Origin of the sequence: Haloferax massiliensis, assembly GCF_001368915.1 — an archaeon.
Lineage (GTDB): Archaea > Halobacteriota > Halobacteria > Halobacteriales > Haloferacaceae > Haloferax > Haloferax massiliensis.
In genome coordinates, this window is the sequence record NZ_CSTE01000002.1 from 1,335,377 (window position 1) to 1,388,896 (window position 53,520).

Sequence of the window (53,520 nt, forward strand, 5' to 3'; positions counted from 1 at the left end):
CCGAGAACGGAAGGCCGAGTTCGATGACGTCCGCGCCGCCGCGTTCGAGCGCCTCGACGTACTGAAGCGAGGACTCGTAGTCCGGGTCGCCGGCGGCGAGGTAGGGGACGAACGCCGGGCCGTCGGCGAAGGCGTCTTCGAGCGACATCACAGGCCCCCCGTGAACTCGTCCATGTTCGGCGCGATGTCGATGTCGCGCTCGTAGGTCTCCTCGATGGCCGATTCGAGGTCCTTGTCGCCGCGACCGGAGACGTTGACCACGACGTACTCGCCGAGGTCGTCCGCTTCCTCGGGGTCGGGCGCGTCGGGACCGACGACCGATTCGAGGTAGCCGAACGCGTGGGCCGACTCCAGCGCGGGGATGATGCCCTCCATCTGGGAGAGCCGGTGGAACGCGGTCAGCGCCTCGTCGTCGTCGACGTTGACGGCGGTGACGCGACCGGTGTCGACGAGGTACGCGAGCTCGGGGCCGACGCCGGCGTAGTCGAGGCCGGACGACACCGAGTGCGACTCCATAATCTGGCCGTCGCGGTCCTGTAGGAGCCGGGTGCGAGCGCCGTGAAGGATGCCCTCCGTGCCGGTCGTGAGCGACGCCGAGTTGGGCGCGACGCCGGCTTCCTCGTCGACTTCGAGCGTCGAGCCGCCGGCCTCGACGGCGTAGAGCGCGGTCTCCTCGTCGTCGACGAACTCGGCGAACGCGCCCATCGTGTTCGAGCCGCCGCCCGCGCAGGCGACGACGGCGTCGGGGAGCCGACCCAGTTTCTCTCTGGCCTGCGTGCGGGCCTCCTCGGAGATGACCGACTGGAAGTCCCGGACCATGCTCGGGAAGGGATGTGGGCCGACGACGGAGCCGATGACGTAGTGGGTGTCTTCGACGTTGGTCGCCCAGTCGCGCATCGTCTCGGAGATGGCCTCCTTGAGCGTGCCGCGGCCGACGGTGACGGGGTTCACCTCGGAGCCGTTGAGCTTCATCCGGAAGACGTTGGGGCGCTGGCGGTTGATGTCGCGCTCGCCCATGTAAATCTCGCAGGGCATATCGAGGTGCGCGCAGGCCATCGCCGTGGCGGTGCCGTGCTGGCCCGCGCCGGTCTCGGCGATGATGCGCTCTTTGCCCATGTACTTCGCCAGTAGGACCTGCCCGAGCGCGTTGTTGAGTTTGTGCGCGCCGCCGTGGACGAGGTCCTCGCGCTTGAGGTACACCTCGCGGTCGTAGCGCTCGGAGAGCCGGTCCGCGCGCTGGAGGGGCGTCGGCCGCCCGCCGAAGTCCCGCAGTCGCGCGCGGAAGTCGTCCATGAAGCCGTCTTCGTTGTCGAGGACGTACCGCTCGTACGCGTCGGTCAGTTCCTCGATTGCCGGCATGAGGGCCTCGGGAACGTACTGTCCGCCGTAGTCGCCGAATTTGCCGTCTGCGCTCATTGTGTGAGTGTCTCCGTGTTCTGTCGCACGTCGCCGTCCATGATGGCCGTCCCGACGAGGAGGGCGTCGGCACCGGCCTCGCGCATCCGCCGCGCGTCTTCGACCGTCTTCACGCCGCTTTCGGCCACGAGGAGCACGTCCTCGGGCGCTTCCGGCGCGAGTCCCTCGAACGTGCCGAGGTCGACTTCGAGTTGCCCGAGGTCGCGGTTGTTGATGCCGACGATGTCGGCTCCGGCCGCGAGCGCCGCCGTGAGTTCCTCGCGCGTGTGGACCTCCACGAGCGGCTGGAAGCCGCGGTCGCGGGCCGCCTCGACGAGGTCCGGAAGGTCGTCACCGACGAACCGCGCGATGAGGAGCACGAGGTCGGACTCGACGACGTCCAGTTGGGCCTCGTGCATGATGAAGTCCTTGCGGAGGACGGGCACGTCGACGGCCTCGCGGGTGCGCCGAAGCGACTCGGCGGAGCCGCCGAAGTGCTCGGGTTCGGTGAGGACCGACAGCGCCGTCGCGCCGCCGGCGACCATCTCGCGGGCCAGTTCGACCGGGTCGTCCTCGCGGACGCCCTCGGTCGTCGGACTCGTGGGCTTCACCTCGGCGATGACGGGAACCCGCCCCGCGGCCTCAGTTTCGGCCACGGCCTCCGGGAACGACCGCGCGTCGACCGACACGCGCGTCTCCCCGCCGGGTCGCTCCCGCGCGGCCTCCAGGATGGCGCGCACGTCGGGAGCTAATTCGTCTCCACTGGCGTTCATTAATGTACACTAACGCACGTATCTGTACATAAGACTTGCGTCGGCGGGGACACTCACCGTCTCCCGCACGCTCGCGGGCGAGCGCGAGTCGTCGAAGGGTGCGAGCCCCCACGCCGTCGCCGGAAGGGTCAAGCCTCCGGCGACGGGAGCCGAACGTATGCCCGTCTCGGGAATCTACGCGCGCGAATCGTCGACGCTCGGCCGCCCGGTGCAGGTCGGCGTGGTCAGCGGAAAGGTCATCAACGTCTCGTTTCCGGAGTCGCTGCCGGCGGACGCCGAGTCGGACCACGAACACCTCGACGCCGTGTTGGCCGCCATCGACCGGGGCGAGACGGACCTCTCGTCGGTCCCAATCGGCCTGACCGTCCCGACCGACCAGCGGAGCGTGCTGGAGTCCCTGCGGAACGTCCCGCGGGGCGACACGGTCGACGTGGCCCTGCTCGTCCGCATGGCCGGCCTCGACCCCGAGGACGACGACTCCGAGCGCGTCGTCCGCGAGGCGCTCGCGGCGAACCCGGTCCCGGTCGTCGTCCCCGACCACCGGGTGAAAGACGGCCCGAGCGCCGCCCCCGACGACGTGGTCGAGGCGCTCCGAAAGTCGGAAGGAATCTAATTTCTGCGGACTCCCTCAGAACGGCGTCGCGTTGGTTTCGCGGCGGAGCGCGAGATAGCCGAGCAGGCCGCCCAGGAGGAACAGCGTGCTGGCGAGTCCGACCGACTGGACGCCGGTCGCGAGCTCGGCGAACTGCGAGAGCCCCGCGAGGACGAAGCCGCCGCCGGCGACGTACTTGAGTCGGCTGTCGACCGGAATCCGGAGCGTGACGACGCCGAGGAGAACCGCCGTCAGCCCGAAGGCGGCGTCGGCGGCGAGTCGAAGCGTCGGGTTCCCCGTGGCGAACGCCGCGACGACGAGCGCCAGATAGCCGATGAGCCCCGCCTGCGTCAACTGCCGCGTGTCGATGTCCATACCGGCTACGCGTGGTGCGGACACTTGAACGCATCCCCGCGCCGCGGCCGCGACGGCGAGCGATTCGGCGGTCGTCGCCGACGCCGACGTGGTGAGCCGCCGCTACCAGCCGAACAGCTCGTGGCCCGCAAACTCCAGCGCGTTCACGAGGTAGTGGGCGACGACCACGACCAACAGGCTCCCGGTGAGGACGAACGCCGCCGCAAGGACGAACCCGAGGAGGCCGGTGACGACGATGCCGAGTCGACCCTGCGCGCCGTGGCCCGCGCCGAAGGCGGCCGACGACACGGCCGCCATGAGCCACGGCGACACGTCGAAGCCGGCGGCGACCGCTCCCACGAGCGCGCCCCGGAACAACAGCTCTTCGAAGCCGGCGATGAGGGGAAGCGCGACCGCGAACAGGAACACCCAGCCCGCGGCGGTCCGCGGCGTCAGCGACTCGCGGACCGCCTCGTCGGGCGCGATGCCGAACCGCTCGCTGACCGTCGAACCGACTCGGTTGGCCCCGTAGAGCGCGATGCCGAGTCCGACGCCGAGAGCGAACTTCGCCGGGAGGTCGGTGACGGAGAAGCCGAGCGCCGCGGCCGGCACGCCGGCGTACCACGCGCCGAGGCCGAGAAAGCCGCCGAGGAACGCCTGCGAGAGCGCGACGTTGGCGAGAAGGAGATGCGGCGGGAGGTCGGCGGCGGACGCGGAGCGCTCCGAGACGGCCGAGACGGGAGCCGCGGTGACGCCGGGGGGTTCCCGGTCCGAGTCGGGTTCGGAACCGGCCGTCACGTCGGACTCGGCGTCGGCCGCGCCGTCGCCCCCAGGGAGCGTCGGCGGCTCGGGTCGCGGCGACGCGTCGGTCGAATCGACCGAGAAGGAGGCCAGCGAGACGGTGTCGGGGTCGGCTGGTTCGTGCGTTTCGTCCGGTTCGGCGGGGGTAGAAACGGGGTCGTCCGGCGAACCGACTCGGGCGTTTTGGGCGGGGCCGGACTCAGAGTCGTGGGGAGCCGCGGGCGCGTCGGAGCCGGTCTCCTCAGCGTGCGGGACGCCGCGAGAAAAGTGCGCGAGAGAGAGTAAGACGGCGAGGACGAGGCCGGTGAAGCCCGCGAACGCCGCCCAGTCGGTCATCCGGCGTTACTGCGGGCTGGGGCTGGAGGGCCCTTTGACGCCCTGGCCCTTGTTGAGGGCGGAGCCGGTGATGCTCTTGAGGCGGTCCACGAGCGAGTCCTTCTCGGGTTCGCCTTCGAGGGCGACGTCGAGGACTTCGCTGATGTGCGAGACGGGGATGATGTCGACCATCTCCTTGTACTCGTCTTCGATCATCACGTCCTGCTCGTTGGCGGCGGGGATGATGACCGTCGAACAGCCGGCCTTCGCGGCGGCCTCGATCTTGTGGGTGACGCCGCCGACCGGGAGCACGTCGCCGCGCACCGACAGCGAGCCGGTCATGGCGACCGACTGGTCGATGGGGATGTCCTCCAGCGCGGAGATGACGGCGGTGGCGACCGTGATGGACGCGGAGTCGCCGTCGACGCCCTGCTGGCCGGTCTGGACGAACTGCACGTGCACGTCCATCTCCGAGAGGTCCTGGTTGGAGAACTTCTTGATGATGGCCGAGACGTTCTGGACGGACTCTTCGGCCATCTCCTTGAGCTGGCCGGTCGCGATGACCTGACCGGGGCCCTGCGAGGGCGTGACTTCGGCCATCACGGGGAGCATGATACCGGAGTCTTCGCCCATGACGGCGAGGCCGTTGACGCGGCCGGTGACGAAGCCGTCGTTGACCGACAGCTCGTAGTCCTTGCGGCGCTCGATGTACTGGTCCGCGATCTGCTGTTCGATGGAGCGCGCGCGGCGCTTGGCCTGGAGCACGTGGTCGCGGGTGGTCAGCTCGGCGTTCTCGCCGCGGGCGATGTCGCCGGCGACGCGGACGAGACCGCCGAGGTTACGGAATTCGAGGGTGAGGTGGCCCTTGCGACCGGCGCGGCGGCGGGCTTCGAGGATGAGCTCCTCGACCGCCTCCTCGGTGAAGTGCGGGAGCCGCCCGTCGTTGGTGACCTCCTGGGCCACGAAGCGCGCGTACTTGCGGCGCATCTCGGGGGTGTCCTGGATGGTGTCGTCCATGTACACCTCGTACCCGTAGCCCTTGATACGGGAGCGGAGCGCGGGGTGCATGTTCTCCATCGCGTCGAGGTTCCCGGCGGCGATCATGATGAAGTCCGTCGGGACGGGCTCGGTCTGGACCATCGCGCCCGAGGAGCGCTCGGACTGGCCCGTGATGGAGAATTCGCCCTCCTGGATGGCCGTCATCAGGTGCTGTTGACTGCGCACGTCGAGGGTGTTGATCTCGTCGATGAACAGGACGCCCTTGTTCGACTTGTGAATCGCGCCGGGTTCGACGCGGTCGTGGCTGGGCGTCTCCATGCCGCCGGACTGGAACGGGTCGTGGCGGACGTCGCCGAGGAGCGCGCCCGCGTGAGCGCCCGTGGCGTCCTGGAACGGCGCGGACTTCTGGTCGGCGTTGTTCACGATGAGGTTCGGAATCATCGCGTCACTGCCGCGCGAGCCGTAGCGGAACGCGAGATAGATGATACCCGCGGCGAGGATGCCGAGCAGGACCTGCTGGGCGATGATGAGCGAGTAGCCCAGCACGACCGCGATGATGATCCACATGAGGAACGAGCGCATCTGGTTGCGCTTGCGTGCCTCTTCTTTGTGCGCCTCGACGATCTGGTCACCTTTGCCCGCGGGGACCGTGCGGACCTTGGGGCGATTGCCGTCGTCGGGGTTGTGGTAGACGAGCACGTCCTGAAGCTCCTCGCGGGGGAGAAGCTCGGACATCGCCTTGGCGAGCATCGACTTCCCCGTCCCCGGGGAGCCGATCATCATGACGTGGCGGCGCTGTTTGGCCGCCTTCATGATGACGTCGCGGGCGTGCTCCTGTCCGATAACCTGGTCGACGAGGCGGTCCGGGACGGGAATCTCGTCGGTCGTCTCTATCTTGAGACCACCGAGGAGGTCGTCTTCGTCCACGTTCTCGGCCACGTCGGCGTCGATTTCGACATCGCTCCCGAGGTCGTCGATCGTCTTCTTGTCGACCTCTTCGGCCTCGTCGTGCTGGAGCGACCCCCCGTCGTCGATGCCCTCTTCCGAGGGCGCGTCGTCGGGTGAATCCTCCCGCTCGTGGAGGCTGTCGTCGGTGTTCGTATCGTTACTCATAGAACTGTCGTCGCTACTTCTAACGTAGGCCCTGCGACTGATATACTTTCTCCCCGGTTTCATCCGGCGTACCTTGCCGTAACCTCGCGTTTCGACCGCCCTACCACCAGAATACCGGAGTTCTCCCAACTCGGCGTATTTATAAGTAATCCGGACTAACGGCCGACGCATGCGGGGGTTCTACATCGGCCGCTTTCAGCCGTACCACAACGGCCACCACCGAATGGTCGAAGAGATTGCCACCGAAGTCGACGAACTCGTCCTCGGTATCGGGTCCGCGGGCGACTCGCACTCGCCGCGGAACCCCTTCACCGCGGGCGAGCGAATCATGATGGTCAACAAGGCCGTCACCGACTTCGACATCACGACCTACGCCGTCCCCATCGAGGACCTCGACCGCAACTCGGTGTGGGTCAGCCACGTCCAGTCGATGTCCCCCGCGTTCGAGGTGGCGTACTCCAACAACCCGCTCGTCATCCAACTGTTCAAGGAGGCGGGCGTCGAGGTCCACCAATCGCCCATGTTCAACCGCGAGGTGCTGGAGGGCACGGAGGTCCGCCAGCGCATGATAGAGGACCGCGACTGGGAGTCGCTCGTCCCCGACGAGGTGGCCGACGTGGTCCGCGAAATCGACGGTATCGAGCGCCTCCAGCGCGTCACGGCCACCGACGGGGCAGAGCGCGTCGCCGACGGAGAGGACCGCGACCCCAACCCCTGTTGAGATGATTACCCTCGCGTCCGACTTCGGGCTCGCGTACCCGGCCGCGATGAAGGGCGTCGTCCTCTCGCGGACCGACGCGCGACTCGTGGACGTGGCCCACGACCTCCCGCGACAGGACGTTCGCGCGGCCGCCTTCTGGCTCCGCGAGACGCTTCCGTACTTCCCGCCGGCGGTCCACCTCGTCGTGGTCGACCCCGGCGTCGGCACCGACCGCCGCGCGGTCGTCCTCCGGGTCGGTGACCACGTCTTCGTCGGCCCCGACAACGGCGTCCTCCGCCCGCCGGCGCGACGCGTCGCCTCCGAACTCGCCGACGACGCGCCCGTCGAAGCCTACGAAATCGACGTTCCGAACCCCGCGTCGACGACCTTCCACGGTCGGGACGTGTTCGCGCCCGCGGCCGCCGACGCCCACGTCGCGGGCGCGTCGGCGCTGGAGTCGGTCGACCGCTTCGAGCCGGTTCCCGTCGACTCGCTCGCCGAGCGCCGCTTCCCCGAGGCGACCGTCTCGGCCGACGGCCGCGAGGCGACCGGCGAGGTGCTCGTCGTCGACGACTTCGGCAACTGCATCACCAACGTACCGGGCGCGTTCGTCCGCGAGGCGGCCGGCGACCGCGCGACCGTGAACGGCGAGTCGGTGCCGGTCGGTCGCACCTTCGAGGCCGTCCCCCGCGGCGCGAAACTGCTCACCGTCGGCAGTCACGGCAACGTCGAGTGCGACGTGAACCGCGGCCGCGGCGACGAGGCGTTCGGCCTCGCGCCCGGCGACCGCGTCGAACTCCGGGTCGACTGATGGGCGTCCTCGTCTCCGCCCCCGTTTTCGCCTTCGCCGCCGCTCCCGCCGCCGTCGCCGTCCCCGACATCGACCCCTTCGCGGTGATGAACGTCGTCGGCCTCCTCGCGTTCGCGGTCGCCGGCGCGCTCAAGGCCGCCGAGGCCGGCCTCGACGTGTTCGGCGTCTCGGTGCTCGGCATCGTGACCGCCCTCGGCGGCGGGACGACCCGCGACGTGCTCGTGGACCGACTGCCCGCGTCGCTGGCGGGGACGGGAGACATGAGCGTCGCGCTCGTCGGCGTCGGCGTCGCCATCGTCCTCATCCACTCGATAGAGGGCCGCGTGCGCGACCACCCGGCGTTCCTGACGACTGACGCGGTCGGGCTGTCGGCGTTCGCGGCGACCGGCGCGCTCGTCGGCGTCGACGCCGGCGTCACGTCGTTCGGCGTCGTCATCCTCGCCACCATCACGGCCGTCGGCGGCGGCTCAATCGCCGACATCCTCATCGGGCGCGTGCCGGTCGTCCTCCGCGACGACTTCTACGCGACGCCCGCGGTCGTCGGCGGTCTCGCCTTCCTCGCCGCCCGCGCGGTCGGCGCGCCGACCGGCGTCCCCTCGGGGCTGTGCGCCGCGGTCGTCTTCTCGGTGCGGGTGCTCGCGCTCCGCTACGACTGGCGGCTCCCGCGAGTCTGAGGCCGAGGCGGGGAGAGCGCCGAGAGCGGAACCCCTACAGCTCGTTTTCGACGCGCCGCTCGGCCGAGCGGACCTCGTCCGCGATGGCCTCGCGCTCGAAGTAGAGCACCTCGACGCCGACGACGACCACCGCGAGCGCGAGGACCGTCCAGAACGTCCCGCGCTCGGCGTCGAACAGGTGCCACAGGAGCGCGGCCGCCGAGCTAATTCCGCCGACGGTCCCGACGGCGGGAATCACGGCGGTTTCGAGGTCCTCGCGCTCTCGGAACGCGAGGAACGAGAGGCCGCCGAAGATGCAGATGAACGCGAGCGACGCGAACGAACTGATGGCGTCGAGGCTCCCGAGGAAGGCGAACCCGGCCGCGAGCGCGCCGAGCGTCACGAGCGGGCGAATCGGCTCGTCGGCGGACTCGTCGCGGAGGCGACTCGGGAGCAGGTCGTCGGCGACGAGGCGCTTCGAGAGCCGCGCGGAGCTGAACAGCGTGGCGTTGATGGCGCTCCCGGTCGAGAACAGCGCCGCGACCGAGATGAGGACGAACCCGGCCTGCCCGAGAAACGGCCGGGCCGCGACCGCGAGCGCGGTCTCTGCGTGTTGCTGGATGGCGTCGATGCCGGCGAGGTTGGTCGTGACGAGCGCGACGAGGATGTACAGGCCGGTCGCGCCCGCGATGGAGATGTAAACCGCTTTTCTGACGGTCTCGCGGGGGTCGGCGATGTTCTCCTGGTCGAACAGCAGAAGCTCCCAGCCCTCGAAGGCGACGAAGGAGACGGCGGCGGCGACGAGCGGGCCGATGCCGAGGTTCGACAGGCCGAAGCCGAGGCCGCCGTGGGTCACGCCGTAGGCGACGCCGCCGACGCCGAACACGAGCAGGATGGCGACCTTGAGGCCGACAAGCAGGTCTTCGGCCCGCCCCGAGGCGTGCGCCCCGAAGACGTTGAGGCTCACGAACGCGGCGACGGTGAGCGCGGAGACGAACGGCTGTATCGAGACCGAGGCGACCGTCGAGACGCCGGTGAGTTCGACGAAGTAACCGCCGAAGGCGTAGGCGTACATCGCCATCGTCCCGACGTAGCCGAAGACGAACGTCCAACCCACGACGCCCGCGAGCGTGGTGTTGTCGTCGGTGAACCGCTCGACGTAGCCGACGGGCGACCGCGGCGACTCGCACAGCCCGTTCAGTCGGAGCAGCGAGTAGCCGGCGCAGGCCGCGAGGACGCCGGCGACGACGAACGCCGCCCACGCGAGCGTCCCGGCCGCGCCGGCGACGACGCCGAGCACGGCGAAGATACCGCCGCCGACCATCCCTCCAATCGCCATCGACACGGCTTCCGGAAGCCCGACTTCGTCGGACATTGGGTGATAGTTCGGCGCTCGCCACGGAAGAACGTAGCGGCCCGCGTGATAGGAATCCCTCGGCGGCGCGGCTCTGGAGCGACTACGAGAACAAAACCGCGAAAAGCGACACGAAGTGGCCCGGCGGCGGGACGCACCGCCGGTGGGGAGTGTGTTCTGCGGGCGGCTCGGTTACTTGGCGGCGATGACGTCGTCGATGCGGACGATCATCGTCGCGGCCTCGGTCGCGGACTCGATGGCTTCGCGCTTGACCGCGACGGGGTCGATGACGCCGAGTTCGACGGGGTCGCCGATTTCGCCGGTGCGGCCCGAGGAGATGATGCCGGCGATGCCCTCGTTCTCGTAGCGGGCGCGGAGGTCGACGAGCGCGTCGATGGGGTCCATGCCGGTGTTCTCGGCGAGGGTGCGCGGGAGCGCCTCGACGGCGTCGGCGTACGCCTCGACGGCCAGTTGCTTGCGGCCCTCGATGCCGGCGGCCTCCGAGCGGATGCGGTCGGCGATGGCGATTTCGGTCGCGCCCGCGCCGGGGACGACGCCGCCCTTGTCGATCGCGGCGACGACCACGTCGACGGCGTCTTCGATGGCTCGTTCGAGTTCGTCGACGACGTGTTCGGTGCCGCCGCGGAGGAACAGCGTGACGGCCTTGGCCGCCGCGCCGCCCTCGACGAACGCGAGGTCGTCGTCGCCGAAGCTGCGGATGCTCACGGAGTCGACGCGGCCGAGGTCGGACTCGTCGAGGTCGGAAAGCGAGCCGAGGCGCTTCGCGCCGGTCGCGCGGGCGAGGGCGCGAGCGTCGGACTTCTTGACGCTCTTGAACGCGAGGATGCCCGCGTCGGCGAGGAAGCCCGCGACGCGGTCGTCGATGGACTTGGTGCAGAACACCACGTCGACGCCGGCGTCCGAGAGGGCCTTCGCGTAGCCGCGGAGTTCGCTGTCCTCGGCGTCGATGGCCGCGGTGAGCTGGTCGACGGACGTGATGTTGTACTCGGTGTCGACCTCGCTCTTGCGCACGTCGAGTTTCATGTCGAGGACCGCGACGGTCGCGTCGGCGACGGACCGGGGCATGTTCTCGTTGACGGGCTCCTTGTCGAGGACGACGCCCTCGACGAGTTCGGTCGCCGAGGAGGACGCGCCCGTGCGGGTGAGCACGCGGACGTCGTCGCGGTGGAAGGTTCCGTCGCCGTCGCCGTGGACCATCTGGACCGCCTTGACGACGTGTTTGGCGAGCACGTCGGCGGTCACGTCGCCGGTGCCTTTGCCGGTCATCGACGACTCGGCGACCTTCCGGAGCAGGTCGTCGTCGAGGGCCACGTCGAGGACCATCTCGTCGATGGCGTCCTGCGCGATGCGGGCGGCCTCGGTGTAGCCCTCGACGATGACCGTCGGGTGGAGGTCGTCGTCGAGGAGGTCTTCGGCGTGCGCGAGGAGTTCGCCGGTGAGGACGGCCGCGGTGGTCGTGCCGTCGCCGACTTCCTCCTCTTGGGTCTGGGAGACCTCGACGATCATCTGCGCGGCGGGGTGCTCGATGTCCATCTTTTGGAGGATGGTCGCGCCGTCGTTCGTGATGACGACCTCGCCCGAGGAGTCGACGAGCATCTTGTCCATGCCGCGCGGGCCGAGCGTGGTCCGTACGGCTTCGGCGACCGCCTTCCCGGCGCGGATGTTGGAGTCCTGCGCGGAGCGGCCGTGCGTTCGGTTCGTCCCCTCTGCGAGAATGTATAACGGTTGCTGCATTCGTGAAGCCATGTTGAAACCTCAACCGCTATCAACGATTGCAGTTCTATAAATACGTTTCGCCCGGAGTGAGCTACGAAATCGCACGACAGGGCGACGGTTTTTCGAATCCGGAGGAGGCGGCCACGACCCGAATCGGCGGTCGAGCGAGGCACCGCCGAGACGGGCGCGTCGCTACTCGTCGAGGGTGTCGACGGTGAGCGTCCCGTCGCCGAACAGCGAGACGAGATAGCCCGCGTACTTGAACGAGAACCGACGGGACGGGTCGTGAGAAAGGCGAAAGAGAACGTCGAGCGCTTCGGGGTCGACGCCGATATCCGAGAGGGGCGGGAGTTCGAGTGGATTGAGTTCCGTGGCTGTCGCGACCGCCGAGGCGATGGCGACCGCCACCTCGTCGTACCGGTCGACCGAGGTGACCACCACGGACCCTGCTCCATCTTCGAGCGGGTCGTCCATACAGTCCGAATGGGTAGTCGGCTACCTATTGGTGTGGGTTGACTATGTAACCCGCTATCGCGGCGATCGCTCGTCTCGAATCCGCTCTGCGAGCGTCCGGTAGGCGCGTTTGAGGCGGGCGGCGACCGCCTGCCGAGAGATGCCGAGCTCCGCGCCGAGTTCGTCCAGCGAGGTGTCCCGACGCTCGTCGAAGTAGCCGCGGTCGAGCGCGAGAAGCAGGGCTTCGAGCTGCGTGTCGGTCAGCCGCCCGCTCATCGGCTCTTCCTCGGCCGCGACCGAGCTGATGCGGTCGAACTCGGTGTCGATGCCGTGCGCCGCCCACTCGCGCCTGAGGTCGGTCAGCACGCGGTGTGACGAGACCCGGAGCTTGAGCCACCACGAGTCGGCGGTCGAGAGACACTCCAAGAGAACCGCGTCGCGCTCGACTAACGCGTCGAAGACCGGAATCTGAGAGACGTCCCACGTGACGCCGTAGAGCGACCGGTCCGAGACGGAACCGACGAGCGTGAGGTCGTCGACGCCCGGGAGCGACCGCACCGCCTCCCCGAACGACGCCGCGTCGGGACCGCGAACCCAGACGAACGACATCGCCCGCGAGGCGGGCGGGACGGAGCGTTCCAGTTCGAGCTCCACGTCGTGGTCCTCGACCGCGGAACCGAACGGGAGCGCGGACAGCGGCGCGACGACCTCGGCGATGAGGCACACGCGTGAACGATGGCAATAGCAGGTCAAAAAGTTGCGTTTCAGGCACTCTCAGCACTGTCGTGAAAGAATGAACGTCACGCGTCGGCGAACGAACGACCCGGTACTGTGAGCTCGGTGAAACGACCGCGGCGGATTCTACAACCTATTTGGCGGCCACCGGAGAGTGACACCACAATGCTGGAGTTGGAACACGGGTTCAGGGTCGTGGACGTGAACGCCCGTCTCGACCCAGACGAGCGATCGGTCGCGACGCGCGGGCGGGAGATAAGCCCCGAGCGACTGGAGCGCGAACTGCATCAGGCGGGCGTCGTCCGCGCCGTCGTCTCGCCGGGCGCACAGCGGGTCGAGGGGAGCTACCTCCGCCCGAACAACGCGGTCGCGCGGATGAGCGTCGACCGCCCGTTTCTGGCGTTCGCTCGCATCAACGGCCCGCGCGACCCGAGCGGCCGGGCCTCGGCGCGACTCCGGAACTTCAGGTCGTCGCGGGCGGACCACCACGCCGACCCCGACGACATCGAGCAGTACGCCTACGACGACCGCTTCCACGGCTTTTCGCTCGCGCCGGCGGTCGACGGACTCCCCGACGACGAGACGCTCGCGATGCTGGAAGACGTGGGGCTTCCCGTCTTCGTCGAGGGCGGACGGGTCTTCAAACCGAGCGCCGTCGCCGAGTCGCTGCTCGGTCGGTTCCCGGTCATCCTGTCGAGTTTCGGCGGCTTCCCGCTCGACCGCGGGCTGATGGACGAGGCCATCGACCTCCTCGACGACCACGACGACCTCTATCTCGACACGAGTTTCGTCCGCTACCGGAGCGTGCTCGAACGCGCGCTGCTCGAACACCCGGACCGCGTGCTGTTCGGCAGCGGCGCGCCCGAGACCCATCCGAACGTGGGCGTCATGGAGATTCTGACGCTCGACGTGTCGGAAGACGCGCTGACGAAGGCGTTCTCGAAGAACGCGGCGCGGGTCATCGAGGCGCTCGGCCCCGGAGAACAGTAACGCGAGTCAGCGCCAGTCGTAGCGGGCGACGGCGCGGTCGGCGCGCTTCGACCGACCGTGGGGGTTCCGCGTGCGGGTCCGGTCTCGGGCGCGGGCGACCAACCCGTCGGAGACGCCCGTGGCGATGCCGCCGACCACGTCGCGGCCGGTTCCGGCCCACCCCGAGGGCGTCACCTCTCCTTTCGCGACGCCGAGGGCGGCGTCGACGCCGTCCGAAATCGCGTGTTTCGCCGTCCGCGTGACGGTCCCCGGTCTGACGCCGTAGTTCTTCACGAGTCGATAGGTCAGAGAGCGGTACTTCCAGCCCCAGTCGCGCTCGGAGACGCCGCCGTCGGCCTCGAACTCGCGGCGGACGCACATCTCGGGCGCCCACGCGACGGAGCGGTCGAAGCCGGCGAGGCGGTGGGCCGCGTCGCGCGCGCCGCCCGTCTGGAGGTACTCGTCGAAGCCGTCGAGGGCGTCGATGGCCCCGCGGCGGAACGCGACGTTCCCGCCGTTGAAGTACGTCACCGTGCGGCCGCTGATAGCGCTTCGTTCGGGGGACTCGGTCGTCATGCCGTTGCGGAGCGTCTGGTGCATCGGCCCGGTGACCACGTCGGCGTCGGCGATGCCGGCTTCGAGCGCCGACAGCCACGACGACTCGACGGAGAGGTCGTATCGAAGGAGTGCGACCACGTCGCCGTCGGCGACTTCGAGGCCGGCGTTGCGGGCGACGTTGAGGTTGCGGTCGGAGATTTCGACCAGCACGTCCACGTCGTCGCGCTCTCTCACCATCCCGGTCGTGCCGTCGGCGGAGGGACCGTTGACGACGACGACTTCCGCGTCGGGGGCGTGCTCGGCCAGCGCGTCGAGGCTGGTGGCGAGCCGGTCCCGACCGTTGAGCGTCGGGAGCACAACCGAGAGGTCCATACCCGACAGTTGCGGTGGACGTACTTAAATGTGAATCGAGAGCCGTGTTAAAATCTGCCGTGAGAACGCCTCACTCGGCGTCGCTCGCCCGCGTCGCCGGTCGGGACGGCTCGTCGGCGGACTCGACCCGCGCGTCCCAGTACGACACCGATGCGAGGTCGTCGCCGAGCGGCGAGTCGCCGACGGCGAGGTCGAGCGAACGGAACGGCTGTGCGATTCCGTTGGGGACCTTCCGGTAGAAGCCGAACGGGATGACGAAGTCGTGGTTCGCGCCCGCGAGGTCGAGTCCCGCGTCGCCGAGCAGTCGCCGCACGTCGCCTTCCGAGTAGAGCCGCGACCCCATCGGGAGCAGCCAGTTGTAGGCCACCCGGAGGCTCCCGTCGTTGAAGGTGTCGAAGAACACCTGCCGTTTCGAGACGCGGGCCATCTCGGCGAGGAACTTCGCCGGGGTGTCCGCGAGGTGGAAAAAGCGCATCGCGAACACCGCGTCGAAGTGGTCGTCCGGGAACGGCAGCCGCGCCGCGTCGCCGCGGAGGAACTCGATGCGGTCGGCGACGCCCGCCCTGCGGGCCTTCTCCCGCCCCTGTACCATCATCGCCCGCGAGATGTCCAGTCCGACGACGTTCGCCCCCTCCTGGGCGAGCATCACGGTGAACCGGCCGGTCCCGCAGGCGATTTCGAGGATGTTCTTGTCCTCGACGGGGCCGAGCGCCGCGAGGACCGCCTCCTTCTCTCGCCGGTCGATGAGGCGACCGCCCTTGGAGAACCGCTTCGAGTCGTACTCCTGGGCGACCTCGTCGGCCTGGTACCACTCCTTTCCTTTCACGCTACGCATACTCGCGGGGGGGACCCTAAAACGGTACTGGATACGCGGTGCGGTAGCGGGGTCCGGCGACCGGTGGGAGTGAGCTTTTCGTCCGCTGAGCGCGTATCATGTCATATGCCAACATGTAAAAACTGCGGCGCGACCTGCGAGGCCGACGCGTTAACACGGCACGTCAGCGAGGGGTGGCTCGTCGTCCACTGTCCGGACTGTCACGCGCCGCTGGGAAGCTATCGACTCGGCACTCCCGCGGTCGATACGAGACGAAACGCGGAGTGAGCCGGCTACCCGCGGCCGATTTTCGAACAAACGCGGAATATTAATATGTGTATTATGTGTCTGGATTCTTTTCACACACTTGTAGCTAACTCTTAACACGGAGCAACCGACTGTGACGGGTATGAGCACCACCTCTGCAGAGCCAGATACTGAAGACCTGCTCTCGGAAGCCGAGTTCCGAGAGCGCCTCCGCGAGCTTCCCCCGAGCGCGAAGCTCGTCGCGAAAGTCCTCGAAAGCGACGCGCCCCTCTCGCAGGGCCAACTCGCCGAGGAATCGCTGCTGCCGGACCGCACCGTCCGCTACGCGCTCAACCGTCTCGAAGAGTCTGACCTCGTCGGCTCGCGTTACTCCTTCAAGGACGCGCGAAAGCAGGTCTACTTCCTCAACACGTAAGCGCGCGGTCCCGCGATAGCGCGACAGAACACGCCCGCGGGGGCGCACTCCCGCAGACCAAGCCACCACTTCTCTCGAACTACCTAACTAATCGGCGAGCGTAGCCGCCGCCATGCACGTCACGCGCGTCTCCGTTCCCGTCGCCACCCGCGCGCCGACCGGCGCGACGAACGCCTACCTCGTCGCCGACGACGGCGACAGCCTGCTCGTCGACCCCGCGGCCCGCACCGACGACCTCGACGATCTCGTCGCGCGCGAGGGCGTCGACCACCTCGCGGTCACCCACACCCACGCGGACCACGTCGGCGCGGTCGCCGCCTACGCCCGCGAGACCGACGCGACGGTCTGGTGTCGCCGCGGCCGCGAGCGCGCCTTCGCGGCGGCGGCAGGGGTCGAACCCGATCGGACGTTCGCCGAGGGGTCGACCGTCCCCGTCGGTGCGGGCGTCAACGTGCTCGACACGCCGGGGCACGCCCGCGACCACGTGAGCTTCGTCGCCGGCGACGACGTGCTCTGCGGCGACCTCGCGGTGGCTGAGGGGAGCGTCGTCGTGGGCGCGCCCGAGGGCGACGTGCGCGCCTACCTCGTCGCTCTCAGGCGACTCCACGCGCGCGGTCCCGAGCGACTGCTTCCCGGTCACGGCCCCGAAATTACCGACACGCGGGCGACGCTCGCGCGACTCGTCGCGCACCGAAACGACCGCGAGCGGGCCGTCCTCGACGCGGTGCTGGCCGGGAACGCGACCCCGGACGCCGTGACCGACGCCGCCTACGACAAGGACGTCTCCGCCGTGCGCGACCTCGCCCGCGCGACGGTCGTCGCGCACATCGAGAAACTCGCCGCCGAGCGGCGGGTCCGGTGGGACCCCGAGGCCGAGCGGGTCGAACCGCGATAGGGCGCGCGTCGCCGGCGTCCGGATTCGCGGGTGGTCGGGGGCCGCGCTCCCGCGAAAAACCGCGCCCCTCTTTGGGCTCGCGCCCGCATCGCGGGTATGGACCTCGACGCCGAACTGGCCCGCGCCCGCGACCTCGACGTGTCGGAACTCGCCGACGCCATCGAGTCCATCGGCTTCGAGTGCACGCGATGCGGGGCCTGTTGCAAGGGCTACGAGGCCGACGACGGCCCCGAGCCGCACACCGCGACCGTCTTTCCGGACGAGGTGCGCGCCCTGCAGGACGCCGCCGGAGGCGACTCGGACGGCGAGTCGGGACCCCCGACGGAGTGGCGCGACGTGGCCCGCCCGATGCCCTACGGCCTCGTCGAGGGCGACGACGGCCCCGAGGGCGAGACGTTCGAGTGGGCGCTCCAGACGACCGCCTGCGGCGACTGCCGGTTCTACGAGGAAGACGGGTCGGGACAGGGTGCCTGTCAGGTCCACGAGGACCGCCCGCTCATCTGCGAGACCTACCCGTTCAGCGTCGCCCTCGGCGGGACGAGCCAGCCGATGGGCGAGGCCGTCGACGAGGAGGGCGTCGTCCGCGCACACGAGTGCGAGGGCCTCGGGCGGGACATCTCCCGGGAGGACGCGGAGGAACTGGCGCGGGCGCTGAAAGAGCGGGCGATTCGAGAGCTACGCGAGGCGCGGGGCGTCACCGAGGCCTACGAACCGGTCGAGACCGGCCCGGGCGAGGTCGTCGTTCACGACTCGGAGGGCGCGAAACGGCCCGACGGGACGCGGGTTCAGTAGTCGAATCCGCTGACTGCGGTACATCTTTAACACTCCGGCCTGACCACATATTGGAGGTCTTACGGTGGAAATCTCAGATAAACTCCTGTGTCTGTTCAATGCTGACGTTCGCACCGAGGACGACCGTTACGTCGTCGAAATTCCGCGCCGCGAAGTCGAGACCGGGACCGTCGAACCCGGCGAGACCTACCGCGTCGCGCTCATCTCCCGCGAGTCGAACGAACCCGCCGAGTCCGAATCGAACGCCGGGCCGACGCCCACGAACGAACCGCAACCGCCCGTCGAAGCCGGCGAACTCCGCTACGTCGAAATCGAGGACATCGGCAAGCAGGGCGACGGCATCGCCCGCGTCGAGCGCGGCTACGTCATCATCGTACCCGGCACCGAAGTCGGCGAGCGCGTGAAAGTCGAAATCACCGAAGTCAAGTCTAACTTCGCCGTCGGCGAAGTCGTCGAAGACGACTTCTGACGGCGCTGTTTTCTCGGTTCGACGCCGTCCGCCTCACCGACAGTTCTCCCGCGGTCGACAGACCACGACTGCAAGTGAACGACGCACCACGCTTGCGAGTGAACGCGCCGGTCGAGTCGGGAGCGCAGGGAGAGCGTAGTTGCACGTGAAGAATCAGGTTTCGAGTTTCGAGACGCCTACTGAACGTACTTCGTCACGTCGGCATCGACGCCCACGTCGGCCGCGTCGGCGTAGGGGCGATTCACCACGATGTCGCCGGCGGTCGACCGGCCGATGCCGGGGATGGCGGTGAGTTCGTCCATCGACGCCTCGTTGAAGTCGAGCGGGTAGGGAACGCCGGTGACGGAGCGGTAGCCGTGGTCGACGACGGCCACGTCGATTGTCTTTCCGAGTTCGCGCTCGCCCGGAATCCCGACCAAAAGCGGGTAGGTCCCGAGCTGGCGGCCGAACGTCCGGCCGTCCTGATGGTATTCGAGGTGGACGTTCGGGAGGACCGTGCCCGCGGGGGCGACCCGGCGGAGCATCGGGCGGTCGATCTCCTCGCGGACTTCTTTTTTGTACGTCTTGAACAGCTGTTTGTGGTCGCGGGCGATGTCGGCGCCCGTGTCGGACATGTCGGTGCCGTCGAACGCCATCACCTGCCGGATGTTGATGCGGCGGACCATGAGGCCCTCGTCGTAGACGCGGTGGAGGAACCGCTTGTTGTGCTCGAACGTCTCCTCGCGCTCGCCTTTCAGCCCGTGGAGGAGGTTGATGCCGGGGAGGAGCTTCGGCAGGCGGTTCGCGGCGTCGGAACCGTGGGTCGGCGCGTCCGCGGGGTCGTCGCCGGGCCGCCAGCCGGCGACCTCGTTGACGATTTTGACCGCCTCGAAGCACTCGTCGGCGGAGACGTTGAGGTTGTTCTCCTCTTGGACCACGGGGTCGGCGGATTCGAGGCCGAACGCCGCGGTGTCGCCCGCCGTGTTGTGCTCGGCGATGACGCGGAGCGCCTCGCGGGACTTCTCGGGCCAGCCGACGATGGTGATGGGGTTGACGTTGTCGAGGTGGAGCGTGCCGAGGTCCGGCGCGACCTCGCGGATGCCGCCGTAGAGCCGGCGGAGCGCGTCGGGGTTCGGAGCTTCGCCGTCGCCGCCGAACGCGAGGATGTCGGCCTGCCGGCCGAGTCGGAAGTGCCGCGCGCCGCGGTCGTAGAGGTTCTCGACCTCCTTGACGACGGAGTCGGCGGTGCGGAACGCGGGGTTGCCGTACAGCGGTTCGGTGCAGAACGAACAGCGGTAGGCACAGCCCCGCGAGGTCTCCATCTCGCAGATGAGGTGGTCGGGGTGGTTCGGGTGCTGTTCGACCACGAACGCGCCCGTGGCGGCCCAGCGGTCGAGTTCCTCGTTGTCGCGCATGCGGTTGCCGAAGCCTTCGAGGCCGGAGTCGACGAGGTCGTAGGCGGCCGCCTCGATGTCGCCTTTGGCGACGAAGTCGTAGTCGAGGTTCTTGCGCTCCATGTCCTGGCCGCCGGCGTTCTCGTCGCCGACGCCGAAGCGAATCGGCCCGCCCATCAGGGCGGTGCCCTCGGCGACCCACGCGAGTTCGCGCACCTCGTCTGGCTCGGCGGGCGTCCCGCCGACGTACTTGCCGGGGACGGTCATGCCGCCGATGTAAATCATGAGGTCGGCGTCGGCCACGTCGCGCCACTTCTGTCTGTCGTCGCGGAGTTCGTCGATGGTGTGGTAGACGACGTTGGACTCGGGGACGCCCGCGTCGACCACCGCACCCGCGGTGAACCTCGGATACGTCGAGATGTACGGCGGCACGCCGAAGTGCGCCGGCTCGTCGACGTACCCGTCGACGATAGTCACGGTGAGGTCGGCGGGGTCGGTCATCGGTCGCGGTTCGGGTTCGACGCGGAAAACGCAACCGGTCGGCGCTCGCGGCCCCGCGCCGCGTCGTGGGGCGCTTCCGCCTCCCGCGCGTTTATGAGCGTGGGAGCGTAACTGACGGCCATGCCCGCGACCCTCGAAGTCAAGTGCGCCAACGAGGACTGCGAACTCGATATGTTCGAGATGCACTACACCTACGATATGCCCGACGACGTGACGGTGGCGGACTTCTCCTGTCCGTACTGCGGCGAGTCCCGCGCGCTGGAGGAGATTCAGCTATGAGCGACCTGCGGAAGTTCGGCGAGTCGGCGGCGAACGCCGTCCTCGAACGGGTCGGCCGCGGCGTCAGCCAGATGCAGGAGCGCAAGCCGCTGGCCCACGACCTGCTCGAATCCGAGGACGCCTACCTCGTCGTCTTCGACGCGCCCGGCGCTCGCGCCGAGGACGTGCAGGTCCGCTTCCTCGACGGCGAGGTCGAGATTCGCATCGACCGCTTCCGCGACTTCCACGAGGGCTACGAGATGCGCTTCCCCGGCCGCGGTCTCACGCTCTCGGGGAAGGCGACCATCCCCTCCGACGCCTCGGTCGAGGCCGCCGAGGGGACCGCCACGGTCGGCAAGAACGGCACGCTCCAGATTCGGATTCCCAAGGACGAGCGCGCGAGCGACATCGCCGTGACCGAGGAGGACGACGAGTCGGACGCCGACGCCGAGTCCGACGACGACGAAGTCGACTTCGGCGACGTGGACGACCAAGACGCCTGACGTGCAGTCTTGGGCGCGACGCGCCCGCCGTTCCTCGTTTTCTCGTTAGTCGCCGTCGAGCGTCATCCCCTCGACCACCGCGAACTCCTCGTCGCCGTCGAAGCGGCGGGGGTCGAACGCGCCGGGAATCGATTCCTGACCGTCGCCGAGCACCGCCTCCGCGAGTCGCTCGCCGATTGCCGGTGCCCACATGAAGCCGTGGCCGTGCCAGCCGGCGGCGACGAAGACGCCCTCGGCGACCGCGCCGACGAGCGGGTTCCGGTCCGGGGTCGCCCCGCAGAGGCCGGCCCACGCGCGGTCGAGTTCGGGTTCGGTCGACCCGTCTGCCTCCGACTCGCCCATATCGCCGACCGCCGTCCGGTGTCGAACCGCGTCGAGGGCGTCGGCGACGAACCAGTCGTCCGCGGTCGGGTCCCAGTCGTCGGGGTCGGGTTCGACCGGTTCGACGCCGTCGCCCGCGAGGACGCCCGCGGGGTGCGGCCGGAGGTACGACTCCTCTGTCGCGTCGTAGACGGTCGGCCCGCGGTAGTCGCAGTCGGCGACGAGCGCCTGCGCCCGGTAGGGTCTGAGCGCGATGGGGTGGCCCGCGTCGGCGAGCAGGCGGCGCGAGTGGACGCCGGCCGCGACGACGACGGCGTCGAAGCGGGCGGTCACTACGTCGTCGACGGCGACGCCCGGCGGGTCCGCCCGGAGTGACACCGCGTCGCCGACCCGGAACTCGACGCCCGCGGACTCGCACTTCTCGACGAACAGGTCCACGTAGGCCGCGGGGTCGGTCCAGCCGGCGTTCTCGGCGACGCCCGCGAGGAGCACGTCGTCGGTCCGAACCGGGAACCGGCCGGCCAGTTCGTCGGGCGCGACGAGCGACACCGCGCGGTCGTGGACGCGCATTCGCTCGACCGCCCCTTCGAGCGCCGCGGCCGCCGCGTCGTCGCCCTCGCGCGCGAGGAAGACGTAGGGCGTCTCGTGGAAGGCGAACCCGCCGTCGCCCGAGAGGCTCCGAAACCGGGCCATCGCGCGGTCGGCGACGGCCACGTCGATGTCCTCCGCGTAGGCGTCGTAACAGATGCCGGCGGCGCGGCCCGTCGCCCCGCCGCCGGGCGCGTCGCGCTCGAACAGCGTGACCCGCGCCCCGCGCTCGGCGAGGTCGAAGGCGGTCGTCAGGCCGACCGCGCCCGCGCCGACGACCGCGACGCGCGCTGATTCGTTCATACCCCGTCTGGGTCGGCGACCGACTTGAATGGCAGTTGCTCGCCGGTCGTGGGAGTGGCCGAGAACTTCGCGGCGCGGTCGCTCTGGATGTGTTGAGAGACGGGGTAGGTCGGCCGGCCGTGGCCCGCGTGGAAACCACGTGGGTCCGAAAGGAGCCACCCGACCGTGCCGTCACCTGTCCTCTCCGCCGACCGCCTAAAAGGCCTCCGGTGCTCGGCGGTCAGTTCGGAGACGCGGAGAATCCCGGGCGGCGCGCCCGACTTACTCGGCGAACTCGTCGACGCCGCGGGCGGGGTAGCCGACCACGAGGTCGATGCCGGCGTCGCGGAGGTCGTCGACGCGTCGTCGGGGAGCGCGCGAGCGACGGGCCGCCGGCGGGAGACGTACGCGCCGACGGCGTCGAGAATCTCGTCGTCGTCGTCGGTGAGGGCGGTCGGGGCGTAAACCGCGACCTCGCCGTCGAAGCCGGCCGCTCGGAGCGCCCGAACGTCCCGGCGGGTCGACCGCGAGAGGAGTTCGTACTGCGTGCCGCCGGCGGCGAGGGCGATTCGCTCGATGCCCTCGGTGCCGACCCACGCGTCGGGCGCGCGCTCTCTCGCGGCGCGGAGCCGGGGGGCGACCGCGCGGCCCGCCTCGTCGTCGGTCAGATACGCGCCGTGACCGGCCACGAGCACCTGCCGAATCCCGTCGGGGAGCCACTCGTACAGCGAGTCGTCGCCGAGCGGGTCGAAGCCGTCGGCGCGGACCGGCGTGGTCAGGCGAACCTCTTTTTCGGCCGCGAGTTCGCGCAGCACGTCCTCGTCGGGGAGTCGCTCGCGGCCCTCGTAGTCGATGGCGACGACGTCGAGCGGGACCGACAGCGCCTCGCGCACGTCGCACTCGGCGGGCTTGAGGGCGACTGCGTCCAGACCGGCTTTCGAGACCGCGCGCTCGGCGGTCAGCATGCTATCACCACAGAAATTTCAGTACCGTCGCGGAACGCGATCCATCGTCTGTGCGACCATGTGAGAACGAGTAGCGCGGAGGAGGCCAAAACCCTGTCGATGACGGCGATGCTGGCTCGTCGCGGCGGCGTTTATATACCGTCTATCGGCCCGGCCGCGACCGGCTCCGAATCGCGTGCCAGTCGGTCTCACCGCGAGAGACCGCCGTGTTCACCCGCGCACCGACACGATTGTATTCTGGACGCAATTCTGAACCCCGATTAGTATTCGAAAACGAATCGTGACAGTCTCAAACGCCCGTTTTCGGTCATTCCCAGTTCTATGGATTCGGAAATCGCGTCGCCGTTATATGGGGTTCGCGGCCGACGATTCAGATGTAAGGTGAACCGAGATGCCCGCTAACGCACAAATCGAGATGCTGGGGAACAGAATGGACTTCGACTACTCGCGGGGCGTCACGGGCTACGTGCTCGTGTTGACCCGCATCATCACCGGCTACTGGTTCCTCCACGCCGGGTGGGGGAAGCTGACCGGTGAGCCGTTCAGCGCCGCGGGCTACCTCGCGAACGCCCCCGCAGCCTCGCCGCTGCAGGGCTTCTTCGCGTGGGCCGCCGCGACCCCGTGGCTCCTCGACCTCACGAACTTCATGGTTCCGTGGGGCGAGTTCCTCATCGGTCTCGGGCTCATCGTGGGCGCGCTCGTTCGGCTCGCCGCCTTCTTCGGCGGCGTCCTGATGGTGTTCTTCTACCTCGGGAACGCCGATTGGGGCCACGGCGTGGTCAACGGCGACCTGTTCGGCCTCATGATGTTCGCCATCGTCGGCGCGCTCGCGGCGGGCCGCATCCTCGGCCTCGACGCCATCATCGAGAAGATGGAGTTCGTCCGACAGCGCCCCGCGCTCAAGTACCTCCTCGGCTGAGGGGGTACCCGGGGGCAGAAAGGGAAGGGAGTTGTCGCGGGGGCGACGACACGCTGACGCCGGTTTGTTTTTCCGAACTGACGCAGACACCGCGAGCGGCCGCGCCGGCCCGCCCGTCGATAGAACGTCCCGCGCTACACCGGGTAGTCGGCGTCGGGGTCGACCACGCGGTCGACCTCCTCGGGGACGCGCCAGTCAGTCGTGAGTTCGAGCAGTTGGACGAGCATCCGCCCGGTCGCGCCCCAGACGGTGTAGCCGTCGACGTGGAAGAAGTGGAGCCGAATCTCGCCGTACTGCGGGTGGTCGCGGCGCTCCGACTCGTAGTTCGCGCGGGCGGTCAGGTCGTCGACCGCGAGCACCGCGATTTCGGCCACCTCGCGCCGGTCGGGTTCGTACTCGCGGTCGGGCACCGTGGCGACGAACGGCGAGACGGCGTAGTCGGTCACGGTTCGGATGTCGTCGAGTCGGCCGTGGAAATCGGCCTCCTCGGGTCGGAGCCCGATTTCCTCGTTGGACTCGCGGAGCGCGGTCGCCCGCAGGTCCGCGTCGCTCGGTTCGCGCCCGCCGCCGGGGAAGCTCATCTGCCCCGGGTGCTCGCCGAGGTGGTCGGCGCGCTTCGTAAACAGGATGTGCGGCCGCTCGTCGCGGAACACGACGGGGGCGATGACGGCCGCCCGTCGGCCCGCGTCGACGGTCACCGGCTCGTGTCGGCTGACGCCCGCGAGGTCCATCGTCACGATTCGTAAAGAGATGCCGCGACTTAGGCCTGCCCCTCCGCGTCCAGCGCGGCGTCGAGGCGGTCTCGAATCGACCCCACGTCGGTGTCGGCCCACGCTTCGAGGTCGTACGTCACGTCGAGTAGGCGGGCGATTTCGTCTTCGTCGCCGGCCTGAACCGCGCTCGCGGCCGCCGCGCGGAGGCGGGATTCGACCTGCGTGGCGAGTTCGTCCCGCGGCACCTCGCGGGTCGGGTAGTCGAGGATGTGCGGCAGGTCCTCCGCCCGGTCGGGGAGCGTCGGAAACGCCATCGGGCCGACGGTCAGGAGTTCCGCGTCCGTCTCGTCGTCCTCGTAGGGGACGAGGTAGTAGGCGTCGACCGCGTCGGAAATCGCGCCCGAGAGGGCCTCACCGTCGGTCTCGCGGCCCTGTTTGAACGCGAGTTCGCCCAGCGCCGTCTCCAGTTCCTCGCGGGTGAGCGCGCCGAAGAGGTCGACGACGCCCGCGAGGTCGTCGTAGGTCGCCTCGCTCATCGTCCTGCCTCCTCCCGCACGTCGTCGAGGTCGGCGCTCGCGGCGGCAAGCACCGCATCGGGCGACAGCGACGTGTCTTTCCACGCCGGGAGCCGCGTGTCCTCGCCGGGCTTCGAGATGGCATCGGCGTAGGTAGCGACCTGCTCGCGCTCGTCTCCGCGGTCGTAGTCGAAGCCGTTGAACGCCGCGTCGGCCGCGTACTGCTCGACCAGACGGTTCCCGGCCTCGCGGTAGCGCTCTGCGAGCGTGTCGAACTCGACGTCTCCGCCGTGTTCGACGACCGCCCGGAGGAGCGTCCGCCCGACCGACTCGCTCATGTCCGAGAGGCCGGTCGGCCCGCTCACCGAGCGGTGGTCGTGTTCGTACTCGCCGAGGTCGACCTGCGCGCTCCGGTCGAAGCCGGCGTGGGCGAAGGCGTCGCCGAGGGTGCCGACTTCGAGGCCCCACTTCCGCGGCGACCGCATCCGCACCGCGAGGTCCGAGGTGGTCGCGAACTCCCCGGCCAGCGCGTACCGAAAGGAGTCGAGGTACCGGACGACGGGGGCTTCAGTCTCGGCTTCGAGCGCGCGGACGAGCGGGGCGTAAAACAGCCTGAACAGCCGGCCGTAGAGCCGCCCCTCCTCGACGCGGGCGTAGTAGCCCTTCGAGAAGTCGTGGCCGTGCGCCAGCGGGAACAGGAGCCGCGGGACGTACCGCTCGTCGTAGGTCTTCGTGTCCGCGTCGTGGACGACGACGTACTCCTCGCGGGCGGCGCAGCCGAGCGCGAGCCACACGTCGCGGCCCTTGCCGCGCTCGCCGTCGAGACCGTGGGAGTCGAGGAGGTCGGCGACGCGGGGGCCGTCGCACCACAGCACGTCGAGCGGCAGGTCGTACTCGTCGAGCCAGTCGGCGAACGGGGCGACCCGGTCGGCGGGCGCGCGGAGGGGGACGACGACCCGCGCCGGCGAGAGCGACTCCAGCGTCGACAGCACCCGCTCGGCGGCGAGGCCGGCGTACTCCCGCTCCGTCATCGGCACGACCACGGCGGCGCGGTCGGTCGGGGCGTCGGGGACCGAACCGGCGAGGTCGTGGAGCGTCGTGACCCGCTCTTGTACGTACTCCATCGTGTCGGTCGTGGACCCGGGCGAGCAAAAGTGCGGCGAGAGCCGAACCGGCTGCCGGCTTCGCTCCGAGCGCCCCCGACCGACCCGTTCAGTTCGGGATGCGCCCGGCGCGTTGGAGCGCGATGAGTCCCGTGACGACGACCGCCAGCCCGACGGAGAACCAGAAGAACACCTCGTCGAACGCGTAGCCGAAGTCGGTCAGGGTGCCGACCGCGCCCGACCCGCTGGCCTGGAATATCATCATGCCGAACGAGTACACCGAGTAGGCGCTCCCGCGGCTCTCGTCGGGGAGCGTGTCGAGCAGGTAGGCGTCGAGCGCCGGAAAGAGGCTGTGGATGACGTAGCCGACGACCGCGGTGACGACGACGAGACCGACGAGGCTGGTCGTCATCGTGAGGACGAACACCGAGACGACGAACGAGACGAGCACGCCGAGGATGTACGGGATGCGCGGGAGGTTGTCCGCGAGCCGACCCGAGAGGAAGAACGCGGGCACGCCCGCGCCGAAGACGACCGTCAGCATGTTGCGCGCCGTCGTCGCCGGCAGGCCCTTCGACACCATGTACAGCTCGTAGAAGTTGAACAGGCCCTGCCAGACGAAGCCGGTGAAGCCGAGGATGACGATGCCGGTGAGGATGACCCGCCACTCCGTGCGGGCCGCGCCGAGGAGGTCGCGGTCGGCCGCGCCCGCGTCGGGGAGGTCCGTTGAGCGGGCGGTGACGAACAGCGCGAGCGTCACGACGGCGGCCGCGAGGCCGACGCAGACGAAGACGAGTTGCCACGCCGCGGAGACGAACGGGAGCCGCGGCACGAGGTCGGGACCGACCGCGAGGACGAGCGTGACGAAGGGGGCGACACCGACGGCCGCGAGCTGGCTGGCGGTGCCGTGGATGCCCATCGCGCGGCCGACGCGGTCGGGGAACAGCTCGCTCACGAGCGGGTTGGCGGCGACGAAGTACGCGCCCGAGGCGAGGCCCATCGAGACCGCGCCGACCATCAGCGTCTCGACGGTGGTCGCGCTGGCGGTGACGCCCGAGGCGACGACGAGGACGACGCCGGTCCCGAGCACCACCCGGTGTCTCGGAACGCGGGTGAGGAGCCAGCCGGTCGGGACGCGGAGGACGGCGCTCCCGAGCCAGACGAGGGTGGCGACGATGCCGACGGTGGCCCGGTCGACCCCGAAGAAGAGAATGAACTCCCCGAGAAGCGGTGCGAAGACGACTCGCGCGAGGTTGACGAGCAGCACCATCCCGCAGAGCGTTCCGAAGAGGCGGCCACGTGACACGGTCGGAAGCGCGCGCCGCGGGGTGACAACAGTTTCGACTGCACGAGACCACCAGACGTCGTGCGGGGTGAAAACGGGGATTGTCGTCGGGTTTTTATGTTCGTTGCACAAACGAGAACGTATGAAGACAACGCGGAAGGGGCTCCGAGACGGGGAGTTGGAGAAAGACACCTACGAGCGGCTGACCTGCGCCGAGTGCGGCGAGTCGCTGAAGAAGAAAAACGACCCGGACGAAGTGTTCTCGGTCCGCATCTGCGGCGACTGCGGACGCCAGTGGAAAGAGCTCAGATAGCCCCGAACCGACCGATAGCGGCCGTCCGACGGGAGTCGCCGGCCGCTCACTCGAAGACCGAATCGAACGTCCGCGCCCCGAGGGGATCGAACGTTCCGGCCGCGACGTTCTCCGCGACGTGTTCTACCGACGACGCACCGACGAGCGCGGCGGTCACGCCGGGCGCGCTCCGCGAGAAGTTGAGCGCCCGCTGGGCCGCCGTGTCGCCGGCGAGCACCGAGTTCACCGACGCCGGAATCTCCGCCGCGAGGTCGCCCTGCGCGAGGCTGGCGCTCGTGAAGGCGTGCAGGCCGTGTTCGTGGGCGTACCAGAGCGCGCTCATCGCCTCGCCCGCGTCGGTGTCGTGGGCCTCGACGGTGAACGCGTCGGCCATCACGACGTTGAACGGGAGCTGAATCGCGTCGAGCGAGTGCTCGTCGTTGCCGACGGTGTCGGCCGCGCGCTCGGCCCGGCGGACGAGTTCGGGCAGCGACAGGTACGCGTCGTGGCCGGGCGCGACGCGGAGGGCCTCCCACGTGGCGACGCCGTAGCGACCGATGTCGTCGGCGGCGACCCGGCGTTCGAAGACCTCGAAGGCGGCCTCGACGCGGTCGTACACCGTCTCGCGGTCGGCGACGGCCAACTGCGTCTCGGGGTTGTGGAGGTAGTAGCAGTCGACGTGGTCCAGCCCCGTCAGGTCGAGCGACCGGTCGATCATCTCGTCGACGAAGGCGGGCGCGATGGTGTGGCTGCCGTGGGCGAGTTCGTCCGGGTCGGCGAGGCCCGCGTCGAGGACCGTCTCGCGGACGTGCGCGCCGGGGTCGTCGGGGCGCTCGCGGTCGAAGGGGACGAAGCCGGCCTTCGAGGCGACGACGACGGCGTCGCGGTCAACGTCGGCCCCGCGGACCGCGTCGCCGACGACCCGCTCGGAGCGCCCGTGGCGGTAGTTCGACGCCGTGTCGACGAGGTTGACGCCGTGTTCGAGCGCCGAGACGAGCGACTCGCGGTAGCGGTCGTCGACCGCGTCGGTCGGCTCGCCGAGGTAGGTTCCGATGCCGATACTGGAGACGACGCCGGGGCCGAACCGGCGGAAGAAGGTGCGGCCGAAACTGTCGCCGAACCGGTCGCGGTAGGCCCACGTCGCCCGTCCTGTAGCCATGGGCGAGCCTACGGCGGCCGGCCGTTAAGGGCCACCGGTCCGCGTCCGGCGATGGCGGCCCGGTCCGAGGGTCAGATATCGCCCGACAACGCCTCGAAGATGTGTTCGACGAGTTCGTCGCGGGGGACGGACTCGCCGTTGCCGCCGTCGGTGACGGCGTCGGGCCGGATTATCTGCCCGCCGCCCATCCGGGCGTGGCCGCCGGCGCTCGCCCCGCGGTAGTGGTCGAGGGCGGACTCCAGCGTCCGGCCCATGTGGACCCGGTCGTCGCGGGAGCGCCCCGAGAGGTAGACGTTGCTCTCGCGTTCGCCGCAGACGACCGCCGCGGTGACGCCTTCGAGTTGGATGAGTTCGTCGGCCGCCTGCGGGATGGCGTCGACGTTCGAGATGGTGCCGATGTCGGCGACGGCGAAGGGGCCGCGCACGTCGCGGCCGGCGATGGCGCGGGCCTTCGCCTCCAGCACCTCGCGGGAGACCTCGGGGTTGGCGATGCGGTCGAGGTGGTCCTCGTTGACGCCGGGAAAGAGGAAGCCGGCGGCGGCGAAGTCCGCGGCCGAACAGCCCGCGGTGAGGTGTTTGGTGTCCGTGAGAATCCCGTAAACGAGGCCCGTGGCGACCTGCGAAGGGACGGTGTAGGAGGCGTTCACCTCGCTGGCGTGCATGTCCGGCGGGACGGGTTTCGCGCCCACGTCGCGGAAGTACTCGGCGACGATGCTCGAACACGCGCCGTAGTCGGTCCGCACGTCGGTAAAGGCCTCGCCGGTCCCGTCGCCGGGGTGGTGGTCGACAACGGCGTATGGGAGGACGCCCTCCGCCCCCGCGAACCCGCGGGGTTCGTTGTGGTCGACGAGGACGACCGCTTCGGCGGCGAGGTCGCTCACGTGGTCGATGGGGTCTAAGTCGAGGTCGAGAACGGTTCGGAACGCGCGATTTTCCTGGTGTCGAATCTGGCCGGCGAACTGGATGGTCGGTGTGGTTCCGACCTGTTCCGCGAGACAGGCCACGCCGATCGCCGCGGCCATGGCGTCGGGGTCCGGGTTCGGGTGCATGAGGACGGCGATTTCGTCGACGCCCTCCAGCGCCTCGGCGAAGCGCGTCCCCATCGGCCGCTTGAACCGAATCGCGGCGTAGACGACGAGCGCGAGCGCACCGAGCGCGACGACGACCGCCGCCGCGATTTCGGGGTGGGTGCGCACGAACGAGTCGAGAGACTCGAAGATAGCACCCGTGTCGAACTGCCCCACCGGACCCAGCATACACAACACGACCGAGGCCTACCGTATGAATATTCCCCCTAATCGAGCTATCCTGAGTGACAGAATTTCGGCGGTTCGAACCTGTCGACCGCGGAATACGCTCAGTCGCCGTCCGCTCGGTACGCGTCGATTGCCGCCCGGTAACCCTGCCGATACGTCGGATACGCGAACGAATAGCCGAGTTCGCGGAGGTAGTCGTTCGAACAGCGCTTGCTCGTCAGAATGCGGCGACGGGCGGCCTCCGAGAGGTCGCCGTCGGCGAGGCGCTCTTCCTTCGTGCGCTTTTCGGGGCGCGGGACGCCGCACTCGTCGGCCAGCCAGTCGGCGAACGCGTGTTTCGAGACGGGTTCGTCGTCGACGACGAGGACGGTGTCGTCGCGGGCGCGGCCGGTTTCGAGGAGGTACGCGACGACGCCCGCGGCGTCGTCCCGGTGGACCATGTTGAGATAGCCCGCCGTGACCGGGCCGTTCAGGTAGCGGTCGAGTCGGTAGCGGTCCGGACCGTAGAGCCCGGCGAACCGGGTGACGGTCCCCTCGATTCCGCGCTCTGCGGCGTGCTCGCGAGCGACGCGCTCGGCCTCGGCGAGGACGCGCGTCTTGTCGGTCGTCGGGTCCAGCGGCGTCGACTCGTCGACGAAGTCGCCGCCGTGGTCGCCGTAGACCCCCGTGCTCGACGTGTAGACGAGTCGCTCGGGCGGCGAATCGCGGCCGGCGAACTGGTCGATTGCCGTTCGGAGTCCCTCGACGAAGACGGTGCGGGCGGCGTCGGCCCCGCGGCCGCCGGAACTCGCGGCGAAGACGACGTGGTCCACGTCGGGGACCCCCCCGAGGGAGTCGGCGTCGGTCACGTCGGCGCGAACCGCTTCCGCGCCGGTCGCTTCGACGGCGTCGAGACCGTCGTCCGAGCGGCGGACGCCCCACACGTCGTGGCCGTCGGCGACGAGCGTGCGGGCGAGTTCGAGGCCGACGTAGCCGCAACCGAGGACGGCGACTCTCATCGCTCGTTTCGGACGGCGATGACGTGGTGGATGGCGGCCAGTTCGTTCAGCGTGGCGGCGGTGCGGCCCTCGATGGCCTGTTGAATCTCCTGTCCGGAGAGGTCGAGGTCGACCTCGGACGCGAGCGTGTCCACGTCGAGGATGCCGCTCGTCATACCCATGAGGAGGTGGTCGCGGAACTCCCAGACGATGGCGTCGGCGTCGGGGTTGCCGTCGGCGAGTTCGAGGACCGCGGCGGCCTGTTCGAGCGTGAGGTCCAACACGCCGTTCGACAGCGCGGCCTCCGAGACGCCGGCGGCCTCGGCGGCCGTCTCCGGTCCTGCGGCGTCGACTGCGCGGCGAATCTCGTCCTCGTAGGCGGCCCGCAACTCGTCGGCCGAGAGGGTTCCGGGCTTCGCGGCGGCGTCGTGCAACATACACGCGGGTTCGGCGTTCCGGCGGCAAAACGGTTGCCACTCGGGTCGTATTGGCGGCTACTCCTCGGGAGGGCAGTCGGCCGCGACGGTGCAGCCCGGTCCTCCCTGCCACCCCTCGGAGCGCTCGTCCGCGTTGCCGTCGATGTCGCCGACGCCGACGCCCGACGGCGGGACTGCGACGACGATTGGCGTCCGCACCTCGAACGAAACGCGGTCGCCGCGGCCGACCGTCTCGGCGACGCCGTCGCCGTCCCAGTCGAGGGCGACGGGCGACCCGTCGCGGGCGTACGTGAGCGACTCCGTGTCGCCGCGGGCGTGGACGCGGAACTGCGCGAACTCGCCGGCGACCGCCACGTCCCAGACGTTGACCGTCGCGTACCAGGAGCCGGGGACGGGCGCGACCGGCATCCCGGCGGGGACGCGCTTGAACGGCGTGTCGAACCGCGAGTCGAGCGTGTCGTTCAGGCGGTCGGCGACCGCGTCCTCGGTGGCGTTCATCGCCGCGTCGGTCGCCACGTCGGCGACGGCCTGCTGACGGGCGGTTCGCGTCGTCTCGACCGTCCGGTTCGTGAGCCGCTGTGGGACCGTCGTCGAGCGGTCTCGGCGGACGGTTCTGAACGCCACGTCGAGGCGGCGTTCGAGGAGGTCGGCCTCGACGGTTCCCGGGGCGGCCGCCTCGACGGCGATTGCGCGCGCCGCGGAGCCGTTCGTAATCGCCAGCGCCCGGTGAGCGGGGTCATCCCACGCGCCGAGCGAGCGCTCCAGAATCCGTTGGCGCTCCGTCACGGAGTGATTGGTGTGGTCGCGAAGCGTGTGGCGGGCGGCCGTCTCCGCGGGAACGACCGACCGGTCGACCGCGGTTTCGAGCCGGTCGCGTCTGTCGGCGAGCGTCTCGTTCGTCCCGTTCGTGTTTTCGAGCGTCGAGTCGGCCGCGAGGAGCGTGCGGGCCGCGACGCGAAGCGGGACGCGGCGGTTCGAGCCGAACACCGGTTCGAGAACGGTGTCGGCGGCGTCGCCGTAGGGGAGCGTAAACAGGTTGGTGTTGCGGGCGACGAGCGGGTGATAGGTGCCGCCGCGGGCGACCGTCGGGACCGAAGCGCCGTCGAGGCCGCCGAGCGAGAGGTACATCGGGTCCGCGTCGGGGACGAACCTGACGCCGCTTTCGTTGGCAGTTCCGTTCGCGCCGTCGGCTCGCGAGTCACCGAGCGCCGCGCGGGCGACCTCCTCGGCGCGGACCGCCTCCGAGAGCGACCCGAAGTCCGCGTCCCTGCTCGCGTTGTTGGCCGCGTCGCTCGCCGCCGCGGTCTGGTTCGCCCGGCGGTCGAGCGTCGCCAGCACGCGGTCGAGGTAGGTCGCGCGAACCGCGACGCGCGTCCGGTCCGCGACGCCGTCGTAGGCGGCCGGTGCGCCCACGAGGTCCCGGCGGTCGGCGCGGAGGTCGGCCGCGAGTTCCGCGGCGAGATTCACCTCGCCCGCGGCGACTCGCCGTGCGGACGCCGTCACGCGCCGGTCTCTGACCCGGTCGGCGAGCGCGACGAGGTCCGAGCGAACCCAGCGGTCGAGACCAGATGCCATCGGCGCGGTCGCCTGCCGCGGCTCGGGCGGGTTGCCGGTCGCAACGTCGCAGGCGATATCGTCGAAGCCGCCGCGCGTCACGACCATGTCGGCGGCCGCGTCGGCGGCCGCGGCGAAGTTCTCGCCGTCGAGCGCGCCGCCGGGGGTACTCGCGGGGTCGATGGGGCGCACGGGGGCGGAGACGGCGGCCGGGTCGACGACGGCCGCGAGGTCGACGCGCGTCCTCGTCTCCGTCCGCGCTTCGGTCTGGAGCGTCTCGTTGCCCCGACGGAACGTCCGAGTGGTCGTCTCGACCGTCGTCACGATGCGGGAGCCGGCGTCGACGACGACGGTGTCGGCTTCGACCGCCGGCGTTCTCGTCGGGACCGTCTCGGCCGACGACGACGTGTCGGTCGAGATGCTGACGAGCGTCCACCCGCGTCCGGAGTTCTCCGGCGGGTCTTCGGTCCGGGAGAGAACGTCCGTCTCGGTCTCGATTTCGACCGCGGCGCGGTGGGCGTCCGCGACCACGTCGTCGTAGGCCGGCGCGTCGCCGCGGCCGTCAAGGAATCCGACCAGCGCGTGGTCGGCGGCGGAGCCGACGGAGGCGTTGATGGTCCGGTTCGTCGGTATCTCGCTCGCGGCCGACTCCGCGGCCGGGTTCGGTGCTGGAAGCGCGTTCGCCAGTTCGGGCGCGGCCGGAAAGCGCGTGGTCGGCGGCGGAGCCGACGGAGGCGTTGATGGTCCGGTTCGTCGGTATCTCGCTCGCGGCCGACTCCGCGGCCGGGTTCGGTGCTGGAAGCGCGTTCGCCAGTTCGGGCGCGGCCGGAACGCCGGTCTGCGCGGTCCATCGCGTCGTCGACGCGGCGGTCGGCCACGGGGTCGTGGCCGGCGAGCGCGCCGGAGAACGTCGCGCTCCCGACGAGCAGTAACACGCCGAGCAGGGCGAAGGGAACCCGGCCCCGGTCGTCGTCGGCGAGCCTCACGGCGACCACGTCCTGACGACGACGGTGACGCGCCCCACTGAGACCGCCTCGGCGGCGGCGCGCGGGGTGTCGTACCGGTCGCGCATCGTCTCGGCGAACCGCGGGTTCAGCGCCGCCGCGAGGTCGGCGTTGGCGGCGCGGGTCTCCTCGCGGGCGACCTCGGGCGCGACGGAGGCCCCCGCCAGCGCGCCGGTCCGCTCGTACCGATGGGTCATCAGCGTCGACACCGGCTCGTCGCCGCGGAGCGCGAGCCGGGCGAGCGCCGGCGGGAACAGCCCGGCGACGGTCCGGTTTGCGACGAGCCGAGCGACGGCGTCGAAGCCGTCATCGCTTGCGGCGAGCGCGTCTTCCCGGGCGGCGGGGAACCCGCTCGGCACGTCGAGCGTCGCGGAGTGAACCGTCGCCGAGGACGGCGGCGCGGGACCGAGGGTGTCGTTCGCACGGACGGACGAACCGGGGAACGGCGTCCACGAGACGGCGACGGAGACGCCGCGGGTCGGGAGTTCGGAGGCGACGCGGGCGGCGGTCCGCTTCCGGAAGTCGTCGCGGGCGCGGGTCACGCGAGCGCCCTCGACGGTGACCGCGCCGAGCGTCGCGCGGGCGAGGAGTCCGGCGAGACTGCCGTGGGCGGTCCGTTCGAGTTCGCGGGGGTCGACGCCGTCGGCATCGAGCAACGACGCGTCGGCCGCGTCGACGCCGGGGGCGAGCGAGTAGTCGACCGTCGCGGTGCTCGTCGCCAGCGACGAGGCGACCCCGTCGGCGTCGACCGCGGCATCGCCGCCGAGGCCGGTGTCAGCGCCGGCGTCCGCGGTGACGACGAGGCCGATGCTCGCGCTCACGAGAAGCAGACACACCGTCACGTCGAAGACGAGGTCGGTCATCGCCACACCTCGACGCGGAGCGTTCCGAAGCGGACGCGTCCGGGTTCGGCGCGGACGGTGACCCGAGTCGAGTCGGCGTCGGCGTCGGCGGGCGCGTCGGGACCGACGGCGCGGCGGTCGTCGTCGATTGCGACGACGACGCGGCAGGAAAAGCCGTCAGGACAGGCGTCGCGGGCGTCCGAGAGCCGCGAGACGACGACGACGCCGGAGTCGTCCGCGAGGGCGGACTCGACGTTCGACAGCGCGGCGGGCGCGAGGTCGCGGTCGGCGGTCGGCAACGAGTCGTCGAGCACCGTCGCGTAGCACGAAATCGCCGCGCAGACGACGAACAGCGCGGTGAGTGCGGCGACGGGCGAGGTCTGCGCCCTACGCCGAGACGACGGTGACATCCGTTCCCTCCCAGTTGACGTGGCGGACGACGAGCAGTTCGCCGGCGGGTCGCCACGAGGCGTCCCGGTCGCGTGCGGTCTCGGCCGCGGCGGCGAACGCGGCGGGCGAGTCGAAAGCGGGTCGTCGCCGCCGCGCGCGGCGAACGCGCTGGCCCGCTCGACCGAGGGCTCGATACGCATCCGAAGCGCGATGCGGCCGACGAGTTCCGGCGCGTTCCCGAGCGCCCGCGTCCGGCGGAGCGTCGCCAGCCAGACGGGGAGCGTGTGGACCGCGTGGGTCGCGCCGAGCGCGGCCGCGAGCGCGACGAAGACGACCGTGACGGTCGGGAGCCGAGCGACGAGGGCGACGAGTCCGCCGAGCAGTCCGGCGGGGAGCGCCGCGCCGTAGCCCGCGGCGACGACCGTCTCGGAGGGGAGGTCCGAGTCGAGAAACGCCAGCGACCGTTTGAGGTCGTCGCTCGGCTCGGCGTCGATGGAGTCGGGCGAGAGCCGCGCGAGCGTCGTCGCGGCCGCGTGGGCCAACCGGGACGCATCGGAGTCCGCGCCCGCGCTCGCGGCCGTGTCCGGACTCAGCATCCCGAACCACGCTCCGCGCGGGCCGCGGCGAGGTCGTCTGGAGCCGTCCGTTCCGTCTCGGCGAGCGAGGCGAGGTGGGCGGCGCGGGCGTCGAGCGCGTCGAGCACGTCCGCGTACGACTCGCCGGGGCGTGCGAGCGACTCGACCCCGAGGCTGTCGCCGCGCGCGACCGACCCCGTCGGTTCGAGCGCGCGCCCGTCGTGTTCGAACAGCGTCTCGAACGCCGCGTCGTCGCCGACGGGGCGGACCTCCTCGACTCGGGCGACGCGGTGTGCGTCCGCGTGCTCGCAAGTGACGACGAGGTCGGTGGCGGCGAACGACGACGCCGGGACGTCGAGGTCGGAGACGACGCGCTCGCGCACGTCGGCGGCTCCGTCGCCGTGGATGGTTCCGAGGACCGCGTTGGCGTTCGCGCCGACGCGCATCGCCTCGTAGAGGACGGCGGCCTCCTCGCCCCGGACTTCGCCGAGCGCGAGCGCGCCGTCACCCAATCGGAGCGCCGCGTGGAGCGCCTCCTGCGGCGTCGGCTCCGGGCCGCCGGTCGTGTCGGTTCGGAGCGTCTGCACGTCGCGGTCGGCGTCCAGCAGGCTCGACGCCGGGAGCTCCGGCGTGTCCTCGATGAGCACCGTGCGAACGTCGCGGGGGAGTTCCCACAAAAGCGAGCCGAGGAACGTCGTCTTGCCGGCTCCGCGAGAGCCGGCGACGAGGACCGACGCGCCGCGTTCGACCGCGAGCGAGCAGAGCGCCGCGGCGTCGGCCGACAGCGTCCCGTTGGCGACGAGCGCGGGGAGCGTCAGCGGCGTCTCGTCGTGGCGGCGGAACGCGAAGCCGAGCCCGTCGCTGGCGGCGTCGGGTCTTCCGCCGCCGCAAGCGCCGTCGCGGCGTGCGCGATGTCGTCGGCCATCGAGCCGATTTTCACCGTCGTCGCGTCCGTTCGGGCCGCGTCGGCCGCCGGGAAGACGACGCCCGCGATGGCGACCGCGAGGAGACACGCGAGGACGACGCGAATCACAGCGCGTCGCGGAGGCGAGCGGCCAGTCCGCGGTCGGTGGGGTCGTCGCGCGAACCGGAGGTATCGTTCCGGGAGTCGCCGGCGCGGGAGTCGGGAGCGACGTGAGAATCGCGACCGGCGCGAACGGCGGTCCCGGCCGTCTCGTCACGCCGAGGAGAATCGTCGTACGCGCCATCGGCTTGCCCGGCGGGCGACGTCGCCGCGTCCGTGGCGAGCGCGTCGGCCGTGCGGTCCGCCGCGGGCGACGCCGTCTCGTCGACGAGTTCCGATTCGAGCGACTCGGCCTTGGCGAGCGCGGCGTTCGCCCGGCGCTCGACGTCCTCGTTGACCGCGGTCGGCAGCGGCGTCGCGGCGAGTCGGGTCGGTCGTCATGGACCGGCGTGGTCCCGCCATCCGTGATAAAGCTCCGGGGCGAGGGCCGATTCGAACGGTCGGGTGAGCCAACATTCCACATGTGAGGAATGTTCAAGGTGACAGCCCGAGTGAATCATGTATGAAAACCGTCCTGATTGGTGTGGGACAGGCGGGCGGGAAGCTCACGTCGGCCCTCCAGTCGTTCGACCGGCGGATGGGGTTCGGCGCGGTGCTCGACGCGGTCGCGGTGAACACCGCGAGAGCCGACCTCCAGTCGCTTCCGGTCGAGACCGTGCTCATCGGCCAAGACCGCGTCAGCGGGCACGGCGTCGGCGGCGACAACGAACTCGGAGCCGAGGTCATGGAGTCGGACCAGACCGAGGTCATGTCTGCCCTCGACGGCCGCGTGACGGCCGAAGCGGAGTCGATTTTCGTCGTCGCCGGCCTCGGCGGCGGCTCCGGCTCGGGCGGCGCGCCCGTCCTCGCGAAGGCGCTCGCCCGCGTCTACGACGTGCCGGTGTACGTCCTCGGAATCCTGCCCGGACGGGACGAGGGGGCGATGTATCAGGTGAACGCCGGCCGGTCGCTCAAGACCGTCGCCCGCGAGGCCGACGCCGTCCTCCTCGTCGACAACGACGCCTTCCGGTCGTCCGGCGAGTCGATGAGCGAGGGCTACGACGCCATCAACGAGGCCATCGCTCGCCGCGTGGGCCTGCTCCTCGCGGCCGGCGAGGCGACCGAGGGCGTCGGCGAGAGCGTCGTCGACAGCTCCGAGGTCATCAACACCCTCCGTTCCGGAGGTATCGCCGCGCTCGGATACGCGAGCGCCGAGGCCTCCCCGAACGCCGAGGACAACATCAACGCGGTCATGAGCACGACCCGCAGCGCCGTCCTGACGGGCACGAGCCTGCCGGACGCGAGCGACGCGGACTCCGCGCTCGTCGTCATCGCCGGGGAGCCCGACACCATCCCGCGGAAGGGCGTCGAGCGGGCGCGTCGCTGGGTCGAAGAGGAGACCGGCAGTCTGGAGGTCCGCGGCGGCGACTTCCCGCTTGAGAGCGGCCGAATCGCGTCGCTCGTCCTCCTCGGCGGCGTCGAGCGCTCCGAGCGGGTCGAGTCGTTCATGGAGCGCGCCCGAGAGGCCATCGACCGGGCGAAGACCGAGACGCGAGCGGACCCCAAAGAGATGTGGCACAACGACGACCTCGACGACCTGCTGTGAGCGCCGACGCGGTCGCTGCGGTCCGAACGACCACCGAGTGAGAGGTATCGAGGACGTTCGTCCAGCGATTCCGCGAGCATCGTCCAGTCTGCGAATGTTTTTTCCGTATCCCCGCCCACCCATGTCATGTGTTAACAAACATTTCTTTCGAGGGGAGCGAAGCGATGCGCGTGAGAGTCGGCTCGGCACGACGCCGGGGTCGACATGTCTGAGTCGACCTCGGGCCCGCTCCGGCGAAGTATCGAAGTCGAGTACTGGGTCGTCGAGGAGGACGGGTCGTTCACCGACCCGGGCGGGCTCGTCGACGCCTCGCCGGGGGCCGAACGGGAGTTCGTCGAGCCGGTGTTGGAGGTGAAGACGACGCCGTGCGACTCGGCGGCCGAGCTGCGCGAGGAGTTGTACGAACGGCTCGGGGACGTCCTCTCGCGGGCCGAGGAGGTCGGAAAGCGGCTCGTCCCGCTCGCCACGCCGCTCAGCGACGAGTCGGTGACGGAACTGGACAGCGACCGGACGCGCATTCAGAACCGCGTCGTCGGGTCGGACTTCCAGTACGCGCGACACTGCGTGGGGACGCACGTCCACGTCGAACAGCGCCCCGGTCGGGAGATCGACCAGTACAACGCGCTCGTGGCGCTGGACCCAGCGCTGGCGCTCGTGAACTCCTCGCCGTACTACGACGGGAAGCGGTTGGCGGCGGGCGCGCGGTCGAAGCTGTACCGCCGGATGACCTACGACGACGTGCCGCATCAGGGGCGACTGTGGCGCTACGCCGACGACACGCGGGAGTGGTCGCGCCGCCTCGAACGCCGGTTCGAGGAGTTCCTCGTGCGCGCCGAGGAGGAGGGCGTCGACCGGGCGACCATCGAGGCGAACTTCAGCCCCGAGAGCGCGGTCTGGACGCCGGTGCAACTCAGAGCCGAGTTCGGCACGGTCGAATGGCGCTCGCCCGACTGCTCGCTCCCGAGCGACGTGCTCAGACTGGCGAACAGCGTCGCGGACGTGGTGAACCGCCTCGACGACGCGACTCTCAGAATCGACGGCGACGGCGGGCGCGTGACGGACGAGGGGGTCGTCCTGCCCGAGTTCGACGCGGTGCTCCGCTACGTCAACGCCGCCATCGAGGACGGACTGGACTCCACGGAAGTGCGGTCGTACCTCGACCGGATGGGATTCGACTTGGACGCCTACAGCCCGGTGTCACACGAGATAGACGGCCGCGAGACGGTCACGCCCGCGGACGCGCGAGAACTGCGGCTGACTCACGCGGACCGGCTCGAACGGGACGTTCGGAGCGCAGTACGGCAATAAGAGTGAGAGACCGCCGACCGCTTACTGCTGGATGAGGCTCGCGCCGTCGAGTTCGGTGCGGCTGTACTCGACGTCCATGAGGTCGAGGATGGTCGGCGCGATGTCGTAGAGGTCGGCGTCCTCGATGACCGCGCCGGGGTCGTCGACGTACAGCGTCGCGTTGTCGAACGAGTGCATGCCGTTGCGGGGGCCGACGCCGAACACGTCGTCGTGGCCCTTGAAACCGGACTTCAGGTCGAAGCCGTGGTTCGGGATGACGACGAGGTCGGGGGCGATGTCGTCGTGGTCGCCGCGGAAGGCGTCTTCCTTGACGACGACGCGGTCTGCGACCTTGTTGCCGTCGGGGCCTTCGAGCGCTTCGAGTTCGGCCTTGAGTTCGTCGCGGACTGCCTCGTACTCGGATTGCGGGACCGACCCGCGGGGCTCGCGGCCTTCGAGGTTGACGAAGAACCGGCCGGGGATGAGCGAGTACGCCTTCGACTCCTCGTCGATGTCCGAAAGCGAGTCGTGGTCGTCGTCCTCGTAGGAGAGCCAGCCGTTCTCTTCGAGCCAGGTGTTGCAGTGGACCTCGTAGTCGAGGGAGGTGAAGCCGTGGTCGGACGCGACGATGAGCGTCACGTCCTCGGGGAGGGCGTCGCGGATGCGACCGAGGTAGTCGTCGACGGTGCGGTAGAACTCCATGAAGGCGTCCTTGTTCTTCCCGTCGCGCTCGTAGTCCTTGAACAGGAAGTGGTTGACCCGGTCGGTCGTCATGAAGACGCCGAAAAAGAGGTCCCAATCGTCTTGGTCGATGTAGCGCTCGAACGCCTCGTACCGCCGGTCGAGGGTCTTCCGAGCGTCTTCCATGAACGCGGTCTTGTCGTCGTCGTGACCGAGCTTGGCGTTCACGTCGATTTTGTAGTTCATCTCGGAGAGCGCGTCGCGGAAGTCGTCGGGGTAGGCGGCCTTGTCGACGCCGGGCGAGAGGAAGCCCGAGACCATGCGCTGGACGTTGCGCTGAGGCGGGAACGTCACGGGGACGTTCATCACGGTGGCCTCGCGGCCGGCGTCGGTGACGCGGTCCCAGACGCGGGTGGCCTGCACGTCGCGGCCCATCGGGACGTACGTGTCGTAGGAGCCGACCTCGCGGTCCTGGAAGCCGTAGACGCCTGTCTCGCCGGGGTTGACGCCGGTCGTGAGCGCCGGCCAACACGCCGAGGACTCCGGCGGGACGATGCTGTCTATGTCGCCCGCAGAGCCCTCGTCGGCCAGCGCCGCGAAGTTGGGGAACTCGTCGGGATGCTCAGAGAGGAGAGTGAACGGGACCCCGTCGATGCCGATGAAGGCGACGCGGGGGTGATCTTTGCCGCGGAGACGGTCGAACAAACCCATACCTCACGGTATCCGAGACGAACCATAAGAAGGTTCGTCTCTCACCCGGAGTTTGCGACGAGAGACGACGGATACGCGGCCGCTGTCGGAGAAAGCGGCGAATCTCTCCGGGCGATTTCGGGGCGCTGACACCGCCGAAGACCTGTCAGACGCGAATCAGGCCCGTCGGGGAGAACGACGCCACCGACGCCGGGCGCGCACTCCGACGGGGCGGTTCCAAACTGTCACTCGGCGAGACAGCCGGTCCGAGGCGGGGTGTGTCGGGCCGGGCGAAGGAGCGAAGTGCCGCGCGGGACAACGACAGGGCGTGAAGGAGTTCGAGCGTAAACAGCTCTTGGAGCGCGTCAATCGGGAGGGTGCGACCGTCGGCGCACAGATTCCCGACCGCATCGAGGTCCAAGGCGAGGAGATAGACCTCAGGGAGTTCGTCTTCGAGATAAAGCGCCGCGACACCGTCCCGTCGGGCGAGAAAGAGCGCGTCGACCAGGCGAAGCGGAACCTCCGCCGCGAGCGCCTCGAACGGCTCCAGCGAATCGAGGACAACGAGGTGAGCTACGACGAGGGCCGGCGACTGGTCGAGGACATCGTCGGCATCGACCGGGCGCTGAACGCCCTCGAACAGCTTCGACCGGTCGACCTCGAACGGGAGGAACACCGCCAGACCGCCGCGGACCAGAAGCGCTGGATGAACTTCCTGAAGAAGGCGCTGGGCCGCGACGGCGGCAAGGGCAAGCGGGGCGGCCGATGAGCCGAAACGACGAGATAGCGACCCTGCTGGAGGAGTTCGCCGACCTGCTGGAGGCGAAAGACGTGGCCTACAAGCCGTCGAGCTACCGCCGCGCCGCCGAGAACGTCCGCGAGCATCCGACGCCCGTCGAGGAACTCGCTGAGGAGGGCGAAGACGCGGTCCAGGAAATCGACCGCGTCGGCGACGCTATCGCCTCGAAAATCGTCGAGTACGTCGAGACCGGCCGCATCGAGGAGTTGGCGGAACTCCGCGAGGAGCTGCCGGTCGATATGGCCGGCCTGACGAGCGTCGAGGGCGTCGGCCCGAAGACGGTCGGCAAACTGTACGAGGCGCTGGGCGTCGCCGACCTCGACGACCTCGAAGCGGCCGCCCGCGACGGGAAGATACAGGAGGTCAAGGGGTTCGGCGCGAAGACGGAGGCGAACATCCTCGACGGCATCGAGTTCGCCCGCGAGGCGACCGGCCGCGAACTGCTCGGGAAGGCCCGGCCCGTCGCCGACGACCTGCTTTCGTACCTCGGCGACCACGACGCCGTCGGGCGGGTCGAACCCGCGGGGTCGATGCGGCGGTGGCGCGAGACGGTCGGCGACATCGACGTGCTCGCCGAGAGCGCCGACGCCGCGGCGGTCATCGACCGCTTTCTCGCGTGGGAGCTCGTCGGCGACACCATCGAGGCGGGCGAGCAGAAGGCGAGCGTCCGGGTGAACGGGATGCGGGTCGACCTCCGCGTCGTCGACCCCGCGGAGTACGGCGCGGCGCTCCAGTACTTCACCGGGAGCAAGGACCACAACGTCCACCTCCGAAACATCGCCATCGACCGCGGCCTCAAGATGAACGAGTACGGGATGTTCGACGTCTCGGACGTCGAGGACCCCGACGACGGCCCGCGGGCCGGAACGCGCGTCGCCGGCGACACCGAGGCGTCGATGTACGCCGCGCTCGACCTCCCGCTCGTGCCGCCGGAGATGCGCGAGGACACCGGCGAGATCGAGCGCGCCGCCGACGGCGACCTGCCCGACCTCCTCGCGGAGGGCGAACTCCGCGGCGACCTCCACACCCACACCGACTGGTCCGACGGCGACAACACGGTCGCCGAGATGGTCGCGGCCGCCGAAGAGCGCGGCTACGACTACCACGCCGTCACCGACCACGCAACCGGGCCCGGCATGGTCGGCGGCGTCGGCGTCGCGGACGACGACCTGCTCGACCAGATTGACGAGGTTCGGGCCGTCGGCGAGGAGTCCGACATCGCGGTGTTCACCGGCGTCGAGGCCAACATCGACGCCGAGGGCGGCATCTCCGTCGCCGACGACGTGCTGGCCGAACTCGACGTGGTCGTCGCCTCGCCCCACAGCGCGCTCGACCAGGACCGCGAGACGGCGACCGAACGGCTCGTCACCGCGATGGAGCACCCCGCGGTGAACGTCCTCGGCCACCCGACCGGTCGGCTCATCAACCAGCGTCCCGGTCTGCCGCTCGACTACGAGCGGCTCGCCGAGGCCGCCGTCGAAAACGGGGTCGCGCTCGAACTCAACGCCAGCCCGTACCGCCTCGACCTGAACGGCGAGGCGCTCAAAATCGCCGTCGAGGCGGGCGCGACGGTCGCCATCGACACCGACGCCCACCGACCGGGCGAACTCGACCACGCCCGCTACGGGGTCCACACTGCCCGCCGCGGCTGGGTCGAGACCGCGGACGTGCTGAACGCGCGGTCGGTCGAGGAACTGACCGACTTCCTCAAGTGACCGACGACGTCGGGCCGGACCATCCCGGCACGGTCGCCTCGGGCGTCGACCGCGGCGCTCCCGGCGACACCGCGCTCCTCCTGGACGTGATGCTCGGCAAGCTCGCCACCTACCTGCGGATGTGCGGCTACGACGCCGAGTACGCGCTCGACGGCGGCGACAAGGCGGGTGAGTCCGACGGCGGCCGCGACCCCCGAGCCGACCCCGGCGACGACGGACTGCTCGCGCGGGCGGACGCCGAGGGTCGCGTCCTCCTCACCCGCGACGTGCGACTGGCCGAGCGAGCCCCGCGGAGCGTCCTCCTCGCCGAGCGGGAGCCAATCGCGCAGCTCCGCGAGCTCGAATCGGTCGGCTTCGCGGTCTCGCTGGACGAGCGGCCGTCGCGGTGCGGCGTCTGTAACGGCCGCGCGGAGGCCGTCGGTCGCGACGAGCGAGTTCCCGACTACGCGCCCGACCCGGCGGAGACGGCGCTGTGGCGGTGTCGAGACTGCGGACAGGTGTTCTGGCGCGGGAGCCACTGGCGCGACGTGGAAGCGAGATGGAACGGGGAAGAAGGGTAAGCGGTCGTCAGAAGACTACTCGCGGCGGCGCGGGAACCACTCGTCGCAGGCTTCCATGTCCTGCATCATCTCGTCGTGGGCCGCGCAGTAGGGTTTGAGCCCGTCCGAGGTTCGGACGTACTCGAAGTACGTGCAGTTGCCGCAGTAGCGGTCGCCGACGGTGGCGTTCGCCGGGCGGTCCGCGTCGGGGTGGTCGGCCGCGCCGGCCGGCGAGCGCGCGGACTCGCTGGACTGGACGGTGTCGACGCCGGAGCGGTTCGTCGCCGCGGTGTCGGCGGTCTCCGGCCCGTCGGGCGACGCCGAGGATTCGGCGTCGAGCGGGGTGATGTCCTGCGTCGACGCGCCGCCGTCGGTCGCGCCGGCGGTCGCGGTCGCCCCCGACCCGGCGGTCGCGGTCGACTGATTCGTCTGCGTCTGGACGTCGCCGTCGGGCGTGCCGCCGAGGAAGCCGATGCCGCCGAGTCCGCCGCGGGAGTTCTCGACTTCGACGACGCGGGTCTCGCCTTTCTTCGTCACCTGCACCGTGGCCGTGCCGCCCGGGTCGTTCCGCGTCTTGAAGTTGGCGACGCCGACGAACAGACACCAGAACGTCGTGACCGTGCCGAAGAAGTAGACGGCGACGGTTTCGAGCGTGAGGTCGGGGAGGCCGGCCCCGCAGGTCGCGCCGGTCCACTGGCAGGGGTACGCGTGCGAGAAGAGCGCGACGCCGAGGACGGCGATACTCGCGCCGATGAGCGACGCGGCGCGGGTTCGACGGCTCGCGGGGAGGACCGCGAGGACGCCGAGGAAGACGGCGGGGACGCCGATGCCTCCGAGGATGCCCCCGAGTTCGCGCGCTTCGCCGAGGGTCGCCCCGCCGGACGTGTACACGTCGGTGGTCGCGACGACGATGCCCGCGACGACGAGCAGCACGCCGAGGAGGAACCCCCCGAAGCCCAGGGACAGCCGTCGGAGACTCGGCCCGCCCCGGCCACCGTGGTACGCCTCCGAAAGACTAGTCATGGCACCGACTACGAAAGCAGCCCCTAAAACGATGCGTCAGACGAGTATCTACTTCTCGACACGTCGCAGGGCGGCGACACGCGCACGGCGACCCGATACGCCGCCGGCGGCGCGGCGGCGGCACATGTGAATCTCGAAGGGATTATCATGCGCGGTGGCTAATCCCCGCGCATGGCTGACGAGGAAGCAGACGAGGCACCCGCCGTCGAACTCGGTACGGGCGCGTCCGTCGAAGGTGCGCCCCTCGCGCGCGTCGCCTCCCGACTGACGTGGCCGCAAGAAAAGAGCAGTATCCTGAACAAAGAGGGCGACGCGGTCATCCGCACGCCCGACGGCCCCCAGAGCCTCGAAGACGTGCTCGCCGAGGCCGACGAGACCTACTTCGAGACGCGACAGGCCTTCGTCGACGACGTGCTCGACATCGTCGGTCGCGGCCCGGTCCAGACGGACTAGCGGTGTTACGCCGCCGGCTCGCCGGTCTCCCGTGGCTCTACCGCGCCCTCATCGTCGGGGGCGTCGTCGGAGCCGCGTGGAGCCTCTGGCCGCTTCCCGCCGGCGACCTCACCTACCGCGCGGTCCACGACGCCCTCCTGTTCATCCTCGTACCCGGAGCGCTCGCGCTCGCCCACGGCCGTAACCTCGGCTGGAACGTCGACCGCGCGGCGCTCCGAAACACGCTTTTGCTCGCGCTGTTCGTCCTCCCCTTCTACCTCGTCGGGTCGAGCCTGCCGTCGATTCGGGCGTACTACCCGATGTGGCACACCTCGACCGCGCTCGCGGACTTTCTCCCGCACGCCGCCCAGCAACTGCTCGTCGTCGTCGCCGCCGAGACGTACTACCGCGGCCTGCTCTGCGTCGGCGTCCGCGAAATCGGCCGGAAGAGCGCGCTCATCAGTCCGATTCTCTACGCGTTCCACCACGTCGGCAAGCCGCCGATAGAGATTCTTCTGTCCGCTCCGACGGACGTGCTGTTCGGCCTCGTCGACTACGAGAGCGACTCGATTCTCCCCTCCATCGTCGCCCACGGCGGCGGCCTCATCCTCTTGGACTGGCTCGTGCTCCACCCGCCGCTGTTCCCGCCCGACCGGGTCGCGTCGGCGCTCCAGTGGCTCCCGATTCCGCTATGAGCGACGGTGACGACGCGGAGAGAGAGGAAGAACCGTCACCGTCGCTCGGCCTCGCCCGCGGCACCGTCGAACTCCTCGCGCACGACCCGCGCTGGCGCGAGGCGTACGAGCGCGAGGTCGAGCGCCTGCGACCGCGACTCGGTGGCGCAGGAGGCGACGACAGCGTCCGATTCGAACACGTCGGGAGCACCGCGGTTCCGGGACTGGCCGCGAAACCCATCGTCGACCTGCTCGTCCTCGTCTCCGACCGCGACGAGGCCGGCGGCGTCGTGCGGTCGCTCGAAGCCGCGGGCTACGAGGAACGTCCCGACGACGTTCCCGACCGCCGGTTTTTCGTCCGCGGCCCGCCCGAACGCCGGACCCACTACCTCTCTCTAACAGAACTCGGAAGCGACTGCCACCGCGAGCAGGTCGCCTTCCGCGACGCGCTCCGCGCGGACGACGGCCTCGCGGCCGAGTACGAGCGACGCAAGCGCAAACTCGCCGAGGCGTACCCGGACGAACGAAGTCGATACACGGCCGCGAAATCATCGTTCGTCGAATCGGTGCTCGACGACTCGCTCGTGTGAAGTCGGCACACTACCATACCTTTTCCCCGTCGGAGCATCAAGAGAGGTGCATGGCACTCCCAATCGACCCCAGCGCCATCAAACCGGAAGACATCGGCGAGGAACGCGTCGTCCTTGAGATGGAACACGAGGCGGCAATCGAGCGCGTCCGCGAGGCGTTCACCGACGCCGGGTTCGGTGTCGCCACCGAATTCTCGCCCTCCGAGATGCTCAACGAGAAGGTCGACGCCGGCCGCGACCCCTACTACGTCCTCGGGGCGTGTAACCCGAACATGGCGGACCGCGCGCTCGACGCCACCGACAACAAGATGGGCGGGCTGTTCCCGTGCAACGTGGTCATCTGGGAGGAAGAGCCGGGCAAGCAGGTGGTCTACCACCTGAGCATCATGCGCGTCGCCCGCCTCATCGGCATCGCGCCCGACGACGACGAGATGGCCGATATCATCGCCGACACGGGCGAACTCGTCGAACAGGCGCTCGCCAACCTCGACGCGGCCGAGGCATAATCGAGGTCACCGAGCGTATCCAGCCGTCTCGACTTACAATCCGTCTCGCGCGTCGAGCGCGTCCGCGATGCGCTTCACGTCGCCGCGAATCTTGTACAGGAGATAGAGCGCGACGAGCGCCGCGACCACGGGGAGGAGCGCGAAAATGCCGTAGATGAGGATGATGATGAGCAGTTCGGGACCGCCGGGGACCTGTAACGGGAGCATACGAGAACGTATCGTCCGACTGTCAAAATAGTTGCTCAGGCGAAGTCGAAGATGTCGGTCTGGAGACCGGCGGCCATCGTGGACTTCCGGCGGAGGTCCGCGAGCGACACCGGGAGGTACTCCGTCACGTCGCGGACGGCGTCGCCGAACGTCTCGGCGTCGGCCGTCTCGCCCTCGAAGGCGTGGCGGATGGACTCGCGTATCTGCCAGACGCCGACCGGGCCCCAGTAGTCGTCGGAGACGTGTCTGATGACGAGCGCCTTCGCCTGTCGGCCGCGCTCTTTGAGGTGTTCGAGGACGCCGAGCCGGGAGGCGTGGTACGCGCCGGCCGTCTCGTTCACGTAGCCGGTCCGCCCCTCGTAGCCCTCGCGGTCGGCCGCGAGGTACATCCCCGCCTCGGGGTCGGGGTTCCAGACGCTCCCCGGCGCTTTCAGCTCGATGAGTTCGAACTCCCAGCGCCCCGGCGCGAGGATGACCCAGAAGGCGTTGCCGATGAACTCGTTGCGGTAGATTTCGACGCCGTCGATGCTGTCGGCGTGTTTGACCTGCCCGCGGAGGTACTGGCCGAGCGTGTCGTCGACGGCGGTGATAGACCACCGCGTCGGGACGAGTCGGCGTTGTTCGGTCTGGCCGAGCGCGCCCGCAGAGAGGATGGTGTTGATGTCGTACACGTCGAAGCCGCGGCGGTAGAGGTACGTCATCGCGCCCTCGGCGTTCCAGTCGTCGTCTTCGAGCGTCTTTTGCACCAGTTTGGGGACGTGCGGGTTCTCCGCGAGGTCGGCCGAGCGGGCGCGGGCCCGCGGGCCGACGGGCGTCGCCACGTCGTCGGCGCTGGCGTCGAGGTCGAGAGATGGCTTCCCGTCGAGGCCGATTTCGACCGTCACGGGGCGGTCGGCGATGGCGACCTCGCGTTGCGTCCCGAGGAAGCCGTCCCACGAGTCGGCGACGTTCGTCACCTTCGTCCCGCGATTCGAGTTCAGAAGCGAGGTGCGCCGCTGGAACACGTCGTCGATGCTCACGCCCTCGTCGTACCACGCCGCGCTCGTCTCGAAGGCGGCGGCGTCCTCGTCGTGGCCGACCGGCGAGAGGATGCCCGTCGAGACGTTCGGGTAGTTCGACCGGCCGACGAAGATAGACGGGGAGACGCCGCCGTACAGCGAGTCTCCCTGCACCGTCTCCTCGAACCGGTCTTGGAACGTTTCGAGGTGGTCGAGGATGCCGTAGGACTTCTCCTCGGCGAGTCGCCGCCGCTCGGCGCGCTCGTCCCGCTCGATGTCCATGTACTCGTCGAGCCGCATTCACCGGATGTGGGTCGCCCGCGGGTATGAACCTTCGGCGACGCGTCCGGGTCAGAAAGGGGTCCGGCTCGCGCGGGCGGGGCTCAGGTGTGGATGCCCATCGCTTCGATCTGTTCTTGGTAGCGGTTCCGGATGGTGACTTCCGTCACCTGCGCGACCTCGGCGACCTCGCGCTGGGTCTTCTTCTCGTTGCAGAGAAGCGACGCGGCGTAGATGGCGGCGGCGGCGAAGCCGGTCGGCGACTTCCCGGAGAGAAGCCCCTGTTCCGCGGTCGTCTCGATGATCTCGTTCGCCTTCGACTGGACCTCCTTCGAGAGGTCGAGTTCGGACGAGAATCGCGGCACGTACTTCTTGGGGTCTACCGGCCGCATCTCCAGGCCGAGTTCCTGCGAGATGTAGCGGTACGTCCGCCCGATTTCCTTGCGCTCGACGCGCGATACCTCGGAAATCTCTTCGAGCGAGCGCGGGATGCCCTCCTTCCGACAGGCGGCGTACAGCGCCGAGGTGGCGACGCCCTCGATGGAGCGGCCGCGAATCAGGTCCTCGCTGAGCGCGCGGCGGTAGATGACCGACGCGACTTCCCGAACCGACCGGGGGACGCCGAGCGCCGACGCCATCCGGTCGATTTCGCTGAGGGCGAACTGGAGGTTGCGCTCGCCGGCGTCCTTGGTTCGGATGCGCTCTTGCCACTTGCGGAGGCGGTGCATCTGCGACCGCTTCTTCGAGGAGATAGAGCGGCCGTAGGCGTCTTTGTCCTTCCAGTCGATGGTCGTCGTCAGCCCCTTGTCGTGCATCGTCTGCGTGGTCGGCGCGCCCACGCGCGACTTCGACTGCCGCTCTGAGTGGTTGAACGCCCGCCACTCCGGGCCGGGGTCGATGCGCTCTTCTTCGATGATGATGCCGGTCTCCTCGTGAATCAACTCGCCGTCGCCGGTCCGAACGACTTCCTCGGGGTCGAGGTCGTCGAGGTCCAACTCCTCTTCGGATGTCTCGTCGTCCTGTGACTCGTCTCCCCATCGAGTCCGGTCGTGGTCACGCTCCCGCTGGCGGGTAGGCCGTTTCATCGCATTTATATATTGTCTATTTGCTTGCACTTCAACCTTTGCCGGCGTTCGTCGCAGTATCGCCGGCCCTCGGTGACGAACGGAGCGCCTTTACCGAGTCCCCGGCGAGGTGACGGTATGCCGACCGTCGAGTGCGACCCCGACGAAGCCCGACGACGACTCGAAGCCGCGGGCGTGTCCGTCTCGCCCGGAAACACCGACCACGAGCGGTGGCGCGCCGAACGCGGCGACGCCAGCGCGGTCGCCTACGACGGGAAAGTCGTCGTGCAGGGGTCGAGACCGACGGACCTGCTCGCGCTCATCCGGCCGAAAGGCGGCCGCGCGCACGTCTACTTCGACGGCGCGAGTCGCGGGAACCCCGGTCCAGCCGCCATCGGATGGGCCATCGTGACGAGCGACGGCATCGTCGCCGAGGGCTCGAAGCGAATCGGCGAGACGACCAACAACCGCGCGGAGTACGAGGCGCTCGTGGAGGCGCTGTCGGTCGCAGCGGAGTACGGCTACGACGAGGTGGACGTCCGCGGCGACTCGCAGTTAATCGTCAAGCAGGTCCGCGGCGAGTGGAACACCAACGACCCCGGACTCAAGGAGCGCCGCGTGAAGGCCCGAGAGCTGCTGTCGGCGTTCGACCGGTGGTCGCTGGAGCACGTACCGCGAGAGATAAACGACCGCGCCGACTCCCTAGCCAACGAGGCCCTCGACGATGCCTGAGTCAGAACTCCCCGAAGACGTGCTTTCGGAAGCCGAGCGGCTGACGCGGCTGGCCCGCGACGCCGTCGACCCCGACGAGGCCGAGGCGTATCGGTCCGCCCGCGACGACATCGTGGGCGAGTACGAGTTCCGCGCGCGACACCGCGAGGACGACGACGTGTTGGTGCTCCACCCCGACGAGTGGGTCGACGACGACGGGGTGGTCGACCCGACGGAGATAGACGACGTCGACCGCGGAATCGAACGCCCGCTGTCGGGGACCGGCGAGGACCACGAGTGGAGCGCGGTCGAGGAACACAACGCGGCGTGCGTCGCGGCCGTCGCCGAGGAACACGGCGCGGACCACGCGGCGAACGCCCGCGCGTTCGCGGACTTCCTCGGGAACCACTACGTCCGGCGAATCGAGACGGCCGGCGCTCCGGAGGTGCGCGAGTTCGTCGAAGAATATTATCCACGCAACGCGTGGCCGACCGCGGAACAGCGGTCGTTGTTACCGGAGTCGCTCGAATTGCTCTTCGACGCCGCAGACGCCGAAGTGCCCGAATACAACTGAGCGAACCCCGCGGTTCGTGCGGTGTGTACTGCCGATTACAGCTTGCCTTCGACGAGCTCCGAGACCATCTCGGCGCGCTCGTCGTCGGTGACGAACTTCGAGAGCATCCAGTCGAAGCGGTCGAGGACCGCCTGGAGGCCGTCGTCGGTCAGTTCGTACTGGTTCGTCCGCTTGTCGAGTTCGCTCTTTTCGACCAGCCCCATCTCGACGAGGTCGTCGAGGTTGGGGTACAGACGCCCGTGGTTAACTTCGGTGTCGTAGTACGATTCGAGGTGGCGCTTGATGGCCAAGCCGTACATCGGTTCCTCGGCGAGAATGACGAGGATGTTCTGTTGGAACGCGGTGAGGTCCCGAGCCGCACCGGATTTGTTGCCAATTGTTTGTGCCTCTGACATGCATATGGAAATGTCACCGTCCTATTTAAACTTTGTCAACGAGCAGTCGGTTTCGCCGTCGAATGCGAGGACACTATACGATGAAATTGGGGCGGAGCGGACACGTGTGCCGAGTATTGCACAGAGGCGGGCCGCGGCGACGAACGGGAGACAGCGGGCAGTAGCCGCGCGGGCATATCTGGAGAATATCTCACACGCATAGCGGTAACGTCGTGGGATTCCGTGGGGAATACCTCTACATATAGAGGGGTTCAAAGTGGCCGACGAGACCCGGATAGCAGCGATACGAGACCAATCCCGAAAGGACTTTTGCCCGCATCGAGGATGGGTTCGGTATGGTGAACCTCTGGGAAGACATGGAGACCGGCCCCGACGCGCCGGACGAAATCTACGCAGTCGTCGAGTGCCTCAAAGGCGAGCGCAACAAGTACGAGTACGACAAGGACATCCCCGGCGTCGTCCTCGACCGCGTGCTCCACTCCAACGTCCACTACCCGTCGGACTACGGCTTCATGCCGCAGACGTACTACGACGACGAGGACCCCTTCGACGTGCTCGTCCTCGTCGAGGACCAGACGTTCCCCGGCTGCGTCATCGAGGCCCGCCCGGTCGCGCTCATGAAGATGGATGACGACGGCGAGCAGGACGACAAGGTCATCGCCGTCCCCATCGAGGACCCCCGCTACGACCACATCGAGGACCTCGAAGACATCCCCCAGCAGACGCTCGACGAGATCGACGAGTTCTTCGCGACCTACAAGAACCTCGAAGCCGGCAAGGAAGTCGAGACGCTGGGCTGGGAGGACAAGCAGGCCGCCAAGGACGCCATCGAACACGCGATGGACCTCTACGAAGAGAACTTCGCGTAAGCGACGTTACCGCGCGTTTTTTCCGCGCCGCCTTCGACCGCGAGCCGCCGCGCCCGTCCGCGGCGGCACTCCCCCGAAGAATCGTCCGAACGGGAGACCGACCGCCGTCGTCGCCACAGATACCCGACAGTTATCGCTGACGCGCCCGCCGATAAATTATGCGCATGGGTAATCTTTAGTCCCTCTGTCCGGTAGCTTGAGACACGTATGGCAGCCAAGCAACCCCGCCTCGGGCTTCAGCACCCGACCGTCGTCCCCACGAACTTCACGCCCGCCGACGAGGCGGACGAAGACGCCGAGGAATCGTCCTCCGAAGACGCGTAATCCCGTATTTCTCGCGCGACGACCGTCGAGAGCGACGGCGTTGGCCGCGCCGCCGCCGCACCACTTCCGTCTCCTGAAACGGACAATTCGGGGAGCTGAACCGGCGACGGTGCGGATTCGACCCCTAATCAAGAGGTGCGCCAACACACCACGTTCATGAGGGAACCCCTTTTTATCTCGCCGCTGTAAGGCGTTGGTAATGCCTATCTGCGACGTGTGCGGCAAAGACGAGAGTCTGCCGTACCGCTGTTCGCGGTGTGGCGGGACGTTCTGTTCCGAACACCGCCTCCCCGAGAACCACGACTGCGCGGGGCTCTCCGACTGGGACGACCCCGCCGGCGTCTTCGATAGCTCCTTCGACGATTCGGTGAACAATCAGGGCGGCCGCGGCGGGGGACTGCTCAGC

General features: G+C 69.4%; 58 protein-coding genes and 7 pseudogenes (2 of these 65 only partly in view). 28 read left to right on the top strand and 37 right to left on the bottom strand.

What is annotated here, in order from left to right; genetic code table 11:
* The 3 genes in view from trpA to trpC are tightly spaced (each overlapping or abutting the next) and all read right to left on the bottom strand, a layout consistent with a single transcriptional unit that may run on beyond the window.
* Positions 1-148, bottom strand: the beginning of a protein-coding gene (gene trpA / locus BN996_RS10860) for a tryptophan synthase subunit alpha (RefSeq protein ID WP_089778948.1). It extends 686 nt beyond the left edge of the window; 148 of the gene's 834 nt are visible here — the first part of the coding sequence; its start codon is at positions 146-148; the stop codon falls past the left edge of the window.
* Positions 148-1,416 (bottom strand): tryptophan synthase subunit beta, encoded by a 1,269-nt coding sequence (gene trpB / locus BN996_RS10865; protein WP_089778950.1) that lies wholly within the window; start codon positions 1,414-1,416, stop codon positions 148-150. Before trpB ends, trpA begins: the two co-directional genes overlap by 1 nt.
* Positions 1,413-2,168 (bottom strand): indole-3-glycerol phosphate synthase, encoded by a 756-nt coding sequence (gene trpC / locus BN996_RS10870; protein WP_089778952.1) that lies wholly within the window; start codon positions 2,166-2,168, stop codon positions 1,413-1,415. The genes trpB and trpC overlap by 4 nt, the downstream gene beginning before the upstream one ends.
* Positions 2,169-2,325: 157 nt before the next feature.
* On the opposite strand from trpC, the gene BN996_RS10875 reads away from it, so the two are divergent.
* The gene (locus BN996_RS10875) at positions 2,326-2,781 is read left to right on the top strand and encodes an MGMT family protein (RefSeq protein ID WP_089778954.1); all 456 of its coding nucleotides are present in this window, start codon (positions 2,326-2,328) and stop codon (positions 2,779-2,781) included.
* A gap of 15 nt (positions 2,782-2,796) precedes the next feature.
* Here BN996_RS10875 and BN996_RS10880 read toward each other — a convergent pair whose 3' ends face one another.
* The 3 genes from BN996_RS10880 to lonB form a co-directional block, all read right to left on the bottom strand.
* Positions 2,797-3,135, bottom strand: a complete 339-nt coding sequence (locus tag BN996_RS10880; RefSeq protein ID WP_089778956.1) for a hypothetical protein — start codon at positions 3,133-3,135, stop codon at positions 2,797-2,799.
* A 102-nt stretch (positions 3,136-3,237) separates the two neighbouring features.
* Entirely contained in the window at positions 3,238-4,251 is a 1,014-nt protein-coding gene (locus BN996_RS10885; protein ID WP_089778958.1) for a CPBP family glutamic-type intramembrane protease, read from the bottom strand.
* A 6-nt stretch (positions 4,252-4,257) separates the two neighbouring features.
* Positions 4,258-6,342: an ATP-dependent protease LonB gene (gene lonB, locus BN996_RS10890; RefSeq protein WP_007275142.1), complete on the bottom strand. Its 2,085-nt coding sequence runs from the start codon at positions 6,340-6,342 to the stop codon at positions 4,258-4,260.
* 169 nt (positions 6,343-6,511) lie between these two features.
* On the opposite strand from lonB, the gene BN996_RS10895 reads away from it, so the two are divergent.
* Genes BN996_RS10895 through BN996_RS10905 form a run of 3 tightly spaced genes read left to right on the top strand, consistent with a single transcriptional unit; the run spans position 6,512 to position 8,527 of the window.
* The gene (locus BN996_RS10895) at positions 6,512-7,063 is read left to right on the top strand and encodes a nicotinamide-nucleotide adenylyltransferase (protein WP_089778960.1); all 552 of its coding nucleotides are present in this window, start codon (positions 6,512-6,514) and stop codon (positions 7,061-7,063) included.
* A gap of 1 nt (position 7,064) precedes the next feature.
* On the top strand, positions 7,065-7,853 hold the full coding sequence (locus tag BN996_RS10900) for an SAM hydrolase/SAM-dependent halogenase family protein (protein WP_089778962.1): 789 nt from the start codon (positions 7,065-7,067) through the stop codon (positions 7,851-7,853).
* The gene (locus BN996_RS10905; RefSeq protein WP_193310936.1) at positions 7,853-8,527 is read left to right on the top strand and encodes a trimeric intracellular cation channel family protein; all 675 of its coding nucleotides are present in this window, start codon (positions 7,853-7,855) and stop codon (positions 8,525-8,527) included. Before BN996_RS10900 ends, BN996_RS10905 begins: the two co-directional genes overlap by 1 nt.
* 34 nt (positions 8,528-8,561) lie before the next feature.
* Here BN996_RS10905 and BN996_RS10910 read toward each other — a convergent pair whose 3' ends face one another.
* The 4 genes from BN996_RS10910 to BN996_RS10925 form a co-directional block, all read right to left on the bottom strand.
* Positions 8,562-9,881, bottom strand: a complete 1,320-nt coding sequence (locus BN996_RS10910; protein ID WP_089778964.1) for an APC family permease — start codon at positions 9,879-9,881, stop codon at positions 8,562-8,564.
* Positions 9,882-10,052: 171 nt separating this feature from the next.
* The gene (gene thsA / locus BN996_RS10915; protein ID WP_089778966.1) at positions 10,053-11,615 is read right to left on the bottom strand and encodes a thermosome subunit alpha; all 1,563 of its coding nucleotides are present in this window, start codon (positions 11,613-11,615) and stop codon (positions 10,053-10,055) included.
* A 174-nt stretch (positions 11,616-11,789) separates the two neighbouring features.
* Complete coding sequence (locus BN996_RS10920) at positions 11,790-12,071, bottom strand: HalOD1 output domain-containing protein (protein WP_089778968.1); 282 nt, start codon at positions 12,069-12,071, stop codon at positions 11,790-11,792.
* Positions 12,072-12,125: 54 nt separating this feature from the next.
* Positions 12,126-12,776 (bottom strand): helix-turn-helix domain-containing protein, encoded by a 651-nt coding sequence (locus tag BN996_RS10925; RefSeq protein WP_089778970.1) that lies wholly within the window; start codon positions 12,774-12,776, stop codon positions 12,126-12,128.
* 174 nt (positions 12,777-12,950) lie between these two features.
* Here BN996_RS10925 and BN996_RS10930 point away from each other — a divergent pair, with 174 nt between their 5' ends.
* Positions 12,951-13,775, top strand: a complete 825-nt coding sequence (locus BN996_RS10930) for an amidohydrolase family protein (RefSeq protein ID WP_089778972.1) — start codon at positions 12,951-12,953, stop codon at positions 13,773-13,775.
* A 6-nt stretch (positions 13,776-13,781) separates the two neighbouring features.
* Here the strand turns inward: BN996_RS10930 and BN996_RS10935 are convergent, their stop codons facing one another.
* Complete coding sequence (locus BN996_RS10935; RefSeq protein WP_089778974.1) at positions 13,782-14,684, bottom strand: glycosyltransferase family 2 protein; 903 nt, start codon at positions 14,682-14,684, stop codon at positions 13,782-13,784.
* A 70-nt stretch (positions 14,685-14,754) separates the two neighbouring features.
* Positions 14,755-15,510 carry a class I SAM-dependent methyltransferase gene (locus BN996_RS10940; protein WP_167344128.1) on the bottom strand — a complete coding sequence of 252 codons (756 nt, stop codon included), beginning with the start codon at positions 15,508-15,510 and terminating at the stop codon, positions 14,755-14,757.
* 114 nt (positions 15,511-15,624) lie between these two features.
* Here BN996_RS10940 and BN996_RS20135 point away from each other — a divergent pair, with 114 nt between their 5' ends.
* From BN996_RS20135 to BN996_RS10960, 5 genes are all read left to right on the top strand, one after another.
* A complete protein-coding gene (locus tag BN996_RS20135; protein WP_167344129.1) occupies positions 15,625-15,786 on the top strand; it encodes a hypothetical protein in 162 nt (53 codons plus the stop codon).
* A 121-nt stretch (positions 15,787-15,907) separates the two neighbouring features.
* The gene (locus BN996_RS10945; protein ID WP_004971253.1) at positions 15,908-16,180 is read left to right on the top strand and encodes a winged helix-turn-helix domain-containing protein; all 273 of its coding nucleotides are present in this window, start codon (positions 15,908-15,910) and stop codon (positions 16,178-16,180) included.
* Positions 16,181-16,292: 112 nt separating this feature from the next.
* On the top strand, positions 16,293-17,075 hold the full coding sequence (locus tag BN996_RS10950; protein ID WP_089778978.1) for an MBL fold metallo-hydrolase: 783 nt from the start codon (positions 16,293-16,295) through the stop codon (positions 17,073-17,075).
* A 96-nt stretch (positions 17,076-17,171) separates the two neighbouring features.
* Positions 17,172-17,867 carry a YkgJ family cysteine cluster protein gene (locus BN996_RS10955; RefSeq protein ID WP_089778980.1) on the top strand — a complete coding sequence of 232 codons (696 nt, stop codon included), beginning with the start codon at positions 17,172-17,174 and terminating at the stop codon, positions 17,865-17,867.
* Between the two features lie 64 nt (positions 17,868-17,931).
* Positions 17,932-18,336, top strand: a complete 405-nt coding sequence (locus tag BN996_RS10960) for a TRAM domain-containing protein (RefSeq protein WP_089778982.1) — start codon at positions 17,932-17,934, stop codon at positions 18,334-18,336.
* Positions 18,337-18,512: 176 nt separating this feature from the next.
* Here the strand turns inward: BN996_RS10960 and BN996_RS10965 are convergent, their stop codons facing one another.
* Entirely contained in the window at positions 18,513-20,210 is a 1,698-nt protein-coding gene (locus BN996_RS10965) for a radical SAM protein (protein WP_089778984.1), read from the bottom strand.
* Positions 20,211-20,330: 120 nt separating this feature from the next.
* Between BN996_RS10965 and BN996_RS20140 the strand changes: the two genes are divergently transcribed.
* Positions 20,331-20,489, top strand: a complete 159-nt coding sequence (locus tag BN996_RS20140; RefSeq protein WP_167344130.1) for a DUF7559 family protein — start codon at positions 20,331-20,333, stop codon at positions 20,487-20,489.
* A complete protein-coding gene (locus tag BN996_RS10970) occupies positions 20,486-20,971 on the top strand; it encodes an Hsp20/alpha crystallin family protein (protein WP_089778986.1) in 486 nt (161 codons plus the stop codon). Before BN996_RS20140 ends, BN996_RS10970 begins: the two co-directional genes overlap by 4 nt.
* Before the next feature lie 45 nt (positions 20,972-21,016).
* Here BN996_RS10970 and BN996_RS10975 read toward each other — a convergent pair whose 3' ends face one another.
* Positions 21,017-22,183 (bottom strand): NAD(P)/FAD-dependent oxidoreductase, encoded by a 1,167-nt coding sequence (locus BN996_RS10975; protein ID WP_089778987.1) that lies wholly within the window; start codon positions 22,181-22,183, stop codon positions 21,017-21,019.
* Between the two features lie 261 nt (positions 22,184-22,444).
* A pseudogene (locus BN996_RS10980) lies at positions 22,445-23,127 on the bottom strand (DUF7388 family protein).
* Positions 23,128-23,557: 430 nt separating this feature from the next.
* Between BN996_RS10980 and BN996_RS10985 the strand changes: the two are divergent.
* Complete coding sequence (locus BN996_RS10985; RefSeq protein ID WP_089778989.1) at positions 23,558-24,046, top strand: DoxX family protein; 489 nt, start codon at positions 23,558-23,560, stop codon at positions 24,044-24,046.
* Positions 24,047-24,180: 134 nt separating this feature from the next.
* Here BN996_RS10985 and BN996_RS10990 read toward each other — a convergent pair whose 3' ends face one another.
* The 4 genes from BN996_RS10990 to BN996_RS11005 all read right to left on the bottom strand — a co-directional run bounded on the left by BN996_RS10990 (position 24,181) and on the right by BN996_RS11005 (position 27,647).
* Positions 24,181-24,777 (bottom strand): NUDIX hydrolase, encoded by a 597-nt coding sequence (locus BN996_RS10990; protein ID WP_089778991.1) that lies wholly within the window; start codon positions 24,775-24,777, stop codon positions 24,181-24,183.
* A gap of 29 nt (positions 24,778-24,806) precedes the next feature.
* A complete protein-coding gene (locus BN996_RS10995) occupies positions 24,807-25,295 on the bottom strand; it encodes a DUF7109 family protein (protein ID WP_089778993.1) in 489 nt (162 codons plus the stop codon).
* On the bottom strand, positions 25,292-26,398 hold the full coding sequence (locus BN996_RS11000) for a glycosyltransferase family protein (protein WP_089778995.1): 1,107 nt from the start codon (positions 26,396-26,398) through the stop codon (positions 25,292-25,294). Before BN996_RS11000 ends, BN996_RS10995 begins: the two co-directional genes overlap by 4 nt.
* 88 nt (positions 26,399-26,486) lie before the next feature.
* On the bottom strand, positions 26,487-27,647 hold the full coding sequence (locus BN996_RS11005; protein WP_089778997.1) for an MFS transporter: 1,161 nt from the start codon (positions 27,645-27,647) through the stop codon (positions 26,487-26,489).
* A gap of 157 nt (positions 27,648-27,804) precedes the next feature.
* Between BN996_RS11005 and BN996_RS20145 the strand changes: the two genes are divergently transcribed.
* A complete protein-coding gene (locus BN996_RS20145; RefSeq protein ID WP_167344131.1) occupies positions 27,805-27,975 on the top strand; it encodes an HVO_0758 family zinc finger protein in 171 nt (56 codons plus the stop codon).
* A 46-nt stretch (positions 27,976-28,021) separates the two neighbouring features.
* Here BN996_RS20145 and BN996_RS11010 read toward each other — a convergent pair whose 3' ends face one another.
* The 5 genes and pseudogenes from BN996_RS11010 to BN996_RS11030 all read right to left on the bottom strand — a co-directional run.
* Positions 28,022-29,113, bottom strand: a complete 1,092-nt coding sequence (locus BN996_RS11010) for an aldo/keto reductase (RefSeq protein ID WP_089778999.1) — start codon at positions 29,111-29,113, stop codon at positions 28,022-28,024.
* A gap of 71 nt (positions 29,114-29,184) precedes the next feature.
* Positions 29,185-30,369 (bottom strand): DHH family phosphoesterase, encoded by a 1,185-nt coding sequence (locus BN996_RS11015; protein ID WP_089779001.1) that lies wholly within the window; start codon positions 30,367-30,369, stop codon positions 29,185-29,187.
* Between the two features lie 101 nt (positions 30,370-30,470).
* Positions 30,471-31,367, bottom strand: a complete 897-nt coding sequence (locus tag BN996_RS11020) for an SDR family oxidoreductase (protein ID WP_089779003.1) — start codon at positions 31,365-31,367, stop codon at positions 30,471-30,473.
* The gene (locus tag BN996_RS11025; protein WP_089779005.1) at positions 31,364-31,783 is read right to left on the bottom strand and encodes a DUF5791 family protein; all 420 of its coding nucleotides are present in this window, start codon (positions 31,781-31,783) and stop codon (positions 31,364-31,366) included. The genes BN996_RS11020 and BN996_RS11025 overlap by 4 nt, the downstream gene beginning before the upstream one ends.
* Positions 31,784-31,840: 57 nt before the next feature.
* Positions 31,841-34,048, bottom strand: a pseudogene (locus BN996_RS11030) (DUF7286 family protein); the annotation flags it as partial.
* Between the two features lie 29 nt (positions 34,049-34,077).
* Between BN996_RS11030 and BN996_RS20820 the strand changes: the two are divergent.
* Entirely contained in the window at positions 34,078-34,269 is a 192-nt protein-coding gene (locus BN996_RS20820; RefSeq protein ID WP_394326164.1) for a hypothetical protein, read from the top strand.
* On the opposite strand, the pseudogene BN996_RS20905 reads toward BN996_RS20820, so the two are convergent.
* The 7 genes and pseudogenes from BN996_RS20905 to BN996_RS20825 form a co-directional block, all read right to left on the bottom strand.
* A pseudogene (locus tag BN996_RS20905) lies at positions 34,225-34,332 on the bottom strand (DUF7286 family protein); the annotation flags it as partial. The gene BN996_RS20820 and the pseudogene BN996_RS20905 overlap by 45 nt on opposite strands.
* Positions 34,320-35,204 carry a DUF7284 family protein gene (locus tag BN996_RS11035; RefSeq protein WP_089779007.1) on the bottom strand — a complete coding sequence of 295 codons (885 nt, stop codon included), beginning with the start codon at positions 35,202-35,204 and terminating at the stop codon, positions 34,320-34,322. The gene BN996_RS11035 and the pseudogene BN996_RS20905, both read right to left, overlap by 13 nt.
* The gene (locus tag BN996_RS11040; protein WP_089779923.1) at positions 35,201-35,593 is read right to left on the bottom strand and encodes a DUF7285 family protein; all 393 of its coding nucleotides are present in this window, start codon (positions 35,591-35,593) and stop codon (positions 35,201-35,203) included. The genes BN996_RS11035 and BN996_RS11040 overlap by 4 nt, the downstream gene beginning before the upstream one ends.
* Positions 35,571-35,708: pseudogene (locus tag BN996_RS20910) on the bottom strand (DUF7283 family protein); the annotation flags it as partial. The gene BN996_RS11040 and the pseudogene BN996_RS20910, both read right to left, overlap by 23 nt.
* Positions 35,651-36,169, bottom strand: a pseudogene (locus tag BN996_RS11045) (pilus assembly protein); the annotation flags it as partial. The pseudogenes BN996_RS11045 and BN996_RS20910, both read right to left, overlap by 58 nt.
* Positions 36,163-37,014: pseudogene (locus tag BN996_RS11050) on the bottom strand (ATPase, T2SS/T4P/T4SS family); the annotation flags it as partial. The pseudogenes BN996_RS11050 and BN996_RS11045, both read right to left, overlap by 7 nt.
* A pseudogene (locus tag BN996_RS20825) lies at positions 36,990-37,181 on the bottom strand (DUF7311 family protein); the annotation flags it as partial. The pseudogenes BN996_RS20825 and BN996_RS11050, both read right to left, overlap by 25 nt.
* Positions 37,182-37,674: 493 nt before the next feature.
* On the opposite strand from BN996_RS20825, the gene BN996_RS11065 reads away from it, so the two are divergent.
* Complete coding sequence (locus BN996_RS11065; protein ID WP_089779013.1) at positions 37,675-38,757, top strand: tubulin/FtsZ family protein; 1,083 nt, start codon at positions 37,675-37,677, stop codon at positions 38,755-38,757.
* Positions 38,758-38,961: 204 nt separating this feature from the next.
* Positions 38,962-40,065: a glutamate-cysteine ligase family protein gene (locus BN996_RS11070; protein ID WP_089779014.1), complete on the top strand. Its 1,104-nt coding sequence runs from the start codon at positions 38,962-38,964 to the stop codon at positions 40,063-40,065.
* Between the two features lie 21 nt (positions 40,066-40,086).
* Here BN996_RS11070 and BN996_RS11075 read toward each other — a convergent pair whose 3' ends face one another.
* Positions 40,087-41,436, bottom strand: a complete 1,350-nt coding sequence (locus BN996_RS11075; protein WP_089779016.1) for an alkaline phosphatase family protein — start codon at positions 41,434-41,436, stop codon at positions 40,087-40,089.
* A 307-nt stretch (positions 41,437-41,743) separates the two neighbouring features.
* Between BN996_RS11075 and BN996_RS11080 the strand changes: the two genes are divergently transcribed.
* From BN996_RS11080 to BN996_RS11090, 3 genes are read left to right on the top strand one after another with little or no spacing between them, the layout of a single operon-like run.
* Entirely contained in the window at positions 41,744-42,184 is a 441-nt protein-coding gene (locus BN996_RS11080; protein ID WP_089779018.1) for a DUF5788 family protein, read from the top strand.
* Positions 42,181-43,929 carry a DNA polymerase/3'-5' exonuclease PolX gene (gene polX / locus BN996_RS11085; protein WP_089779020.1) on the top strand — a complete coding sequence of 583 codons (1,749 nt, stop codon included), beginning with the start codon at positions 42,181-42,183 and terminating at the stop codon, positions 43,927-43,929. The genes BN996_RS11080 and polX overlap by 4 nt, the downstream gene beginning before the upstream one ends.
* Complete coding sequence (locus tag BN996_RS11090) at positions 43,926-44,489, top strand: Mut7-C RNAse domain-containing protein (protein WP_089779022.1); 564 nt, start codon at positions 43,926-43,928, stop codon at positions 44,487-44,489. Before polX ends, BN996_RS11090 begins: the two co-directional genes overlap by 4 nt.
* Before the next feature lie 15 nt (positions 44,490-44,504).
* On the opposite strand, the gene BN996_RS11095 is transcribed toward BN996_RS11090, so the two are convergent.
* Positions 44,505-45,491: a cell division protein CdpA domain-containing protein gene (locus BN996_RS11095; protein ID WP_089779024.1), complete on the bottom strand. Its 987-nt coding sequence runs from the start codon at positions 45,489-45,491 to the stop codon at positions 44,505-44,507.
* 171 nt (positions 45,492-45,662) lie between these two features.
* Here BN996_RS11095 and BN996_RS11100 point away from each other — a divergent pair, with 171 nt between their 5' ends.
* From BN996_RS11100 to BN996_RS11115, 4 genes are read left to right on the top strand one after another with little or no spacing between them, the layout of a single operon-like run.
* On the top strand, positions 45,663-45,944 hold the full coding sequence (locus BN996_RS11100; RefSeq protein ID WP_007274349.1) for a DUF5789 family protein: 282 nt from the start codon (positions 45,663-45,665) through the stop codon (positions 45,942-45,944).
* 2 nt (positions 45,945-45,946) lie between these two features.
* The gene (locus tag BN996_RS11105; protein WP_089779026.1) at positions 45,947-46,618 is read left to right on the top strand and encodes a CPBP family glutamic-type intramembrane protease; all 672 of its coding nucleotides are present in this window, start codon (positions 45,947-45,949) and stop codon (positions 46,616-46,618) included.
* Positions 46,615-47,187, top strand: coding sequence for a GrpB family protein (locus BN996_RS11110; RefSeq protein WP_089779027.1), 573 nt, complete (start codon positions 46,615-46,617; stop codon positions 47,185-47,187). Before BN996_RS11105 ends, BN996_RS11110 begins: the two co-directional genes overlap by 4 nt.
* A gap of 50 nt (positions 47,188-47,237) precedes the next feature.
* Positions 47,238-47,693: a DUF302 domain-containing protein gene (locus tag BN996_RS11115; protein ID WP_089779029.1), complete on the top strand. Its 456-nt coding sequence runs from the start codon at positions 47,238-47,240 to the stop codon at positions 47,691-47,693.
* 33 nt (positions 47,694-47,726) lie between these two features.
* On the opposite strand, the gene BN996_RS20150 is transcribed toward BN996_RS11115, so the two are convergent.
* The 3 genes from BN996_RS20150 to BN996_RS11125 form a co-directional block, all read right to left on the bottom strand.
* On the bottom strand, positions 47,727-47,900 hold the full coding sequence (locus tag BN996_RS20150) for a hypothetical protein (protein ID WP_004970081.1): 174 nt from the start codon (positions 47,898-47,900) through the stop codon (positions 47,727-47,729).
* Positions 47,901-47,935: 35 nt separating this feature from the next.
* A complete protein-coding gene (gene nreA / locus BN996_RS11120; protein ID WP_089779031.1) occupies positions 47,936-49,198 on the bottom strand; it encodes a DNA repair protein NreA in 1,263 nt (420 codons plus the stop codon).
* Between the two features lie 83 nt (positions 49,199-49,281).
* Complete coding sequence (locus BN996_RS11125; protein ID WP_089779034.1) at positions 49,282-50,262, bottom strand: transcription initiation factor IIB; 981 nt, start codon at positions 50,260-50,262, stop codon at positions 49,282-49,284.
* 117 nt (positions 50,263-50,379) lie between these two features.
* On the opposite strand from BN996_RS11125, the gene rnhA reads away from it, so the two are divergent.
* Both rnhA and BN996_RS11135 read left to right on the top strand, forming a co-directional pair.
* Positions 50,380-50,973 carry a ribonuclease HI gene (rnhA, locus tag BN996_RS11130; RefSeq protein WP_089779036.1) on the top strand — a complete coding sequence of 198 codons (594 nt, stop codon included), beginning with the start codon at positions 50,380-50,382 and terminating at the stop codon, positions 50,971-50,973.
* Positions 50,966-51,526 (top strand): DUF7108 family protein, encoded by a 561-nt coding sequence (locus BN996_RS11135; RefSeq protein ID WP_089779039.1) that lies wholly within the window; start codon positions 50,966-50,968, stop codon positions 51,524-51,526. The genes rnhA and BN996_RS11135 overlap by 8 nt, the downstream gene beginning before the upstream one ends.
* A 35-nt stretch (positions 51,527-51,561) precedes the next feature.
* Here BN996_RS11135 and BN996_RS11140 read toward each other — a convergent pair whose 3' ends face one another.
* Positions 51,562-51,921 (bottom strand): PadR family transcriptional regulator, encoded by a 360-nt coding sequence (locus tag BN996_RS11140; protein ID WP_004970086.1) that lies wholly within the window; start codon positions 51,919-51,921, stop codon positions 51,562-51,564.
* Positions 51,922-52,256: 335 nt separating this feature from the next.
* On the opposite strand from BN996_RS11140, the gene BN996_RS11145 reads away from it, so the two are divergent.
* Both BN996_RS11145 and BN996_RS11150 read left to right on the top strand, forming a co-directional pair.
* On the top strand, positions 52,257-52,790 hold the full coding sequence (locus BN996_RS11145) for an inorganic diphosphatase (RefSeq protein WP_042663700.1): 534 nt from the start codon (positions 52,257-52,259) through the stop codon (positions 52,788-52,790).
* Between the two features lie 523 nt (positions 52,791-53,313).
* On the top strand, positions 53,314-53,520 hold the 5' end (the start) of the coding sequence (locus BN996_RS11150; protein WP_089779041.1) for a rhomboid family intramembrane serine protease. 690 nt of this gene lie beyond the right edge of the window; the window shows 207 of its 897 coding nt (coding positions 1-207); the start codon lies at positions 53,314-53,316; its stop codon lies off the right edge, out of view.

Bases quoted from the DNA above. Each gene is read 5' to 3' on its own strand.
- BN996_RS10955 (WP_089778980.1), top strand. From the start codon at position 17,172: ATGGACCTCGACGCCGAACTGGCCCGCGCCCGCGACCTCGACGTGTCG.
- rnhA (WP_089779036.1), top strand. From the start codon at position 50,380: ATGCCGACCGTCGAGTGCGACCCCGACGAAGCCCGACGACGACTCGAA.
- BN996_RS10985 (WP_089778989.1), top strand. From the start codon at position 23,558: ATGGACTTCGACTACTCGCGGGGCGTCACGGGCTACGTGCTCGTGTTG.
- BN996_RS20135 (WP_167344129.1), top strand. From the start codon at position 15,625: ATGCCAACATGTAAAAACTGCGGCGCGACCTGCGAGGCCGACGCGTTA.
- BN996_RS11035 (WP_089779007.1), bottom strand. From the start codon at position 35,204: ATGACCGACCTCGTCTTCGACGTGACGGTGTGTCTGCTTCTCGTGAGC.
- BN996_RS20150 (WP_004970081.1), bottom strand. From the start codon at position 47,900: ATGCTCCCGTTACAGGTCCCCGGCGGTCCCGAACTGCTCATCATCATC.
- BN996_RS11040 (WP_089779923.1), bottom strand. From the start codon at position 35,593: ATGTCACCGTCGTCTCGGCGTAGGGCGCAGACCTCGCCCGTCGCCGCA.
- polX (WP_089779020.1), top strand. From the start codon at position 42,181: ATGAGCCGAAACGACGAGATAGCGACCCTGCTGGAGGAGTTCGCCGAC.
- BN996_RS11075 (WP_089779016.1), bottom strand. From the start codon at position 41,436: ATGGGTTTGTTCGACCGTCTCCGCGGCAAAGATCACCCCCGCGTCGCC.
- BN996_RS10935 (WP_089778974.1), bottom strand. From the start codon at position 14,684: ATGGACCTCTCGGTTGTGCTCCCGACGCTCAACGGTCGGGACCGGCTC.
- BN996_RS10945 (WP_004971253.1), top strand. From the start codon at position 15,908: ATGAGCACCACCTCTGCAGAGCCAGATACTGAAGACCTGCTCTCGGAA.
- BN996_RS11020 (WP_089779003.1), bottom strand. From the start codon at position 31,367: ATGAGAGTCGCCGTCCTCGGTTGCGGCTACGTCGGCCTCGAACTCGCC.
- BN996_RS11145 (WP_042663700.1), top strand. From the start codon at position 52,257: ATGGTGAACCTCTGGGAAGACATGGAGACCGGCCCCGACGCGCCGGAC.
- BN996_RS10880 (WP_089778956.1), bottom strand. From the start codon at position 3,135: ATGGACATCGACACGCGGCAGTTGACGCAGGCGGGGCTCATCGGCTAT.
- BN996_RS10995 (WP_089778993.1), bottom strand. From the start codon at position 25,295: ATGAGCGAGGCGACCTACGACGACCTCGCGGGCGTCGTCGACCTCTTC.
- BN996_RS10950 (WP_089778978.1), top strand. From the start codon at position 16,293: ATGCACGTCACGCGCGTCTCCGTTCCCGTCGCCACCCGCGCGCCGACC.
- BN996_RS10910 (WP_089778964.1), bottom strand. From the start codon at position 9,881: ATGTCCGACGAAGTCGGGCTTCCGGAAGCCGTGTCGATGGCGATTGGA.
- BN996_RS20145 (WP_167344131.1), top strand. From the start codon at position 27,805: ATGAAGACAACGCGGAAGGGGCTCCGAGACGGGGAGTTGGAGAAAGAC.
- BN996_RS10885 (WP_089778958.1), bottom strand. From the start codon at position 4,251: ATGACCGACTGGGCGGCGTTCGCGGGCTTCACCGGCCTCGTCCTCGCC.
- BN996_RS20820 (WP_394326164.1), top strand. From the start codon at position 34,078: ATGGTCCGGTTCGTCGGTATCTCGCTCGCGGCCGACTCCGCGGCCGGG.
- BN996_RS10965 (WP_089778984.1), bottom strand. From the start codon at position 20,210: ATGACCGACCCCGCCGACCTCACCGTGACTATCGTCGACGGGTACGTC.
- BN996_RS11010 (WP_089778999.1), bottom strand. From the start codon at position 29,113: ATGGCTACAGGACGGGCGACGTGGGCCTACCGCGACCGGTTCGGCGAC.
- BN996_RS10975 (WP_089778987.1), bottom strand. From the start codon at position 22,183: ATGAACGAATCAGCGCGCGTCGCGGTCGTCGGCGCGGGCGCGGTCGGC.
- BN996_RS10920 (WP_089778968.1), bottom strand. From the start codon at position 12,071: ATGGACGACCCGCTCGAAGATGGAGCAGGGTCCGTGGTGGTCACCTCG.
- BN996_RS11015 (WP_089779001.1), bottom strand. From the start codon at position 30,369: ATGCTGGGTCCGGTGGGGCAGTTCGACACGGGTGCTATCTTCGAGTCT.
- trpB (WP_089778950.1), bottom strand. From the start codon at position 1,416: ATGAGCGCAGACGGCAAATTCGGCGACTACGGCGGACAGTACGTTCCC.
- BN996_RS11025 (WP_089779005.1), bottom strand. From the start codon at position 31,783: ATGTTGCACGACGCCGCCGCGAAGCCCGGAACCCTCTCGGCCGACGAG.
- BN996_RS10990 (WP_089778991.1), bottom strand. From the start codon at position 24,777: ATGGACCTCGCGGGCGTCAGCCGACACGAGCCGGTGACCGTCGACGCG.
- BN996_RS11110 (WP_089779027.1), top strand. From the start codon at position 46,615: ATGAGCGACGGTGACGACGCGGAGAGAGAGGAAGAACCGTCACCGTCG.
- thsA (WP_089778966.1), bottom strand. From the start codon at position 11,615: ATGCAGCAACCGTTATACATTCTCGCAGAGGGGACGAACCGAACGCAC.
- BN996_RS10900 (WP_089778962.1), top strand. From the start codon at position 7,065: ATGATTACCCTCGCGTCCGACTTCGGGCTCGCGTACCCGGCCGCGATG.
- BN996_RS10875 (WP_089778954.1), top strand. From the start codon at position 2,326: ATGCCCGTCTCGGGAATCTACGCGCGCGAATCGTCGACGCTCGGCCGC.
- BN996_RS11100 (WP_007274349.1), top strand. From the start codon at position 45,663: ATGGCTGACGAGGAAGCAGACGAGGCACCCGCCGTCGAACTCGGTACG.
- trpC (WP_089778952.1), bottom strand. From the start codon at position 2,168: ATGAACGCCAGTGGAGACGAATTAGCTCCCGACGTGCGCGCCATCCTG.
- lonB (WP_007275142.1), bottom strand. From the start codon at position 6,342: ATGAGTAACGATACGAACACCGACGACAGCCTCCACGAGCGGGAGGAT.
- BN996_RS10895 (WP_089778960.1), top strand. From the start codon at position 6,512: ATGCGGGGGTTCTACATCGGCCGCTTTCAGCCGTACCACAACGGCCAC.
- BN996_RS10930 (WP_089778972.1), top strand. From the start codon at position 12,951: ATGCTGGAGTTGGAACACGGGTTCAGGGTCGTGGACGTGAACGCCCGT.
- BN996_RS11065 (WP_089779013.1), top strand. From the start codon at position 37,675: ATGAAAACCGTCCTGATTGGTGTGGGACAGGCGGGCGGGAAGCTCACG.
- BN996_RS10905 (WP_193310936.1), top strand. From the start codon at position 7,853: ATGGGCGTCCTCGTCTCCGCCCCCGTTTTCGCCTTCGCCGCCGCTCCC.
- BN996_RS11115 (WP_089779029.1), top strand. From the start codon at position 47,238: ATGGCACTCCCAATCGACCCCAGCGCCATCAAACCGGAAGACATCGGC.
- BN996_RS10970 (WP_089778986.1), top strand. From the start codon at position 20,486: ATGAGCGACCTGCGGAAGTTCGGCGAGTCGGCGGCGAACGCCGTCCTC.
- BN996_RS20140 (WP_167344130.1), top strand. From the start codon at position 20,331: ATGCCCGCGACCCTCGAAGTCAAGTGCGCCAACGAGGACTGCGAACTC.
- BN996_RS11135 (WP_089779039.1), top strand. From the start codon at position 50,966: ATGCCTGAGTCAGAACTCCCCGAAGACGTGCTTTCGGAAGCCGAGCGG.
- nreA (WP_089779031.1), bottom strand. From the start codon at position 49,198: ATGCGGCTCGACGAGTACATGGACATCGAGCGGGACGAGCGCGCCGAG.
- BN996_RS11140 (WP_004970086.1), bottom strand. From the start codon at position 51,921: ATGTCAGAGGCACAAACAATTGGCAACAAATCCGGTGCGGCTCGGGAC.
- BN996_RS11095 (WP_089779024.1), bottom strand. From the start codon at position 45,491: ATGACTAGTCTTTCGGAGGCGTACCACGGTGGCCGGGGCGGGCCGAGT.
- BN996_RS11125 (WP_089779034.1), bottom strand. From the start codon at position 50,262: ATGAAACGGCCTACCCGCCAGCGGGAGCGTGACCACGACCGGACTCGA.
- BN996_RS11005 (WP_089778997.1), bottom strand. From the start codon at position 27,647: ATGGTGCTGCTCGTCAACCTCGCGCGAGTCGTCTTCGCACCGCTTCTC.
- BN996_RS11070 (WP_089779014.1), top strand. From the start codon at position 38,962: ATGTCTGAGTCGACCTCGGGCCCGCTCCGGCGAAGTATCGAAGTCGAG.
- BN996_RS11000 (WP_089778995.1), bottom strand. From the start codon at position 26,398: ATGGAGTACGTACAAGAGCGGGTCACGACGCTCCACGACCTCGCCGGT.